The organism is Streptomyces sp. NBC_00670 (genome assembly GCF_036226765.1).
Taxonomy (GTDB): Bacteria; Actinomycetota; Actinomycetes; order Streptomycetales; family Streptomycetaceae; genus Streptomyces.
In genome coordinates this window covers 3,042,843-3,098,339 of the sequence record NZ_CP109017.1, presented here as the reverse complement: position 1 = coordinate 3,098,339, position 55,497 = coordinate 3,042,843, and the positions used below count along the sequence as shown (strand labels likewise).

Annotated in this window: 53 protein-coding genes, 1 tRNA gene and 3 pseudogenes (2 of these 57 running past the window's edge); 23 read left to right on the top strand and 34 right to left on the bottom strand. The window is 70.6% G+C overall.

Annotated features, from left to right (window positions below; translation table 11 throughout):
• From OIE12_RS13695 to OIE12_RS13685, 3 genes are all read left to right on the top strand, one after another.
• Nucleotides 1-149 carry the final stretch of an outer membrane protein assembly factor BamB family protein gene (locus tag OIE12_RS13695; RefSeq protein ID WP_329135138.1) on the top strand. The gene continues 1,705 nt to the left of window position 1, outside the view, so 149 of the gene's 1,854 nt are visible here — the last part of the coding sequence; its start codon lies off the left edge, out of view; it ends in the stop codon at nt 147-149.
• A gap of 88 nt (nt 150-237) precedes the next feature.
• On the top strand, nt 238-2,355 hold the full coding sequence (locus OIE12_RS13690; protein ID WP_329135136.1) for an outer membrane protein assembly factor BamB family protein: 2,118 nt from the start codon (nt 238-240) through the stop codon (nt 2,353-2,355).
• Nucleotides 2,356-2,635: 280 nt separating this feature from the next.
• Nucleotides 2,636-3,310, top strand: coding sequence for a helix-turn-helix transcriptional regulator (locus tag OIE12_RS13685; protein WP_329135134.1), 675 nt, complete (start codon nt 2,636-2,638; stop codon nt 3,308-3,310).
• 239 nt (nt 3,311-3,549) lie between these two features.
• Here the strand turns inward: OIE12_RS13685 and OIE12_RS13680 are convergent, their stop codons facing one another.
• The 7 genes from OIE12_RS13680 to OIE12_RS13650 form a co-directional block, all read right to left on the bottom strand.
• Nucleotides 3,550-4,344 carry an enoyl-CoA hydratase/isomerase family protein gene (locus OIE12_RS13680; RefSeq protein ID WP_329135133.1) on the bottom strand — a complete coding sequence of 265 codons (795 nt, stop codon included), beginning with the start codon at nt 4,342-4,344 and terminating at the stop codon, nt 3,550-3,552.
• Nucleotides 4,341-5,603, bottom strand: coding sequence for a cytochrome P450 (locus tag OIE12_RS13675; protein WP_329135131.1), 1,263 nt, complete (start codon nt 5,601-5,603; stop codon nt 4,341-4,343). Before OIE12_RS13675 ends, OIE12_RS13680 begins: the two co-directional genes overlap by 4 nt.
• Before the next feature lie 243 nt (nt 5,604-5,846).
• On the bottom strand, nt 5,847-7,238 hold the full coding sequence (locus OIE12_RS13670; RefSeq protein WP_329135129.1) for a cytochrome P450: 1,392 nt from the start codon (nt 7,236-7,238) through the stop codon (nt 5,847-5,849).
• A gap of 40 nt (nt 7,239-7,278) precedes the next feature.
• The gene (locus OIE12_RS13665; RefSeq protein ID WP_329135127.1) at nt 7,279-7,905 is read right to left on the bottom strand and encodes a GTP-binding protein; all 627 of its coding nucleotides are present in this window, start codon (nt 7,903-7,905) and stop codon (nt 7,279-7,281) included.
• A complete protein-coding gene (locus tag OIE12_RS13660) occupies nt 7,898-8,272 on the bottom strand; it encodes a DUF742 domain-containing protein (RefSeq protein ID WP_006143845.1) in 375 nt (124 codons plus the stop codon). Before OIE12_RS13660 ends, OIE12_RS13665 begins: the two co-directional genes overlap by 8 nt.
• Nucleotides 8,269-8,670 (bottom strand): roadblock/LC7 domain-containing protein, encoded by a 402-nt coding sequence (locus tag OIE12_RS13655; RefSeq protein ID WP_006143844.1) that lies wholly within the window; start codon nt 8,668-8,670, stop codon nt 8,269-8,271. Before OIE12_RS13655 ends, OIE12_RS13660 begins: the two co-directional genes overlap by 4 nt.
• Nucleotides 8,667-9,935 carry an ATP-binding protein gene (locus OIE12_RS13650; RefSeq protein ID WP_329135124.1) on the bottom strand — a complete coding sequence of 423 codons (1,269 nt, stop codon included), beginning with the start codon at nt 9,933-9,935 and terminating at the stop codon, nt 8,667-8,669. The genes OIE12_RS13655 and OIE12_RS13650 overlap by 4 nt, the downstream gene beginning before the upstream one ends.
• 367 nt (nt 9,936-10,302) lie before the next feature.
• Here OIE12_RS13650 and OIE12_RS13645 point away from each other — a divergent pair, with 367 nt between their 5' ends.
• Entirely contained in the window at nt 10,303-11,085 is a 783-nt protein-coding gene (locus OIE12_RS13645) for a hypothetical protein (protein WP_329135122.1), read from the top strand.
• A 122-nt stretch (nt 11,086-11,207) separates the two neighbouring features.
• The gene (locus OIE12_RS13640) at nt 11,208-11,984 is read left to right on the top strand and encodes a sensor domain-containing protein (protein ID WP_329135120.1); all 777 of its coding nucleotides are present in this window, start codon (nt 11,208-11,210) and stop codon (nt 11,982-11,984) included.
• Between the two features lie 13 nt (nt 11,985-11,997).
• On the opposite strand, the gene OIE12_RS13635 is transcribed toward OIE12_RS13640, so the two are convergent.
• Nucleotides 11,998-12,189: a DUF397 domain-containing protein gene (locus tag OIE12_RS13635; protein WP_329135118.1), complete on the bottom strand. Its 192-nt coding sequence runs from the start codon at nt 12,187-12,189 to the stop codon at nt 11,998-12,000.
• A gap of 8 nt (nt 12,190-12,197) precedes the next feature.
• A pseudogene (locus OIE12_RS13630) lies at nt 12,198-12,500 on the bottom strand (Scr1 family TA system antitoxin-like transcriptional regulator); the annotation flags it as partial.
• On the opposite strand from OIE12_RS13630, the pseudogene OIE12_RS13625 reads away from it, so the two are divergent.
• Nucleotides 12,496-12,618 (top strand): annotated as a pseudogene (locus tag OIE12_RS13625) (ATP-binding protein); the annotation flags it as partial. The pseudogenes OIE12_RS13630 and OIE12_RS13625 sit on opposite strands and share 5 nt — an antisense overlap.
• Before the next feature lie 31 nt (nt 12,619-12,649).
• On the top strand, nt 12,650-13,570 hold the full coding sequence (locus OIE12_RS13620) for a hypothetical protein (protein ID WP_329135115.1): 921 nt from the start codon (nt 12,650-12,652) through the stop codon (nt 13,568-13,570).
• A gap of 71 nt (nt 13,571-13,641) precedes the next feature.
• On the opposite strand, the gene OIE12_RS13615 is transcribed toward OIE12_RS13620, so the two are convergent.
• The gene (locus OIE12_RS13615; RefSeq protein ID WP_329135113.1) at nt 13,642-13,983 is read right to left on the bottom strand and encodes a hypothetical protein; all 342 of its coding nucleotides are present in this window, start codon (nt 13,981-13,983) and stop codon (nt 13,642-13,644) included.
• A gap of 21 nt (nt 13,984-14,004) precedes the next feature.
• Nucleotides 14,005-15,684, bottom strand: a complete 1,680-nt coding sequence (locus tag OIE12_RS13610) for a sodium:solute symporter family protein (protein ID WP_329135111.1) — start codon at nt 15,682-15,684, stop codon at nt 14,005-14,007.
• A 164-nt stretch (nt 15,685-15,848) separates the two neighbouring features.
• Here OIE12_RS13610 and galT point away from each other — a divergent pair, with 164 nt between their 5' ends.
• The 6 genes from galT (at nt 15,849) to OIE12_RS13580 (ending at nt 22,644) form a co-directional block, all read left to right on the top strand.
• A complete protein-coding gene (gene galT / locus OIE12_RS13605; protein ID WP_329135109.1) occupies nt 15,849-16,910 on the top strand; it encodes a galactose-1-phosphate uridylyltransferase in 1,062 nt (353 codons plus the stop codon).
• Entirely contained in the window at nt 16,907-17,872 is a 966-nt protein-coding gene (gene galE, locus OIE12_RS13600) for a UDP-glucose 4-epimerase GalE (protein ID WP_329135108.1), read from the top strand. Before galT ends, galE begins: the two co-directional genes overlap by 4 nt.
• 81 nt (nt 17,873-17,953) lie before the next feature.
• Nucleotides 17,954-19,126 carry a galactokinase gene (galK, locus tag OIE12_RS13595; protein WP_329135106.1) on the top strand — a complete coding sequence of 391 codons (1,173 nt, stop codon included), beginning with the start codon at nt 17,954-17,956 and terminating at the stop codon, nt 19,124-19,126.
• Nucleotides 19,127-19,338: 212 nt separating this feature from the next.
• On the top strand, nt 19,339-19,785 hold the full coding sequence (locus OIE12_RS13590) for a hypothetical protein (RefSeq protein ID WP_329135104.1): 447 nt from the start codon (nt 19,339-19,341) through the stop codon (nt 19,783-19,785).
• A gap of 5 nt (nt 19,786-19,790) precedes the next feature.
• Nucleotides 19,791-21,974 carry a hypothetical protein gene (locus OIE12_RS13585; protein ID WP_329135102.1) on the top strand — a complete coding sequence of 728 codons (2,184 nt, stop codon included), beginning with the start codon at nt 19,791-19,793 and terminating at the stop codon, nt 21,972-21,974.
• Nucleotides 21,967-22,644: a hypothetical protein gene (locus tag OIE12_RS13580; RefSeq protein ID WP_329135100.1), complete on the top strand. Its 678-nt coding sequence runs from the start codon at nt 21,967-21,969 to the stop codon at nt 22,642-22,644. The genes OIE12_RS13585 and OIE12_RS13580 overlap by 8 nt, the downstream gene beginning before the upstream one ends.
• A 468-nt stretch (nt 22,645-23,112) precedes the next feature.
• Here the strand turns inward: OIE12_RS13580 and OIE12_RS13575 are convergent, their stop codons facing one another.
• From OIE12_RS13575 to OIE12_RS13560, 4 genes are all read right to left on the bottom strand, one after another.
• The gene (locus OIE12_RS13575) at nt 23,113-23,721 is read right to left on the bottom strand and encodes an ALF repeat-containing protein (RefSeq protein WP_329135098.1); all 609 of its coding nucleotides are present in this window, start codon (nt 23,719-23,721) and stop codon (nt 23,113-23,115) included.
• Between the two features lie 163 nt (nt 23,722-23,884).
• Entirely contained in the window at nt 23,885-25,969 is a 2,085-nt protein-coding gene (locus OIE12_RS13570; RefSeq protein WP_329135096.1) for a glycosyltransferase family 4 protein, read from the bottom strand.
• 181 nt (nt 25,970-26,150) lie between these two features.
• Entirely contained in the window at nt 26,151-26,582 is a 432-nt protein-coding gene (locus tag OIE12_RS13565; protein WP_329135094.1) for a VOC family protein, read from the bottom strand.
• A 76-nt stretch (nt 26,583-26,658) separates the two neighbouring features.
• Nucleotides 26,659-27,492 carry a trans-aconitate 2-methyltransferase gene (locus tag OIE12_RS13560; protein ID WP_329135092.1) on the bottom strand — a complete coding sequence of 278 codons (834 nt, stop codon included), beginning with the start codon at nt 27,490-27,492 and terminating at the stop codon, nt 26,659-26,661.
• A 98-nt stretch (nt 27,493-27,590) separates the two neighbouring features.
• Here OIE12_RS13560 and OIE12_RS13555 point away from each other — a divergent pair, with 98 nt between their 5' ends.
• Nucleotides 27,591-28,088, top strand: coding sequence for a MarR family winged helix-turn-helix transcriptional regulator (locus tag OIE12_RS13555; RefSeq protein WP_006143830.1), 498 nt, complete (start codon nt 27,591-27,593; stop codon nt 28,086-28,088).
• Here the strand turns inward: OIE12_RS13555 and OIE12_RS13550 are convergent.
• Nucleotides 28,047-28,844 carry a response regulator transcription factor gene (locus OIE12_RS13550; protein ID WP_329135090.1) on the bottom strand — a complete coding sequence of 266 codons (798 nt, stop codon included), beginning with the start codon at nt 28,842-28,844 and terminating at the stop codon, nt 28,047-28,049. The genes OIE12_RS13555 and OIE12_RS13550 overlap by 42 nt on opposite strands.
• Nucleotides 28,845-29,098: 254 nt before the next feature.
• On the opposite strand from OIE12_RS13550, the gene OIE12_RS13545 reads away from it, so the two are divergent.
• Nucleotides 29,099-29,554, top strand: a complete 456-nt coding sequence (locus tag OIE12_RS13545) for a GNAT family N-acetyltransferase (RefSeq protein WP_329135088.1) — start codon at nt 29,099-29,101, stop codon at nt 29,552-29,554.
• 9 nt (nt 29,555-29,563) lie between these two features.
• On the opposite strand, the gene OIE12_RS13540 is transcribed toward OIE12_RS13545, so the two are convergent.
• Nucleotides 29,564-30,025 (bottom strand): MarR family winged helix-turn-helix transcriptional regulator, encoded by a 462-nt coding sequence (locus OIE12_RS13540; protein ID WP_329135086.1) that lies wholly within the window; start codon nt 30,023-30,025, stop codon nt 29,564-29,566.
• Nucleotides 30,026-30,098: 73 nt separating this feature from the next.
• Here OIE12_RS13540 and OIE12_RS13535 point away from each other — a divergent pair, with 73 nt between their 5' ends.
• A complete protein-coding gene (locus OIE12_RS13535; protein ID WP_329135083.1) occupies nt 30,099-30,467 on the top strand; it encodes a VOC family protein in 369 nt (122 codons plus the stop codon).
• 28 nt (nt 30,468-30,495) lie between these two features.
• On the opposite strand, the gene OIE12_RS13530 is transcribed toward OIE12_RS13535, so the two are convergent.
• The 7 genes and pseudogenes from OIE12_RS13530 to OIE12_RS13500 form a co-directional block, all read right to left on the bottom strand.
• The gene (locus tag OIE12_RS13530) at nt 30,496-31,485 is read right to left on the bottom strand and encodes a sugar phosphate isomerase/epimerase family protein (RefSeq protein ID WP_329135081.1); all 990 of its coding nucleotides are present in this window, start codon (nt 31,483-31,485) and stop codon (nt 30,496-30,498) included.
• A 2-nt stretch (nt 31,486-31,487) separates the two neighbouring features.
• On the bottom strand, nt 31,488-32,405 hold the full coding sequence (gene iolE, locus OIE12_RS13525; RefSeq protein ID WP_329135078.1) for a myo-inosose-2 dehydratase: 918 nt from the start codon (nt 32,403-32,405) through the stop codon (nt 31,488-31,490).
• Nucleotides 32,405-32,968 carry a hypothetical protein gene (locus OIE12_RS13520; protein ID WP_329135076.1) on the bottom strand — a complete coding sequence of 188 codons (564 nt, stop codon included), beginning with the start codon at nt 32,966-32,968 and terminating at the stop codon, nt 32,405-32,407. The genes iolE and OIE12_RS13520 overlap by 1 nt, the downstream gene beginning before the upstream one ends.
• Nucleotides 32,969-32,990: 22 nt before the next feature.
• Complete coding sequence (locus OIE12_RS13515) at nt 32,991-34,133, bottom strand: ferritin-like domain-containing protein (protein ID WP_329135075.1); 1,143 nt, start codon at nt 34,131-34,133, stop codon at nt 32,991-32,993.
• Between the two features lie 82 nt (nt 34,134-34,215).
• The gene (locus OIE12_RS13510) at nt 34,216-36,144 is read right to left on the bottom strand and encodes a GMC family oxidoreductase (RefSeq protein ID WP_329135073.1); all 1,929 of its coding nucleotides are present in this window, start codon (nt 36,142-36,144) and stop codon (nt 34,216-34,218) included.
• Nucleotides 36,145-36,679: 535 nt separating this feature from the next.
• Nucleotides 36,680-37,072: pseudogene (locus OIE12_RS13505) on the bottom strand (hypothetical protein).
• A 77-nt stretch (nt 37,073-37,149) separates the two neighbouring features.
• Complete coding sequence (locus OIE12_RS13500) at nt 37,150-37,878, bottom strand: ATP-binding protein (protein WP_329135071.1); 729 nt, start codon at nt 37,876-37,878, stop codon at nt 37,150-37,152.
• A gap of 484 nt (nt 37,879-38,362) precedes the next feature.
• Between OIE12_RS13500 and OIE12_RS13495 the strand changes: the two genes are divergently transcribed.
• Nucleotides 38,363-39,235: a helix-turn-helix domain-containing protein gene (locus OIE12_RS13495; protein WP_329135069.1), complete on the top strand. Its 873-nt coding sequence runs from the start codon at nt 38,363-38,365 to the stop codon at nt 39,233-39,235.
• Nucleotides 39,232-39,468: a DUF397 domain-containing protein gene (locus OIE12_RS13490; protein ID WP_329135067.1), complete on the top strand. Its 237-nt coding sequence runs from the start codon at nt 39,232-39,234 to the stop codon at nt 39,466-39,468. The genes OIE12_RS13495 and OIE12_RS13490 overlap by 4 nt, the downstream gene beginning before the upstream one ends.
• Here OIE12_RS13490 and OIE12_RS13485 read toward each other — a convergent pair.
• Nucleotides 39,449-40,075: a TetR/AcrR family transcriptional regulator gene (locus tag OIE12_RS13485; RefSeq protein WP_329135065.1), complete on the bottom strand. Its 627-nt coding sequence runs from the start codon at nt 40,073-40,075 to the stop codon at nt 39,449-39,451. The genes OIE12_RS13490 and OIE12_RS13485 overlap by 20 nt on opposite strands.
• On the opposite strand from OIE12_RS13485, the gene OIE12_RS13480 reads away from it, so the two are divergent.
• Complete coding sequence (locus OIE12_RS13480) at nt 40,037-40,582, top strand: SDR family NAD(P)-dependent oxidoreductase (RefSeq protein WP_329135063.1); 546 nt, start codon at nt 40,037-40,039, stop codon at nt 40,580-40,582. The two genes, OIE12_RS13485 and OIE12_RS13480, sit on opposite strands and share 39 nt — an antisense overlap.
• Before the next feature lie 64 nt (nt 40,583-40,646).
• Here the strand turns inward: OIE12_RS13480 and OIE12_RS13475 are convergent, their stop codons facing one another.
• Entirely contained in the window at nt 40,647-42,233 is a 1,587-nt protein-coding gene (locus OIE12_RS13475) for a carbohydrate-binding protein (RefSeq protein ID WP_329135061.1), read from the bottom strand.
• Between the two features lie 244 nt (nt 42,234-42,477).
• Between OIE12_RS13475 and OIE12_RS13470 the strand changes: the two genes are divergently transcribed.
• Both OIE12_RS13470 and OIE12_RS13465 read left to right on the top strand, forming a co-directional pair.
• A complete protein-coding gene (locus OIE12_RS13470; RefSeq protein ID WP_329135059.1) occupies nt 42,478-43,143 on the top strand; it encodes an ArsR/SmtB family transcription factor in 666 nt (221 codons plus the stop codon).
• Complete coding sequence (locus tag OIE12_RS13465) at nt 43,140-44,498, top strand: MFS transporter (protein ID WP_329135057.1); 1,359 nt, start codon at nt 43,140-43,142, stop codon at nt 44,496-44,498. Before OIE12_RS13470 ends, OIE12_RS13465 begins: the two co-directional genes overlap by 4 nt.
• On the opposite strand, the gene OIE12_RS13460 is transcribed toward OIE12_RS13465, so the two are convergent.
• Nucleotides 44,428-45,105, bottom strand: coding sequence for a TetR/AcrR family transcriptional regulator (locus OIE12_RS13460; protein ID WP_329135055.1), 678 nt, complete (start codon nt 45,103-45,105; stop codon nt 44,428-44,430). The two genes, OIE12_RS13465 and OIE12_RS13460, sit on opposite strands and share 71 nt — an antisense overlap.
• Nucleotides 45,102-46,112, bottom strand: a complete 1,011-nt coding sequence (locus OIE12_RS13455) for an acyl-CoA desaturase (RefSeq protein ID WP_329135053.1) — start codon at nt 46,110-46,112, stop codon at nt 45,102-45,104. The genes OIE12_RS13460 and OIE12_RS13455 overlap by 4 nt, the downstream gene beginning before the upstream one ends.
• Before the next feature lie 286 nt (nt 46,113-46,398).
• Between OIE12_RS13455 and ppc the strand changes: the two genes are divergently transcribed.
• Complete coding sequence (gene ppc, locus OIE12_RS13450) at nt 46,399-49,131, top strand: phosphoenolpyruvate carboxylase (protein ID WP_329135051.1); 2,733 nt, start codon at nt 46,399-46,401, stop codon at nt 49,129-49,131.
• A gap of 81 nt (nt 49,132-49,212) precedes the next feature.
• Here the strand turns inward: ppc and OIE12_RS13445 are convergent, their stop codons facing one another.
• The 6 genes from OIE12_RS13445 to OIE12_RS13420 form a co-directional block, all read right to left on the bottom strand.
• The gene (locus OIE12_RS13445) at nt 49,213-49,704 is read right to left on the bottom strand and encodes a hypothetical protein (RefSeq protein ID WP_329135049.1); all 492 of its coding nucleotides are present in this window, start codon (nt 49,702-49,704) and stop codon (nt 49,213-49,215) included.
• Nucleotides 49,705-49,843: 139 nt separating this feature from the next.
• Nucleotides 49,844-50,449, bottom strand: a complete 606-nt coding sequence (gene pth, locus OIE12_RS13440; RefSeq protein ID WP_030377478.1) for an aminoacyl-tRNA hydrolase — start codon at nt 50,447-50,449, stop codon at nt 49,844-49,846.
• A 114-nt stretch (nt 50,450-50,563) separates the two neighbouring features.
• Complete coding sequence (locus tag OIE12_RS13435) at nt 50,564-51,157, bottom strand: 50S ribosomal protein L25/general stress protein Ctc (protein WP_329135046.1); 594 nt, start codon at nt 51,155-51,157, stop codon at nt 50,564-50,566.
• A gap of 221 nt (nt 51,158-51,378) precedes the next feature.
• Complete coding sequence (locus tag OIE12_RS13430; RefSeq protein ID WP_329135043.1) at nt 51,379-52,353, bottom strand: ribose-phosphate diphosphokinase; 975 nt, start codon at nt 52,351-52,353, stop codon at nt 51,379-51,381.
• Nucleotides 52,354-52,464: 111 nt separating this feature from the next.
• Nucleotides 52,465-53,952, bottom strand: coding sequence for a bifunctional UDP-N-acetylglucosamine diphosphorylase/glucosamine-1-phosphate N-acetyltransferase GlmU (gene glmU, locus OIE12_RS13425; RefSeq protein ID WP_329135042.1), 1,488 nt, complete (start codon nt 53,950-53,952; stop codon nt 52,465-52,467).
• A gap of 123 nt (nt 53,953-54,075) precedes the next feature.
• A tRNA-Gln gene (locus OIE12_RS13420) sits at nt 54,076-54,151 on the bottom strand.
• A 121-nt stretch (nt 54,152-54,272) separates the two neighbouring features.
• On the opposite strand from OIE12_RS13420, the gene OIE12_RS13415 reads away from it, so the two are divergent.
• Nucleotides 54,273-55,497 carry the 5' portion of a sensor histidine kinase gene (locus OIE12_RS13415; protein ID WP_329135039.1) on the top strand. Its footprint extends 161 nt past the window's final position, so only the first 1,225 of its 1,386 coding nucleotides appear in the window; its start codon is at nt 54,273-54,275; its stop codon lies beyond the right edge, outside the window.

Below are 55,497 nucleotides of genomic sequence, written 5' to 3'. Positions count from 1 at the left end.
TGCAGAACCCGCAGGGCACCGCCGAGATCGAGAACGGCTTCTACTCCCGCGACATCGACTACGTGGACGGCCGCTTCTACCTCTCCACGGCCCGGCTCACCGGCAGCACCGAGACCAAGCAGAAGCTGATGCTCGCCTACGGCAAGTGAGCGGTCCGCGCGGGTCCTCGAGGACCCGCGGACCCCGTCGCCGTTCCCCGTCGTCCCCGTCGTCCGTACCCACGAGGAAATCCACACCATGAGCCAGCCGCCGCCCCCGCCGCCGAACCAGCCGCCGTCGGGGGACTCCGGTGCCCCGCAGGACCCGCCGAAGAAGAAGGACCCCGGCACCCCCGGGGCCTCCGGCACCCCTGACACCCCCGGGGCCTCCGGGGCACCCGAGGCGCCCGCTTCCGCCCCGGCGCCCGCCCCGGCCCCGCAGAGCCCGCCGCCGCCCGCGCCCCCGGGCTTCGGCGCGCCCCAGGCACCCCAGGGCCCGCCGCAGGCACCGTCCCCGCAGGGCTTCGGCGCCCCGCAGCCCCCGCCGGCGGGCGGCTTCGGCGCACCCCAGACGCCGCCGGCCACCCCGCCCGCGGCCCCTCCGTCGGCTCCGCCGAGCGCGCCCCCGGCCGCCCCGCCGGGCCAGACGCCGCCGCCCCCGCCCACGCCCCCGCAGGGCCCCGGCTACGGCTACCCGCAGCCGGCCCCGGGCTACGGCTACCCGCAGCCCGCCCCGCCGCAGCAGCCCGGCTACGGCTACCCGGGCCGGCCGCAGCAGCCCTACGGCCAGCCGCAGTACGGGCAGCAGGCGTACGGACAGCCGGGCTACGGCCAGCCGCAGCCGCCCGGGTACGGCTACCCGGGCCAGCAGCCGGGCTACGGCGGCTACCAGCCGCCCACCGTGCCGATGCAGCCGCAGCCGGGCAGTGGCAGGAACCGGAACGTGCTGTGGATCGTCGTCGCGGCGGTCGCCGCGATCGCGCTGATCGTCGGCGGCGGCGTCCTCTACGCCACCTCCGGCGGGGGCGACGACGACAAGGACACCGCCTCCGGCTCCTCCGGCGGCAAGGGCGGCGACAAGGGCGACGACGGCACCGGCGGCGGTACCGGGGGGAGCAAGGGCGGCGAGAAGGCGCCCGCGAACCCGTCCGCCAAGGTCCTCTTCCAGCTCCCCGCGCCGAAGATCACCGACAAGAACGAGATCGACAGCGTCGCCGGCTCCTGGCTGACCGGCTCCGTCTACGCCAAGGCCGCCGTCAACAAGATCGTCGGCTACGACGCGGACTCCGGCGACACCAAGTGGACGCTGGACCTGCCGGGTCAGACCTGCGCCGGCACCCGTACCACCAGTTCGGACGGGATCGCCGCGGTGATCAGCGAGTCCGCGAAGCGGAAGAACGCCAAGGACTACCACCCGTGCACCGAGATCACGGCGTTCGAGGTGGCCACCGGCAAGAAGCTGTGGAGCAAGCACGTCGAGGTGAGCGGCACGGAGGTGCAGTTCAAGGAGGCGACCATCTCCGCCACCACCCTCGCCGTCGGCGGCGGGTACAACGGCGGCGCTGCCTTCAACCTCGCCTCCGGCAAGGTGCTGTGGCAGCCCAAGGTCGGCAACTGCGAGGACGAGGGCTACGCGGGCGGCGAGCAGCTGGTGGCCGTGCGCAAGTGCGGCGACTACGGCAACGAGCGCTACTCCGTGCAGCTGCTCAACTCCAAGTCGGGCGCCGTGAAGTGGGAGTACAAGCTGCCCGCGGGCATCGACAACGCCAAGGTCATCTCCACCAAGCCCGTCGTCTTCGGCGTGGACTCCGGTGAGATCACCGCGAGCGGCGTCACGGACGTCTTCTCGCTGGACGACAAGGGCGAGCTGCGCACGAAGATCACGCTCGCGGACGGCAAGTACGAGCACGACTGCGGCGTGAACATGGTCGAGGACTGCCACGCCATCGCGGTCGGCAACGACAAGCTGTACGTGCCGACCAAGCAGCACGACGGCTCGGGCGACTTCAGCCGGACCAATGAGATCATCGCGTTCTCGCTGGCCACGGGGAAGACCACCGGCGACAAGATCGACGCCGGTGACGGCTACGACATCTTCCCGATCCGCATGGACGGCGACAACGTCCTCGCCTTCAAGGACGGCCCGTACGACAAGGGCGCCCAGGTCGTCTCGGTCGACGGCACGTCGCTGAAGGAGACCAAGCTCCTGGAGACCCCGGCCTCGGAGTCGGTGATCGACGCGATCAGCAGCATGGTCCCCAAGACCTCCGAGATGCTCTACACCGACGGCCGGCTCTTCCTCGGCAAGGATCTCGTCAGCCGGCCGTACTCGGCCGACGAGAAGGAGTACACGGCGCTCGGCTTCGGCGCCAAGTAGCACGCGAGGCGCGCGCGGCAGCGCGTGCGCCGGGCCCCGCCCCCGTCGAGGGGCGGGGCTTTCGTGCGTTCTCCACCTACCGTGCCGGCCGCCCGCGGGGGAGGGATTTCGGCAAACCGGGCAGTTCTGAGCGCCAGGGGGAGCGCAACGTCGAACAAGCGTGTAGCTTCCGGGAGCAGACAGAACGGGGTTGCCGAGCGGGGTTCTTCCTCCCGTGGGGATCGATGGGCATCCACAGTGGGCATCCGTTGGGGGACTGGGGTGACTGGGGGGTTGCTCGATGGGAGTGCGGCTGATGGTGGTCGACGACCACCGGCTGCTGGCCGAGGCGCTGGCCTCGGCGCTGAAACTGCGCGGGCACCGGGTGCTCGCCGCGGCGGCGCCCGCCGCGGGGGCGGCGGAGCTGGTGATCTCACGCGCGCCCGAGGTGTGCCTGCTGGGGACGGCCGCGCCGGGTGAACCGGGCGCGTTCGACCCGGTGGCCCGGATCAAGCGGGAGCGCCCGCAGGTGGCGGTGCTGGTACTGGGCCCGGTGCCGAATCCGCGCGGCATCGCGGCGGCGTTCGCGGCGGGCGCGTCCGGCTACGTACGGCACGACGAGCGGATCGAGGGCGTCGAGCGGGCGATCATGAAGGCGCGGGCGGGGGAGGCGGCGGTGGCGCCGCAGCTGTTGCAGGGGGCGTTCGCCGAGCTCCTCAACCCCGCCGCCCAGCCGGACGACGAGGGCCAGCGGCTGCTCGCGATGCTGACGCCCCGCGAGGTGGAGGTGCTGGTCCGGGTCGCCGACGGCGAGGACACGCGGCTGATCGCGGCGGGCATGGGCATAGCCCCGAGCACGGCACGCACGCACGTGCAGCGGGTGTTGATGAAGCTCGGCGTAGGCAGCCGCCTGGAGGCGGCGGCCTTGGCCGCGCGCACGGGGTTGTTGGACAGGGCGAGCCCTGTCGACCGGTGAGTTCGCGACAGAGCTCGGGGGTTCGGGCTCGTCGGCGGCTGCGGGTTGTGAGTGGTTGCTCGCGCAGTTCCCCGCGCCCCTGTCAGGGGCGCGGGGAACTGCGCGAAACGGGGCGAAGCCCCGTGCCGGGGTCCAAGGGGCGGAGCCCCTTGAAGGGACGGGAAGGGTAGGGGCGGCGGGGGCGAGAGACCCCCGGCGCACCCGCCGGCGGACCCGCGCCCCCCGAGCCGGAAGGCGCCCTACAGCAGATGCCCCGTACGGCGCCCCGCACCGTACTGGTCGGTGGCGAGCACCGAAGCCAACAGCTCCGCATCCAACCCCGTCGCATCCGCCAACCGCGCCCCCACCCCGTACGCGTTCAGCAACGCCTTCGTCACCCGCAACGCACCCCCCGGCCGCCGCACCACCGGCCGCGCCCACGCGGCCACCGCCGCGTCCAGCTCCGCCCACGGCACGACCCGTTGCAGCACCGACAGCGAAGCCGCCTCCTCCGCCCCGAACTCCCGCCCCGTCAGCACCAGTTCCCGCGCCCGCGCGGGCCCCACCTCGCTGAGCAGCCGCGGCAGCAGCCCGCCCCACGCCGCCGGCACCCCGAGCGCCAGCTCCGGGAGCCGGAACGTCGCGGTGTCGGCCCCGGCCCGCAGATCGCAGGCGAGGGCGAGCGCGAACCCCGCCCCGATCACCCGGCCGTGCACCGCGGCGACGGTGACCGCCGGGTTCCCGGTCAGCGCCTCGCAGACCCGCCGCGCCCGGGTGCCGTAGGCACGCACCCCGGCCCCGCCCGGGTCGTCGGCGAGGTGCCCGGCCAGCTCGGCACGGTCACCGCCGAGGCAGAAGTCCTCGCCCGCGCCGGACAGGACGACCACCCGTACGCCGGGATCCTGGCCGTCGAGCACGGTCAGCAGATCGTCGAGCATCCGGTCGGTGACGAGGTTGCCGTCGTCGGGCGTGTTCAGCTCGATCGAGAGCACGGCGCCACTCTGCTGCACCCGCAGGGTCTTGAGCAGGACGGTCTCAGGTACGGAGGAACTCATGCGGTCACTTTCAAGGAGGTCACGCGGCGGAACACCATCCGGGGCGCGTAGGCGGGGGCGGAGACCGGCCGCAGCGCGGGGAACCGTTCCAGCAGCCGGGCCAGCAGGGTGCGGATCTCCAGCCGGGCCAGCGCCGCGCCCAGGCAGTAGTGCGCACCCCCGCCGAAGCTGAGGTGCGACCCGGCCCGGGCCGGATCGAAGGTGCCGGGGTCGGGGTTGCGGCGCGGGTCGTGCGCGGCGGCGCCGTAGAGCACGTGGACCATCGTGTCCCGGGGCATGGGCACCCCGGCCAGTTCGGTGTCCTCGGCGGCGTAGCGGGAGGTGAGGTGCACCGGCGGGTCGTAGCGCAGGGTCTCCTCGACCGCCCCGTCGACGAACTCGTGGTGCTCGCGCAGCCAGGACCACCGTGCGGGGTCCTCGCCGAGGAGCCACACCGCGTTGGCCATGGTGGTGGCGGTGGTCTCCATGGAGGCGATGGTGATGAACATGGTCAGGTGGTAGAGGACGTGGTCGGCGGCGGCCGGGTCGTCGGGGTAGGCGGCGTCCCAGTGGCGGATCCAGCCGGAGAGCGCGTCGTCGCCGGGGGCGGCGCGGCGGCGGGCGATCAGCTCGGTGAAGTAGGCGCGCATCTCGGCGGTGGCCTCGGCCGAGATCTCCAGTTCGCTCTTGGTGGGCGTCAGTTCCTGGGCGAAGACCTGGCGGTGCGCGAAGTTCACGATCCGCGCGTGGTCCTCGGGGGGCAGGCCGAGCCAGTGGCCGACGGTGCGGATGGGCAGCCGTTCGGCGACGGTGGTGAGGAAGTCGGCCTCGCCGTCGGCCGCCAGCCGGGCCTCCAGGTCGTCGAGGAGGGCCTCGACGTGTCCGGCCACGACGGGGGTCAGGTCCTGGAGCGTGGTCCGGTCGAAGGGGTTGCCCAGGGCGCGGCGCTGACAGGTGTGTTCGGGGGCGTTGAGCCGGGAGAGGGTGCCGCCCATCTCGCGGGTGGCGGCGGCGCCCCAGCGGCCCGGTTCGGGCTGCCGGTCCTGCCAGGCGAAGTCGGGGACGTGCCAGGAGCGGTCGCGCAGCACCTGGTTGCAGACGTCGTAGCCGGTGACGAAGTAGCCGCCCCAGGGAGCGGGGACGACATCGCCCAGCGCGCGGAACTCCTCCCAGAGCGGGAGGGGGTTGCTCTGTCCTTCGGGTGAGCGGAGCCGTCGGAGTACGGAGAGGACGGTTCGGCGGTCGACGGTGGGGCGGGGTATGTCACCGACGGCGGACACGGGGAGCTCCTTCGGGTGGGCAGCGCGTTACCCGTACCGGCGGAACCTACCCCTCCCCCTACCGTCGGCATGCGCCGCTGCGTGTTGCTCCTGTCACATTCCGTGGCACATTGTGGACTTCTGGCGATCGTCATCGCCCACAGTCGGCCAAAGGATGTTCACAGGAGCACACGTACGCTCACCCGGCGCGGTGCTCCGGAGCCGCGCCCCATCGCTCCGGAACCCCGCGCCGTCACCCCGTCGTCACACCCGGAACAGGTCCAGGAACGTGCTCCAGAAGCCGCCCTTGCGGCCCGTGCGCTGCGGCTCCGCCGGACGCGGGGCCGCCGGCGCGGCCGGGGCCCGCAGCGGCTGCTCGGCCGGGGCCGGCCGGGAGGCCGTACCGCCGTTGCTGCCCAGCGCCGCGGCCACCCGGGTCGCCGGCGTCGGGCTGAACCGCACCGGCAGCGCCACGAGCGCCCGGTGGAAGTGGCCCGGCCGCCACTCCAGCCGCCCGGCGGGCACCGCGAGCTGGAGGTCGGGCAGGGCGTTGAGGATCGCCTCGACCGCCGCCACCGCGATCACCTGGGCCGGCGACTTGGCCGGGCAGGCGTGCGGCCCGGCGCCCCAGGCCAGATGGGCGCCCGCGCTGCGCGCCTGCCGGGCCTCCTTCAGCGCCGGATCGGTGTTGGCACCGGCGAAGCTGATCACGACCGGGGAGCCGGCCTCCACGACCGTGCCGCCGAGGTCGACGTCCTGCACCGGGAAGTGCGTGGCGTAGTTGGCGATCGGCGGGTCGTTCCACAGGACGTGGTCGAGCGCCTCCTCGATCAGCATGCCGGTGCCGCGGCCGGAGGAGGCCTCGGTGAGCAGCGTGAGCAGGGTGTTGGAGATGAGGTTGCGCTCCGGCTCGATGCCGGCGCCCATCAGCATCACCAGCTGGTCCTTGAGCTCCTCGTCCGTCAGCCCCGCCCCGTGCTGGATCAGCCAGGAGGTCATGTCGTCGCCGGGCTCGCGCCGCTTGAGCGCGATCAGCTCCATCAGGGAGGCGTTCAGCTCCTCGTTGGCGCGCAGCGCCTCGTTCGGGTCCTGCGCCTCGAACAGCGCGGCCATGGCGCCGGTCAGCCGGTCGCCGATGCCGGCCGGGCAGCCGAACAGCTTGTTGAACAGCAGCAGCGGCAGCAGCTTGGCGTAGTCGTGCAGCAGGTCGGCCCGGCCGCGCTCGCTGAACTGGTCGATGAGGTAGGCGGCGATCGGCTCGACGTCCCGGCGGATGCGGGTGATGTTCAGCCGGTCCAGGCTCTCGGTGACCGCCTTGCGCAGCCGCAGGTGCACGGCGCCGTCGGTGAACAGGCAGTTGGGCCGGTACGCCATCATCGGCAGGACGGGGCTGTCCAGGGATATGCGGCCCTCGTTGAGGTCCTTCCAGCGCCGCGAGTCCCGGACGAAGAGCTGCGGGCTCTGCAGGACGCGCAGGGCGGTCTCGTACCCGGTGACCAGGGTGGCGTTGACGCCGGGCGCGAGCTCGACGGGGGCGGCCGGGCCCTGGGCGCGCAGCTGGTCGTAGACCAGGTGCGGGTTGGCCGCGAAGTCGGCGCCGTGCATCGGGCATCTGGAGGCGGAGCCGGGGGCGCCGGCCGGTGGCTGGTGGTCCATGAGGGTGTTCCTTCTGGGGCGGAAAAGGTTCGGGGGGTGTTCAGGACGCCCGGGTGAGCAGGTGCTGGACGAGGGCGATCAGCGCGTGGGCGGAGGAGCGCTGGTCCCGGGCGTCGCAGTACTCGACGGGGGTGTCCGGGAGCAGGTCGAGCGCCTCGCGGATCTCCTCCTTGCCGAACTGCGCGGACGGGTCGAAGGAGTTGACGGCGATGGCGTACTCCAGGCCGTACTTCTCCACCAGGTCGATGACGGGGAAGGAGTCGGCGAGCCGGGCCGGGTCCACCAGGATCAGCGCGCCCAGCGCGCCGCGCGCCATGTCCTCCCACAGCTGCATGAACCGCTGCTGGCCGGGCGTGCCGAACAGGTAGAGCACCAGCTCGTCGCTGAGGGTGAGCCGGCCGAAGTCCAGTGCCACGGTGGTGGTCACCTTGTCCGGCGCGCCGCGCAGGTCGTCCACCTGGGTGGACGCCTCCGTCATCTTCTCCTCGGTGCGCAGCGGGGTGATCTCCGACAGTGAGCCGATGAGGGTGGTCTTGCCCACGGCGAAGTGTCCGACGACGAGGATCTTGGCGGTGGTGGTCACCGCGTCGGAGACGTAGATGCCCGGGTTGCGGCCGGCGTGCGTGCTGCGGGTGTCGCGGGGATCGTCCACGCGGTGCTCATCCATAACGGGTTTGGAGTCCATGCAGCACCTTCTCGATGGTTTCTCGGTCGACGAGCTGTGCGCGCGGCGGTGCGGCGCGGCGCAGCAGATGGCCCTGTTCGAATAAATCGGTCAGCAGCAGCCGGGCCACTCCGACGGGCAGCCCGAGGTGGGCGGAGACCTCGGCCACGGCCAGATAGCCCCCCGCGCACAGCTCCCAGATCTCGCGCACCTCCGGCGACGCCCCGAGCGGCAGCTCGGCGTCGGGGGCGAGCGTCACCAGGGTGTGCAGGGACAGCTCGTCCGCCTCCGGCAGGCGCCGGCCGCCGGTGATGACGTAGGAGCGTACGAAGTGACCGGTGACCGCGGCTTCCTCGTCCGGCCTGGTCATACGTCCGCACCCGCGCTCTGGCGGGGCGGTGTGGTCATCGCCTTGCCCAAAGCGCTCACCTGCTGCTGCATCCGGAACGACATCGACTCCATGTCGACGTCGAGGGCCGCCGACACCGCCAGGTAGGCGCCCTGGCCCGCGGCGATCAGGAAGATCCAGCCGCCGTCGTACTCGATCAGCGTCTGCTTCCAGACGCCGTTCCCGGCGGACACGAACGGGGCCACGGCCCGGCTCAGGGACTGCATGGAGCTCATCGCGGCGGCGTTGGTCTCCGCCTCGTCGCGGCCGATGTCACTGGAGCGCTCCAGCAGCAGGCCGTCGGCCGAGACGAGGATCGCGTGCCGGGCGCCGCGCACCTGGAGCACGTCGTTCAGCACCCACGACAGGTCGGGATTCACTGGTCTTCGGGTCCTTCCGTGGCAGGGGTGTTCCGACCGAGCTGCGTACCGCGCGCGAACGCCGAGATGCGCGCGGCGGTGACCTGGCCGCCGTGCTCCGGCTCCGGCTCCCGCTCCGTCTCCTCGACGGGGAACGGGACGACGGAGACCGAGCTGATGCGGCGGCGCTTGGGCAGACCGCCGGCCGTGGTGCCGAGCGGCCGGGCGGGGGCGGCGTGATGGGCGGGGGTTGCCATCGATGTCAGCCGCTGCGGCGGGGCCATCGGCTCCGGGTCCGGTACGGGCGTGGGGCCCGGGACCGCGGCCTGCTGGGCCGCGTGGCCGTAGCCGGCGGCCCCGGACTCCTCCGGCTCGGGCGCGTTGGTGGTCAGCAGGTTCTCGGGCAGAAGAATCACCGCACGTACGCCGCCGTAGGGGGATACGGAGTCGACCGACACCTTGAAGCCGTAGCGGGCGGCGAGCATCCCCGAGACGGCGAAACCGAACTTGGGGGGATTGCCGAGGCCGGTGATGGCGACGGGCCCCTTGGGGCTGAGCAGCTCGGCGGCCCGGTCCTTCTCCTCCTGGCTCATGCCGAGACCCGCGTCGTCGACGATCACGCAGACGCCGGCCGACACGGACTGGATGTTGACCTCGACGGGCGTGCCGGGCGCGCTGTAGTTGGTGGCGTTGGCCAGCAGTTCGGCCAGGACCACCGCCACCGGCTCCACGGCCTTGGGCGCGACCGAGATGTTCACCTGCGAGTTGATGCGGACGCGGTCGAAGTGCTTGATCCGCCCCTGCGCGCTGCGGGCCACGTCGTAGACCGAGGCGAGGGTCTCGCGCCGGCCGAGCCAGCCGCCGCACAGCACCGCGATGCCCTGGGCGCGGCGGCTGAACTGGCTGTTGGTGTGGTCCACCAGCATCAGGTCGGCGAGGATCTCGGAGTCGTCGCCGTACTTGCGCTGTGCCTTGTCGATGACGTGCTGCTGTTCGTCGGCGAGCACCTGGAGGGTGCGCATCGCGGACTTCAGCACGTCCTTGGTCTCCGCCTCGGCGTCCTGGCGCACCTCGGCGAGGGCGTCGGAGTGCTGGGTGCGCAGGGCGGCGTAGTCGGTGTAGAGCTGGTTGCGTTCTCCCTGGAGACCGTCCCGGGCGCCACGCAGGTTCTCGTTCTGTCTGCGGAGTGCCATGTTGGTTCGACGGGCCTTCATCACCGCGAAGACCGCGGCGAGAAGTACCGCCAGCAAGACCCACAGGAGTGGGTCCTGGATCAATGACGTCATGAGACTCTCTTCAAGTCGCCTCGCGACAGGGACGACCGTGGGCCCGGGCCCGCAGGCCGGCCATGGTCGCTGCCCCTCGCGATGGGGCCCTAGAGACTGTCCCCCGTGCGCGGTCAACACGTGACGCGCCGTCAGCCTACTGAACGTGCGATGATCTTAGCAGTCTGTGAGCTGTCAACCCCTTTGTTCGGACTCTTGCCTGAGACCTTCACAGGGCCTTCGCGAGCGCGTTTCCCGGGAGTGGGGCGCGGCGCCGACCAGGGGTGACGGGGTACCCGGGTGCGTTTCCTGTGAAGCCACAAGTAAAGTCCTGTCGATCATCTGTTGAACTTCTCTCAAAAGAGCTCCTGAAAGGTGAGGCACTCCCTTGCCCAGACGCCCCCTGCCCGCGACCGCGACGTTCGCCGCCCTCGCGGCCGTCCTCCTCACCGCCTGCGGCGGCACGGACTCCGCTTCCGACGCGTCGTCGTCCGATGACTCAAAGGCACCGGCCGCCGCGACGGCCAAGTCCCTGAGTGCGACCGAGTTGGACGCGAAGGTGCTGGCCTCGGCCGACGTGAAGGGCTTCCTGGTCAGCGAGGTGACCAAGGAGGAGAAGGTCACCGCGGACAAGGTGACCTCGGAGCGGGCCGACTGCGAACCGCTGAGCTTCGCGCTCTCCGGTGTCGCCCTCGACGACCCGTCGGCGACGGCACAGCGCAGGGCGACGGGCAAGAAGACAGCGCCGTCCGGCGACGCGGCGAAGGACGATGTCGACGCCGCGGTGGACGCGGCGTTCGACACGACGACCTCCGTGGTCACCCTCGCGTCCTACGCCGACGAGGCCGCCGCGAAGAAGGCGCTGGCCTCGATCGGCACGAGCGTGACGGCCTGCGCGGCCGGCTACACGTACAGCGCGATGGGCGCCGAGCAGAAGATCACGAAGGTCACCGCGGACGCGGCCCCGAAGACGGGCGACGACGCCGTCGCGTTCACGGCCGCGGTCCGGCAGGAGGGCATGCCCAAGTCCGGCCCCATGAAGGTCGCCGCCTTCCGTACGGGCACGACGGTGACGTACGTGAGCAGCGTCAACCCCGCGTCCCTGCTCAAGGGCGGGGACTTCGACTTCCCGACGGTACTGGTGGAGACCCAGGCGAGGAAGCTGGGCTGAGGTGCGGGGGCGTCAAGTGGCGGCGCGGTGACCGCCGTTGGCGCCCCTGTGACCGTCCTGTGTGTGAACTTGGCATAAGCTGCGCGGAAATTGAGGGCCTCCCGAAAGCAGACGCAGCCCGTATGGACACACCCGCCATCCGCACGGCCCTGGCCGTGCTGACCGCCCTGCCCCTCACCCTGCTCACCGCGTGCGGCGACTCGGGTTCGGACTCCGGCTCCGGCTCCGGCTCGGGTTCCGCTTCCGGTCCCGGCAGGGCCGACGGTTCCGGCACCAGGGCGATGACCTCGGCACCGTCCGGCCCGCTGAGCGCGCGCGAACTGGAGAAGCGGTCGCTGGGGAAGCGGGAGGTGAAGGGCTTCTTCATCTCCGAGCCGGGCACGTCCATGGTGGTCACGGAGGATCAGGTCGGCACGGACCGGAAGCAGTGCCGGCCTCTGGGCCTGGCACTGTCCTCGGTCGCCATGGGGAACCCGGCGGCGACCGCCCAGCGCTGGGCGGTCGCGGAGGTCAACGCCCACTCCTCGCCCGACGCCCCCGCCTCGGTCGTGATGATCACCCTGGCGTCCTACGACGACGCCGAGGGCGCCAGGGCGGCCCTGACGCGGCTGAAAAAGGCCGTGACGGCGTGTCCCGACGGCTTCACCGGGACGCAGCAGGAGGCGGAATCGCGCTTCACGAAGATCACCGAGGACACGTCCCCGCGGGTGGGCGACGATCCCCTCGGGTTCACCGCGACGCTGGAAGAGGACGGCGGCACGGCCCCGATGAAGGCGTTCGTCTTCCGCGGGGGCAGCACGCTCGCCTACTTCAGCGCGGTCGATTTCGGCACCCTGGACGGCTCGGACTTCACCTTCCCCGTCGCCCTGGCGAAGGCCCAGGAGAAGAAGCTGCGCTGAGCACGCCCCCGGCTCACGCCCCGGCCGCGCGTATGCGGCGCAGGAGCCGGGCGAGGGCGACGGGCGTGGTGTCGAGCCGCACGTCCGGGTCGTCGCTCTCGCGGAGGTGGAGGGCGGAGGGGGTTGCGGCGAGTTCGAGGCAGTTGTTGCCGTCGCCGCCACCGGAGAAGGATGACTTCTGCCAGTTGTCGGGGGTCGTTGCCATGAGGGTTATCAGAGCTCCTTCGTCAATGCGTGGATGAGGTCCCGCGACCGCTCGGGGTCGAGCGACTGGGCCTCGGCCCTACGAAAGTGTGCGCGGAAGGCGCCGAGTTGCGCCTCTGCGTCGACGAACACCGTGCCGTGGGGAGCATCGCGCACGACGGTGTCCAGCCGGGGGACGGCCCCACCCACGTACATCATGATGTTGCCCGCTCCGGTGACTCCGTCCAGGTCGAAAGGGATCACCCGCACGGTTACGTGATCGGCTTCGGACAACTGGAGAATGTGCGCGAGTTGGGTCCGCGCGGCCGACCTGGAGGAGGGCCGCGGCCTCACCCTCGTCCGCGCCTGCGCGGATCTGTGGGGCTGGTACCCCCTGTCCGCGGAGGGCGACCGGGGCAAGTACGTGTGGTGTGACCTGGCGACCGCGTGATCGTTCAGCACATCGGAAGAAAGGAGGTTCGATGGTCAGCTCTTCGCACGAAGGACTGCATCGGGTCTTTCAGAAGGACCCCGCACTGCTCACGCGGGCCTGCCAGAGCCTGCTGCACGTCCCGTTCCCCGAGCCGCGCGAGTTCGCGGTCCTCAACGTGGACCTCACGGAGATCGAACCGATCGAGAGACGCGTGGACACCCTGCTGCGGGTGGACACCGACGAGGGGAACTTCCTGCTGGTCGTCGAGGCGCAGGGGCGCAAGGACGAGAGCAAGCGGAGCAGCTGGCCGTACTACCTCTCGTATCTGCACGCGAAGTTCGGTTTGCAGCCGGTGCTGATCGTCGTGACGCAGAGCCGTTCCACGGCCAGGTGGGCGGCACGGCACATCCGGTACGGGCTTCCGGGGTGGCCCTCGGTCATCATCAGGCCGATGGTCCTCAGCCCGGAGAACGTGCCGGTGATCACCGACGCGAAGGAGATCGCGAAGGACATCACCCTCGCGGCCTTCTCGGCCATGACACATGGCCGGGGTCCGGACGCGACCGCCATACTGGAACCCCTGGCTGACGCCCTGGACACCTTTGACCCCGCGAACGCCACGGTGTTCGCACACCTTGTCGAGTCATGCCTGGTGGACGACCAGGCGAGGAAGATCTGGAGTGGTCTGATGGCACCAGTGAAGTACTTCTTCAACAGCCCGGTCGCCCAGGAAGTACGGGAGGAGGGCCGAGCCGAGGGCCGAGCCGAGGGCCGAGCCGAGGGCCGGGCGCAGGGACGTCTGGAGGGGCAGGCCCGCGCGACGCTCGACGCCCTGGAGTGCCGTGACATCGAGGTGCCCGAGTCCGTCCGCGCACGGATCATGTCCTGCGCCGATCCGGTCCAGCTCAAGCTCTGGTTCCAGCGCGCCATGCACGCGACCACCGCACAGGATCTGTTCGTCTCCGACTGACCGGCAGGCACGCAGAAGCCGGTGTCCACCCCCGTGGACACCGGCCCCGTAGCGCACAGGCGGCGCTCCGCCTACTTCTGTTCCAGTACGTCCTCCTCCGTCACCTCCGGTGGCTCCGTCGGGCGGAGCCAGAGCCAGAGGAGGAAGAGGAGGCCGAGGATCAGCATGCCGATGCCGGTCCAGAGGTTGATGTTGACGCCGACCGCCTTGTCGATGTCCGCGTCGGACGCCGTGAAGCCGGCGATCGTCACGATGACGCCGTAGACCACGAACAGGCCGCCGATGATGCGGCGGATGTCGAACAGGCGGGCCGCGGTCGCGGACTTCGTCTGGAGTTCGGCGACCTCGCGCTGGAGGTCCTTCTCGGACGAGGCCTGACGGCGGTCGTCGTCGTGGGGGTATTGCTCAGCCATGGTGTATCAGCCCCTCGGCCGTCAGATCGAGAACGGGATGTAGCACGCCGCGGCCAGGACGACCGCGCCCCAGCCGAGCAGCGCCGGCCGCCGGTACCACGCGTCGTCGCCCTTCGCGGGCGCCTCCTCCATGCCGGGCGAGCGCGTGCCGTAGACCAGGCCCTGGAGCTCGTCCGCCGGCTTGGGCTTGGTGAACAGCGTGACCGCGACCATCACCACCGCACCGGCGACGAAGCCGGCGATCGCGGAGACGAAGTTGGCGCCCTGGTCGGTGGGGATGTCGACGATGCCCTGCTTGTAGAAGACGAAGTAGTTGACCATCGCGGCCGTGGTGCCTGCCAGCAGGCCCCAGAACCCGGACTTCATGGACGCGCGCTTCCAGAACATGCCGACGATGAAGACGACGAACATCGGCACGTTGAAGAAGGAGAACAGCGTCTGCAGGTAGCTCATGATGTTCGAGAAGGACGAGGCCAGGAACGCCGTACCGACCGACGCGGCGACGCCGATCACCGTGATCAGCCGGCCGAACCGCACGTAGTAGCCGTCCTCGCGGTCACGCACCACGTACCGCGCCCAGATGTCGGTGGTGAACACCGTGTTGAACGACGACACGTTGGCCGCCATGCCCGCCATGAACGCCGCCAGCAGACCCGTCACCGCGATGCCGAGCATGCCGTTGGGGAGCAGCTCCTGCATCAGATAGGGGATCGCGTCGTTGTACTGGAGGTCGGAGCCGGACGTGCCGATCTTCGGCACGAGGACGGCCGCGACCAGGCCCGGGATCATCACCAGGAAGACGATGAAGATCTTCGGGAACGCGGCGATGAGGGGGGTGCGCTGTCCGGCGGAGAGGTTCTTCGCGGAGAGCGCGCGCTGCACCTCGGCGAAGTTGGTCGTCCAGTAGCCGAACGACAGCACGAAGCCGAGGCCCAGCACGATGGTCAGCCAGTTCGCGCCGAGCGGGTTGGCGCTGCCGATTCCCGTGCCGCCCCACGCGGTGACGAAGTTGTCCCCGTGCGACTTGGTGAGCGAGTCCGTCAGACCGTCCCAGCCGCCGACCCGCTTCAGGCCGAGCGCGGCGATCGGGATGAGGGCCGCGAGGATCACGAAGAACTGGAGCACCTCGTTGTAGATCGCGGAGGACAGCCCGCCCAGCGTGATGTACGCCAGCACGAAGATGCCGGCCACCAGGATCGCCACCCACTGCGGCCAGCCCAGCAGCGCCTCGACGACGATCGCCAGCGCGTACAGGTTGACGCCCGCGATCAGGATCGCCGCGAAGGCGAACAGGATCGAACTGAGCAGATGGGCCCACTTGTCGAAGCGGAGCAGCAGGAACTCCGGGACCGAGCGGACCTTGGAGCCGTAGTAGAAGGGCATCATCACCAGGCCGAGGAAGACCATGGCCGGGATGGCGCCGATCCAGTACCAGTGCACGGTGTAGACGCCGTACTGGGCGCTGTTGGCGGCCATGCCGAGGATCTCGGTGGCGGCCAGGTTGGCCGAGATGAACGCCAGACCGGTGATCCAGGCGGGGAGGGAACGCCCGGACAGGAAGAAGTCGAGGCTGGTCTTCACCGAGCGGCGGGCCGCGAAGCCGATGCCCAGGACGACCACGAAGTAGATGCCGAGGATCGTGTAATCGAGCCAGTTGGTGGGGAGCCGAAGCTCGGCTGCCAGGTATGTGGGGGTCTGCATGCGTACTCGCTTCGTCGCGTGAACCGATCAGGGCGGAACTTACGCCTCCGCGTTCAGAAAATGAACATCCCTGGTGGTTGTTTTTGTGGGATTGTGATGTTGACGTTCGAGGGGTGGCATGGTTTGTTATGTTGGGTTCTGTTGGATGATTGGGGTAAGGCGCCGTGAAGAAGACCTCGACCCGGCTGGCCGACGGGCGTGAGCTGATCTACTACGACCTGCGTGACGACACCGTGCGCGACGCGGTGGACCGGCGCCCGCTGGAGCGCACCGTCACCACGTCCGAGATCCGCAAGGACGTGCTGCTCGGTGACGCGGTCGCCGTCGCCTCCCACCGGCAGGGCCGCACCTACCACCCGCCGGCCGACCAGTGCCCGCTCTGCCCCTCCCGGGGCGAGCGGCTCAGCGAGATCCCCGACTCTTCGTACGACGTCGTCGTCTTCGAGAACCGCTTCCCCTCGCTCGCCGGCGACTCCGGCCGCTGCGAGGTCGTCTGTTTCACCTCCGACCACGACGCGTCCTTCGCCGACCTCACCGAGGAGCAGGCGGGACTGGTCCTGGACGCGTGGACCGACCGCACCGCCGAGCTGTCCCATCTGCCCTCCGTCCAGCAGGTCTTCTGCTTCGAGAACCGCGGCGCCGAGATCGGTGTGACGCTGGGTCACCCGCACGGGCAGATCTACGCCTACCCCTTCACCACGCCTCGCACCGCCCTGATGCTCCGTTCGCTCGCGGCCCACAAGAAGGCGAGTGGCGGGGAGAACCTCTTCGACGCCGTCGTGGCGCGGGAAGCCGCAGGTGAGCGGGTGGTTCTGGCCACCGAGCACTGGGTGGCTTTCGTGCCCTACGCCGCCCACTGGCCCTACGAGGTCCACCTCTACCCGCGCCGCCGGGTGCCCGATCTGCTCGGGCTCGACGAGGCGGCGCGCACAGAGTTCCCCCAGGTCTATCTGGAACTGTTGAGGCGCTTCGACCGGATCTTCGGCGAAGGTGAACCGCCCACGCCGTACATCGCGGCCTGGCACCAGGCCCCGTTCGGCGCGCTGGAGGAGTTCGACGGCGTGAGCCGGGACGACTTCGCGCTCCACCTCGAGCTCTTCACCATCCGCCGCACCTCCGGAAAGCTGAAGTTCCTCGCGGGTTCCGAATCCGGCATGAACGTGTTCATCAACGACGTGCCGCCGGAGGCCGCGGCCGTGCGACTGCGAGAGGTAGCGAGTTCATGAGTGGGAAGTACCTGGTCACCGGTGGTGCCGGCTATGTCGGCAGCGTGGTCGCCCAGCATCTGCTGGAGGCCGGTCACGAGGTGGTCGTCCTGGACAACCTCTCCACCGGCTTCCGCGAGGGCGTCCCCGCGGGCGCGGCCTTCGTCGAGGGCGACATCCGCGACGCCGCCACATGGCTGGACTCCTCCTTCGACGCCGTGCTGCACTTCGCCGCGTTCTCGCAGGTCGGCGAGTCGGTGGTGAAGCCGGAGAAGTACTGGGAGAACAACGTCGGCGGCACGATGGCGCTGCTCGCGGCGATGCGCGAGGCGGGCGTGCGCCGGCTCGTCTTCTCCTCGACGGCGGCGACGTACGGTGAGCCGGAGCAGGTCCCCATCGTGGAGACCGCGCCGACGAAGCCGACCAACCCCTACGGTGCCTCGAAGCTCGCCGTCGACCACATGATCAGCGGCGAGGCGGCGGCGCACGGGCTCGGCGCGGTGTCGCTGCGCTACTTCAACGTGGCCGGGGCCTATGGGGAGTTCGGCGAGCGGCACGACCCCGAGTCGCACCTCATCCCGCTCGTCCTCCAGGTCGCGCAGGGCCGCCGCGAGGCGATCTCCGTCTTCGGCGACGACTACCCGACGCCGGACGGCACCTGTGTGCGCGACTACATCCACGTCGCCGACCTGGCCGAGGCGCACCTGCTCGCCCTGGACGCGGCCGCGCCCGGCGAGCACCTGATCTGCAACCTCGGCAACGGCAACGGCTTCTCCGTGCGCGAGGTCGTCGAGACCGTGCGGCAGGTCACCGGGCACCCGGTGCCCGAGGTCGTGGCCCCGCGCCGCGGCGGCGACCCGGCGGTGCTGGTGGCCGCGGCCGGCACGGCCCGCGAGAAGCTGGGCTGGAACCCGTCCCGCGCGGACCTCGCGGGGATCGTCGCCGACGCCTGGCGGTTCGCCCAGGCGCGCGACGCCGAGTAGAACGTACGCGAGGAGAACGTACGCGCGGCCGGCGCGTACGTCATCGCGGTGAGTCCGTAGCGAAGGGTCAGGGAACAGGGCATGAGTGAGGCTGTCGCCAAGGCCGCCGGTGAGGTGGCCGACCGGTTCCGGGAGCTGTACGGGGCCGGGCCGGAGGGGGTGTGGGCCGCGCCGGGGCGGGTCAACCTGATCGGCGAGCACACCGACTACAACGACGGCTTCGTCATGCCGTTCGCCCTGCCGCACACCACCGTCGCCGCCGTCTCGCGGCGCGAGGACGGCGTGCTGCGCCTGCACTCGGCCGACATCGACGCCGGCCCCGTCGAACTGCCGCTCGACGGGCTCGCCCCCGAGTCCGACAAGGGCTGGACCGCCTACCCGGCCGGCGTGGTGTGGGCGCTGCGCGAGGCGGGCCACGAGATCGACGGCGCCGACATCCACCTGGCGTCCACGGTGCCGTCCGGCGCGGGCCTGTCCTCGTCGGCGGCGCTGGAGGTCGTGGTCGCGCTCGCACTGAACGACCTGTACGAACTGAACCTGCGCGGCTGGCAGTTGGCCCGCCTGTGCCAGCGCGCGGAGAACGTCTACGTCGGCGCGCCCACCGGCATCATGGACCAGACCGCCTCCGCCTGCTGCGAGGACGGCCACGCCCTGTTCCTCGACACCCGGGACCTCTCCCAGAAGCAGATCCCCTTCGACCTCGCGGCCGAGGGCATGCGGCTCCTCGTCGTCGACACCCAGGTCAAGCACGCCCACAGCGACGGCGAGTACGGCAAGCGCCGGGCCGGCTGCGAGAAGGGCGCCGCGCTGCTCGGCGTCGACGCGCTGCGCGACGTGGCGTACGAGGACCTCGACGCGGCGCTGGACCGGCTCGGCGACGAGGAGGAGGTCCGCCGCTTGGTCCGCCACGTGGTCACGGAGGACCAGCGCGTCGAACGCGTCGTCGCCCTCCTGGAATCCGGCGACCCCCGCGGCATCGGCCCCGTCCTCACCGAGGGCCACGCCTCCCTCCGCGACGACTTCTGCATCTCCTGCCCGGAGCTGGACCTGGTCGTCGACACGGCCCTCGCCACCGGCGCCCTCGGCGCCCGCATGACAGGCGGCGGCTTCGGCGGCTCGGCCATCGTCCTCACGGAGGAGGCGGCAGTCGACCCGATCACGAAGGCGGTGGAAGCCGCCTTCGCGAAGGCCGGCTTCACCACCCCCCGCACCTTCACCGCGGTCCCGGCCCCGGGGGCACGCCGGGTGCGGTGACGGAGTAACGAACGCGAGCAGGGGCGCCCGGTGCTTCCCGGGCGCCCCCACTCGCACGTCCACCCCCAACCCACCGTGGCCGTCCGGGCACTTGGCGGGGTCGGTAGTGTTCACGGTGTCCGCCGCGGAGACGCGGCCACAGGTCCGCACGTCGGTACCGGACCGGCACAGAGCCGGTGGTAGCGCCACGGAAGACACGGGGGAGGCCATACATGGCATGGGAGGAATGGGACCAGCTGAAGGCCAAGGCGGCCGATCAGCACGCCGTCCGGATGCGGCTCAACCAGTATCCGGCCGACCAGGGAGGCGACGGCACCCAGGGCGATCTCGTCGTGGGCCACAAGGACCTCGAGGCGGTCGGCAAGGCGGCCCATGAGTTGTTCGACCACTTCACGACGTACAGCGGGCACGCGCGGGTGGCCTCGGAGTCGGCGGCGAGTGGGCTCAAGAGCGAGGGTTACGCCCTGGGCGGAGCCCTGGAGCATGTGGCGGAGCGCTGGAGCGAACAGTCCAAGACCCTGCTGGACGCCTGCGCCCACATCTCCAACCATCTGCGGTACACGAAGAACCAGCACGCGGCCTACGAGTCCTACATCTCCGGTGCGGTGAGCAGAATCGCCACGCTCGACAAGGGCTTCGACGACCGGAAGGACCACTGACGCCGATGGACCTCGACGCGCTGCGTCACGGCAACTTCGCCAAGCTCGGTGAGGCGGTCACCGACTGGGAGCAGATGACGAAGAACCTCGCCGACCTGCGAAAGGACGCCGAGGACAATCTCAAGGCCAAGGCCGACAAGGCGGACTGGGTAGGCGTCAACGCCACCGTCACACGCGGATTCATCGACCGTACCGCCGCCGAGTTCGCCGACGCGCACACCCAGGCCGACTCCATCACCAAGATCCTGAGTGACACGCGGGGCGAACTCATCGACTACCGCACCCAGTTGAACAATGCGATCGAGCGGGCGGCTGAGCAGAACCTGACCGTCATGGACACCGGTGGCGGCACCTTCACCGTCGTGGGGAACACCCGGCCCGACTGGGCCTCCGACCCCAGCGGAAAGACCGGAGCGACGGATCCGAAGACGGCGGCCGCGTTCCGCGACGAGATCCAGGACATCCTGAGCAAGGCGACGCAGAGCGACACCAGCGCGGCCAAGGTCCTGCGGCTCCTCGCGGACCAGGCCAAGTACGGCTTCGGTGACGCCTCCTACAGCAGTCGCGACGAGGCGGCCGACGCCGTCGCCGCCGCGGAGAAGCTGGCCAAGGCCGCCAAGAACCCGGCCGACATGAGTGTCGACGACATCGCCGACTTCAACCGCACGATGGCGAAGTACAGCGGTGACCCCCTGTTCGCTGAGCAGTTCGCGACGCGGCTGGGGGCCAAGGGGACACTGCAGTTCTGGACCGAGATGACCCACGCCCACGCAGGCGCCAAGGGCACGGAACTCGACACGATGAAGGACCTGCAGACCAACCTGGGCCTGACCCTGGCCACGGCGTCCTTCTCGGACTCGGAGGCCATGGGGGACTGGAAGAAGGACCTCATCGCCGAGCGCAACACCAACTTCCGCGCCTCCGGCTCGTTCGGCCCGGTCGGGGCCCTGGGCTCCCAGGTCATCAGCAGCCTCATGCGGCAGGGACAGTTCGACACCGAGTTCCTGGACGACTACCGGGAGAAGATCTTCAAGGCGGACAAGGCGGCGGGGAACGCGGGCACCCACGACCTGTGGGTCAAGGGGTACGACTCCCTGGACCTCGTCTTCGGCGACGGCAACGGCCGGGACCCGCTGGAGGGACTGTTCGACGGGCTCTCCCACAACCCCGAGGCGGCGGAGCACGCCTTCGCGTCCAAGTCGGACCTGGACCACATGCTCGGCACCACCAGGTACACGGACCGGGGCGAGGCCCTCGGCCGCGCCCTGGAGAGCGCCGTCACCGGCGTGGCGGACGGCGACACCACGTCCATGGCGCCGCCGCACAACGCGACCCAGGTCAGGATCATGGCCAACATCATGCAGGCGGTGGCCCATCCCGGCGACGGCGCGGACCTGGTGAGCAAGGGCATGGGCGAGAGCTTCGGAGACATGGCGGCCGCCTACATGCCGGAGATCAGTCAGGGCTTTGCCGGAACCGGCTCGGAGGCCGTTTTCCTCACGAGCAGTGAAAGCCCCGGCTATTTTCAGGGCGACCGGGTCCGCGACGTCGTGAGATTTCTTTCCGCAGTGTCCGCGGACCCGGCGGGCAGGGCCGGGATCATCTACGGAGAGAGTATTTACACCGGCGCCCTCCTCGAAATGCACCTTTCTGATCCGTCCCTGTTCGACGGTTCCCGTGAACAGGTTCTCGCGGACATCGGCAGGAATGCGGGTGTCATCGAAGGAATCGTCGGCCACTCTCTCGCGGATGGCGTAGTGAAGGAAGCCGTCGACGGGGAGCGGGACTACAACGACGCCTTGAAGGCCAAGGGGGACTTCGCCAAGACCTGGGTGTCGATCGGCTTGACCGGCCTGCGGGTCCCTGAGGCATACGGAGGAGAAATCATGGGTTCCGTGGTGGGAGGAGGAGCCGGAGCGGTCGCCGGGGCGGCAGTCGACCGACTGATGGACAGCCAGAAGATGGAAGGTGCCAAGGACGAGGGCCTGTATGCGAGCGCCGCAGATCTCTACGCCATGCGTGATTCGGTCAGCCAGCAGACGCAGTGGTCCACTGCGGACGCGCTCGCCCGGCACCACGTGGACCTGCCCAAGGACGGTACCAACGACCTGGTCCGCCAAGCCGTCAATGACGGCTGGAAGGATGCGGACGACTTTTTGACCGACACCAAGGAGCGTCCACGTGGCTGAGAACGTTGTGAAGGGGAGGAAAAGGACCCTCGCCGAGTACAGCGGCAAACGTCTTGTCGCGTCGCTACTCGGCCTCGCCTTTGTCGGTACGGGGATATGGTTCGCGGTGCATTACGCGTTGACCACAGGGCTCGACCGCCTACCGGACAAGATGTGTGAAGGTACTCTCGAGCGGAGCACGGTCAAGGAAGTACTGCCGAAAGCGCGATCGGCGGACAATGGTTCTGGCGTCGACGGCGCCGGGTACACACTCGCTTTCCGGTGTCATGTGACCACGAGCGGTGACTCGGCCCTCTCCGGGGAGGCGCGCGTTCAGCCTGTTTCCCCGAAGAAGTGGCTCGAGCACTATCGGGGCGCCGGAGGGCAGAACCACATCATCCGCGTCTCAGCGGGCGATGTGGAAGCCCTGGCCCGGATCGATCCCGATGCGGACACCACCTCGGTATACGTGCCCTGCGAACCGCCGGGCGTTCCGTCCTACAACGCCTCCCAGCCGTACGCGGTCGTCGCTGAAACCCGGGTCGACGGAGCCGCCCGGGCCAAGGGCGTGCCGCTGCGCCAGACCTTGACCGACTTCGCCTACCAGCTTTCCCAACACGCCTACGAGTTGGCCGAGTGCAAGGCTCGCCGGGACTTCCCGGCGGAGCTGCCGCTTTACAAGGACCGGTGATGAAGGACGACGAGTTGCGGGCCCGGTTCGACGGGCGGGGTGTGGTCGAGGTGCGGCTCGATGTGTCGGCGGGGGGTCGGGCCGAGAAGATCGGTCATGCGCTGGGGTACACGCTGATCCAGCGCGGGAAAATCACCCGGAGGCTGCTCGAGCTCGTCTTCCGGCGCGACGACGACCCGCTGGCCCGGCGGCGGGCCGAGCGGACCGTCGAGCGGGTGCGGGCGGGCGGCCCGGTGCTGCCGGAGGGGGAGGAGCCTTCGTTCCCGCCTCCGCCGCCGTCCCCGGCCCCGCCCCTCACTCTCCGGCAGCCGCCGCCGCGTCCCCGGCGGTCGCGGGAGCCGCAGCCGCCTCCGCCGGCCCCGTCGGGTCCGTCCGGGCCCCGGATCCCGTCCCGTCCGCCGTATCCACCCCCGCCCCCGCCTCCCGGCACCCCGGGTGGGGGCCGGTAGACGGACAGGGAAGCGGCTCTCAGCCTTCGACCTCGTACTGGCCGACCTCCAGGAAGTGGCGCATGGCCTCGGGGGTGCCGTCGTCCAGGACCGCGGAGATCGCGGTGCGCATGGCGTCGGTGAGGTCGGGGGCGGCGAGCATCTGGAAGAGGGTGAAGCGGTCGTCCTGGGCCTGGGCGAGGCGGTAGCCGGTCGCCAGGAACTCGCGGGCGGCCTCGGGGGTGCCGGCCTCCAGCGCCTCGGAGGCCGCGGCGTAGACGGCCCGGCCGGACGAGGGCTTGCCGATGATGGTGAAGATGGCGACCTGGTCGTCCTCGAACTGGGCGAGCCGGTAGCCGGTCTCCAGCCAGGTGCGCATCTCCTCCATCGTGCCGTCGTCGAGGAGGGCGTTCGCCTCCTTGGTGACCCGCTTGCCGCTGTCCGGGTTCGCCAGGATGCGCAGGATGGCGATGCGGAGGTCGTTGATGTCCATGTCGTCGTAGGGGGACCCGGCGCCCGGGGCCGTGTCCGACGCGGCGGCGGCCGGGACGGCGGTCGTCGCGCCGGCGGCGAAGGACGGGGTGGAGAGCAGCAGCGCCGGGCCGAGGGCACCGGCGGCCACGGCGAGCGTCACACGGGTCAGTCTCACGAGGTCGAACCACCTTGGATCGAGGAGGCGTTGGGGCGTACCGCTCGGTCGGACGCGGCGGGATCATCGTGTCAGCGGGGCGCGGCCCGGGTCATTGCCCGGTCCACGCAGTGTTCACAGGTCGTTCCTTGCCGACGGCTTCCGCCCCCGGGCGCAACAGGCCCTAAACGCGCTCCGGGCGCACCCTCAGCGCCAGTGCGTTGCTCGCCGCGAAGTACGGCGTCACCCGGTGGCCGCCGACCACCGTGCCCGGTACGACGTCCGTCTTCTTGCGCTCCACCACGTCCCCGCCGATCCGTCCCAGCGGCACCGGCGCCGCCAGGCCGGGGCCCGCCAGCCGCAGGGCCCACGGTTCGTCGTCACCGGCGTTCCGGCGGACCGGTTCGTCGTACGGGAGGGTGAAGACGAAACCGCCGGCGCCCGTCGGCCGTACGGGCACCGCGATCTCCGGCGCCCCCTCCGCCCGCGGCACCGCCGTGACCCGCGCACCCTCGGGCAGCACCGCCCCGTACAGCGTCGCGGTGACCGTCACCGACGCCTCGCCCTCCTCGTCGAGAAGGAGCCGTTCGACCTCCGCGTGCGCGGAGCGCAGCCAGGTGCGCAGGGCGAGGAAGCCGTCGGTCGTGGTGTACGGGATCCAGGAGCTCACGCCGTCGGGGCCGGCCGCGGGCGGGAGTCCGACCAGCGCGGCCTGTTCGACGATCCGGGCGGTGATCCGCCGCCGCCGTGTCGCCGCGCCGCCCGCCGGCACCAGGTAGCAGTCCCAGCGGCCGTCCGGCAGGACGTGCGCGGCGCGGGACAGCAGCACTCGCCGGCCGTCCCCGCCCTCCGGCACGGGGACGCGGAGTTCGCGGCCCTCCGGGTCGTGGCGCAGCCGCAGCAGCAGTTCGCGCGGCCCGCCGGGCAGCCGGCCGCCCGGCCCCGGCCGGACCAGCAGCCCGCCGTCGGCGGTCGCCGTGGCGCACAGGGCGAGGGGCGGCCGGGGTGAGGAGGCGTGTTCAGGTGCGGGTGCGTGTCCGGAGGCGCCGCGTCCCCTGGCCCGCCGCTCCCGCGCCAGCCGCTCCCGTACCCGGGACGCGGCCCCCGAGAGCGTCCGCCGGCGCGCCCGCGTCAGTTCCTCGAACAGCGTCTCGTACCGCGCGGCGATGGCGTCGGGCGCGTACGCGCGGGCCTTCTCCCGGGCCGCCGCACCGAGCCGGCGGCGCAGCGGCTCGTCGTCGATGAGACGCTTCAGCGCGTCCGCGAGGGCGTCGGCGTCGCCGGACAGCGGGGTGAGCAGACCGTCCCGCTCGTGATCGATGATCTCGGCGGGCCCGTGCGGGCAGTCGGTGGCGACGACGGGCACCCCGCAGTGCATGGCCTCCACGATGGTCATGCCGAACGACTCCATGTCGGAGGAGACGGCGGCGACGGCGCCCTTGGCCCACTCGGTCTCGATCGGTGAGACCGCTCCCATGAGGAACACCCGGTCGTACAGCCCGAGTTCGTCGATCAGCTCGCGCAGGGCGGCCTTCCGCACGCCGCGCCCGTACAGCCGCAGCGTCCAGTCGGGGTGCTCGGCGGCGACCTTGGCGAAGGCGGTGACGAGGCGGTCGTAGCGCTTGACGGGGATGAGCCGCCCGGCGGCGACGATCGTGCGGGAGTCGAGGGTGGCGGGGGCCACGTCGGGCGCGGGCACGCTGTTGGGAAGGCACATGATCCGCGTACGGGCCCGGGGGAGGGCGGCGCGGTAGGCGGCGGCGTCGGCCTCGGAGACGGTGAGGAAGGCGTCGAGGCCGAGGACGGCCGCGTTCTGGTCCTCGCGCACCTGTTCGCGGTGGGCGGCGAGGCTGAGGTGCTCCTGGCCGAGGCGGAGGCAGCGGCTGTGCCGGCCGTCGCGGGCGAGGTAGCCGTTGAGGTCGGGGCGGGTGGCGATGACCACGTCGGCGTCGGTGCCGGTGAGGTACTCGGCGATGCGGTGGTCCTGGAGCGCGGTGTGCGGCTCGGTGAGGGAGTACCCGAACATCGTGGTCGGCCGGCGGGTGAACTCGTGGTCGCCCTCGTAACCGGGGGAGCCGGCGCGGGTGTCCACGAGCGGGGTGAACGTCACCCGCGGGTCGAATGCGAGCCGCGGCGCGTCCTGCGAGCGGTGGACGCTGACGACCTCGACGTCGTGCCCCCGCTCGGCGAAGGCGCCGGACAGGTTGGCCGTGGCACGGATGGTGCCGCCGATGCCGTACGCGTTGTTGATCAGGAAGGCGATCTTCATGGGTCCCCCGGGACCGTCCGCCACGTCCGGTCGCACCCCGCGCACACGCTCGAACGTGGCGGAAACCGTGCGGAAGCGATGGATGAGCGGTGAACGGGCTTGGAGGAGCCTATGAGCCGAACGATCACGAAGCGGCGATTGGCGGCCTTTGTGTCACCTGATTCGACTAGATGTGAATGATCTATGGCTGATTGTGTGCGGTTGTGTGGACGGAGGCTTTGGTTCCGTTCGCCGTGAGCGGCGCGGGGCCGGTCGTCGTCGGTTCCAGGAACTCCAGCCGGTTGCCGACCGGATCCTCGGAGTAGAAGCGACGGTGCCCGGGGAGGGTGTCGTCCCAGGTGACCCGGGCGCCGCGGGCGGCGAGGCGGGCCGCGTACGCCTCGATCCCGGTGACGCGCAGCCCGGGGTGGGCCTTGCGGGCCGGGTGGAAGTCCTCCGCCACGCCGAGGTGGAGCCGGACGGCGCCGGCCGCGAACCAGCAGCCCCCGCGGGCGGCGAGCACCGGCGGCTTCGGCACCTCCGTCATGCCGAGCACCCCGGCGTAGTACGCGCGGAGCAGGTCCTCGGAACCGGGGGGTGCGGCGAGCTGGACGTGGTCGAGGGAGGTGAGCATCAGGAACCACCCTCCGCGCGGGTGACGGCGGTGCGCGGGTATGCGCCGGCCTGCTCGTGGGTGACGGCGGTGGGCATCAGACGCCGCTCTCCTTCCGCGCGACCGCGAAGATCCGGCGGAACGGGAAGACCGTGCCGTGGGCCGTCGCCGGGTAGGCCGCGCGCAGGGCCGTGCGGTACTCGGCGACGAAGGCGTCGCGGGCCTCGGGGTCGTCGCCGAGCGCGGTGAGGACCGGGCGCAGGCCCGTGCCCTTGACCCAGTCGAGGACCGGGTCCTCGCCGGTCAGCAGGTGCAGATACGTCGTCTCCCACACGTCCGCCGCGCAGCCGAGCCCGGTCAGGGTCTCCAGGTAGACGGCGGGGGAGTGCACGGCGTCCTCGTGCCGCAGGGTGTCCGCGAGCCGGCTCCGCCAGCGCGGGGAACCGGCCAGCTCGCGCATCAGCCGGTGGCTGGGGGCGTCGAAGTTGCCCGGCACCTGGAAGGCGAACGTGCCGCCCGGTGCCAGCGCCGCCGTCCAGCGGGCGAAGGCACGCAGATGGCCCGGCACCCATTGCAGCGTGGCGTTGCTCAGCAGCAGGTCGTACGGCTCGGGAGGCGTCCAGGCGCGCGCGTCGGCGACCGCGAAGTCGAGCCGGCCGCCGCCGGGGGTGGGCCCGGCGTGGGCGACGGTGGCCGCGTCCAGCATCTCGGCCGAGTTGTCGTAGCCGGTGATGCGCGCGGCGGGCCAGCGGTCGGCGAGCAGCACGGTGACGTTGCCCGGGCCGCAGCCGAGGTCGGCGATGCGGGGCGGATCACCGGGGAGGTCGGGGACGCGCGCGAGCAGGTCGAGGAAGGGCCGGGCGCGGTGCCCGGCGTGCCGCAGGTACTGGCCCGGGTCCCAGACGGGGGTGGTGGGGCTGGTGGATGCCATGGCGGAGCTCCTCCCGAATATCTCGACGTCAAGATACTGAACATCAAGAAGGCGTACGTCAAGAGACTTCACGTCGACACAACCACTACACTGATCGTATGGAGGACGAGGTCGATCGGCTGGTCGCAGCATGGCGTCGGGAACGCCCGGACCTCGACGTGGAGCCGCTGGAGGTGCTCAGCCGGGTCAGCAGACTCGCCCGGCACCTGGACCGCGCCCGCCGGCTGGCGTTCGCGGAACACAGCCTGGAGCCGTGGGAGTTCGACGTGCTCACCGCGCTGCGCCGGGCCGGCGCCCCCTATCAGCTGTCTCCCGGGCAACTGCTGACCCAGACCCTGGTCACCTCGGGCACGATGACCAACCGCATCGACCGGCTGGCCAAGAAGGGCCTGGTGGAGCGGCTGCCCGACCCCACCGACCGGCGCGGTGTACTGGTCCGGCTCACCGAGGTGGGCCGGGACCAGGCCGACCGCGCACTGGCCGGACTGCTCGACCAGGAGCGGGCCCTGCTCGCCGAACTGAGCAGCGCCCAGCGCGCCGAACTGGCCGGACTGCTACGCCAGTTGACCGCCCCGTTCGACAACATCCCCGGCTAGCTTCAGATCGACGGGCCCCACCCCGGCCCGCCGCGCGAGGGCGACGGCGGCCAGCGTGGAGTGCACGCCGAGCTTGCCCAGCACGTTCTGCATGTGCGTGCGGACGGTGTGCGGGGAGAGGAACAGCCGTTCGGCGACGGCCTTGCGGCCCAGCCCGGCGACCATGCAGCGCAGCACCTCGCGCTCGCGCGGGGTCAGCGACTCCACCAGACGCTCGCTCTCGGTGCGGTGCTTGCGCGCGGCGGTCAGCTCGCGCAGCACGCCGGTGAGCAGGGCGGGCGGCAGATGCGTCTCGTCGCGCAGGACGCCGCGGATGACGGTGAGCAGCCGGACGAGCGAGCAGTCCTTGGCGACCCAGCCGCATGCCCCGGCCTGGAGCGCGAGCGCGGCCCGGCGCGGGTCGTCCTTCTCGGCGAGCACGACCGTCCGTACGCCGGGCTGGGTGGCGCGGACGCCGGTGACCAGGGAGATCCCGTCGACGAGCCCGTCCTCACCGACCGGCTGCACGGGCACGGCGGCGGGCCGGACCGCGGACACGCCCGGCCGAGCGGCGGGCACACCGCACCCCAGATCGGCGTCGACGAGCATGACGTCGAATCTGCGGCCCTCGGCCGCCGCCCGCTCCAGGCAGCGCAGTGCCGCCGGGCCGCTGCCGGCGGCGGAGACGTCGACGTCCGGCTCGGCGGCCAGGGCCGCGGCCAGCGACTCGGCGAAGATGCGGTGGTCGTCGACGACCAGGACTCGGATGCGCACCACTGAAATACCCCCACAGGTCGGGGGACGGCCGGAGCGGGCACGGCGCCCGGAGTCCCCGAGCGGCCGGCTCGGGACACGGGGCGTCGCAGCCCGCACGGCCGCCGCCGTGCTGAGACTGCTACCCCCACTCCGGGCGTCGTACCCGACTGATTTCGCCCCCTGATCGGCACCGGCCCCCACCGGCACTGTCCTCAGAGTAGGGCCGCGTGCGCGGAGCGGAAGCGAATTCGCGGAACTGCCCGTCCGGCGCGTTTATGGTGAGCCGTATGTTTCGTATCGAGACAGAAGTCGACAAGGAGCGGCGCGATCTCCTGCGGAAGCGACTGCGCGACACGAACACGGCGGCGTCCCCGGTGCTGCGCGCGCTGCGCGGCACGCCGGGGGAGCGCGAGACCCCGCTGCACGTGTGGGCGCTGGACGATTCCGGTCGGTTGGCGGGTGGCCTGGTCGGCCACACCTGGGCGACGTGGCTGCACGTCACCTACCTCTGGGTCGACGAACCGTTCCGCGGCACGGGCCTCGGCACGCATCTGCTGGCCCGGGCCGAACACCTCGCCCGCACGGACCGCGCGTGCACCGCGTCCCGCGTGGAGACATGGGACTTCCAGGCCCCGAAGTTCTACGTGAAGCAGGGCTACGAAACGGTCTGCGTGATCCCGGACTACCCGCCGGGAATCACGGAGTACACGCTGGTGAAGAGGTGGGCGTAGGGCGTCGGACTACTCCGTCGTTCCCTCGTCCCCGCGCAGCGAGCGGACCATGCTCCGCAGGACCCGGAACGCCTCCGCCCGGTCGGCCTCGGAGAGCCCGGTCAGCATCCTGTTCTCGACCGACCGGACCGCCGCGGTCGCCTTCTCCAGACTCCGCCGGCCGCGGGGCGTGAGCCGCGTGGGCAGCACCTTCCCGACGGGCGCCTCCGCGGGCCTGGTCACGAAGCCGTCCCGTTCCAGGTTCTTCAGCAGGGTGTTCATCGACTGCCGGGTCACGAACGCGCCCCGCGCGAGCTCGGAATTGGACAACCCCGGCCGCTGGGCCAGCAGTTCGAGACAGGAGTAGTGCGTCACGCTCATCCCGAGCGGCCGCAGCACCTCCTCCATGGCCACGCGCAGCGCGCTCGAAGCCTCTTTCAGCAGATAGCCCAGGGAGGTGTCGAGGTCGATCCCGGCATCGTCTTGCTTCATGTCAGTATTCTGACATACGGTGGTCGTGTCAGAAAGCTGACACGTAACGCACGCGAACCGAAGGAGCACCGCCATGCCCGCCACCGGCCCCGACTTCCTCTCCCTCCAGGTGCGCGACCGCGACGCCTCGCAGGCGTTCTACGAGCGCTACCTCGGCCTCGTCCGCTCGCCGGCCGGCCCTCCGCACGCCGTCGTCTTCGACACGAAGCCGATCGCGTTCGCCCTGCGCGACATCGTCCCCGGCACGGATCTCACCTCCGTCGACCAGCCCGGCATCGGCACCGCGATCTGGCTGCACGCCACCGACGTCCAGGCCATCCACGACAGCCTGGCCGCCGACGGCCACACCATCGTCGCCGCCCCGATCGACGGCCCCTTCGGCCGCACGTTCACGTTCGCGGACCCGGACGGCTACCACGTCACGCTGCACGACCGCACGTGACCGTACATGCCGGGTTCGGCCGCAAGTGCTACGCCGCGAGTCCGGCCAGCTCCGATCGCAGTTTCCTGATCCCCTCCTCGGCGACGTCGTAGGCGCTCGGCACGCCCGGAACCGGATCGTCGTCCAGGGGGATCCAGAACTTCCGCCTCGTCAGCCGCAGCGAGGTGAGGAACGCCGGGATGGCGTTGAAGACTTCGATGAGCAGCGGTCCGTCGTACACGGGCAGGACGGGCTCGAGGAATGTGCGCCAGGGGATCCAGCTGTCCGCGACCTCGCCACGGTCCGGCGGGGACACCTGCACGTAGTGCAGGCGCCGCTGGTCGGCGGCATCCCGGATGTCGCGGTGGTACGCCTTCGGACCGCTGCTGCCGAGTACGACGTGCGAGCTGTCCACGCACACCCCGATGTGCGGATCGCGCACGCCGACGAGGAAGTCGAGCACGTCACGCACCATGTTCGGGGCCGGGGTCTCCCAGTGGTCGACGGGTTCGACGGCGACCTGGACGCCCTTTTCCGCCGCGTAGGCACCGAGCCGCTCGAAGAGCGGCTGCGCGACGCGGTACCGGGGCCGCAGCCAGTCCTGCAACGCGTCACTCCACAGCGGCACGCCGTCGAGGGTGGGGAACACGTTGTAGGGGAACAGAACGGGGCCCGCCATGATGCTGCCGCGCAGGGCCGCGGTGATGTCCACCCGGGACTTGAGGTAGGCCAGGGCCGCCTCGCGTTCCTCGGCGATCAGCGACGTGGGATCGCAGGTCGGCGTCGTGGCCACGTTGGTGGTCAGACCCACGTCCTCCAGGCCGGCTGCGTCGAGAGCTTCCCTGAGCTTCTCGTAGCGGGGCACGTCCGCCTGGGGGGTGCCCGCGCCCTTCGGGAAGACGGGCAGGTCGAAGCCCGCGTAGCCCATGTTCCGCAGTTCCCTCATGTGCCTGACGACGACCTCGGTGTACCGGGGATCGTCCGGGTGCAGGTCGACGGTGAACATGAAGAAGCTGAGGTAGATGTCGCGTGCGCTCATCGTCACCAGCCCAGGACTTCGGTGAGGTAGGCGTGGGCCGTCTTGGCGTACTTCAGCGGGGTCGCCGCGGCCGGGTTCTGCTCGGCCTCGACGACCAGCCATCCCTCGTAGCCGGCCTCCCCCAGCGTCGCGAGGACGGGCTCAAAGTCGATCGTGCCTGCCGGGTCTCCGGGCACGGTGAAGACGCCCTTCAGGATCGCGTCCTGGAAGGACAGACGGCGATTCCTCACCTCTTCGGCGACGGATGCGCGGACGTTCTTGAGGTGCACGTGCTTGATCCGCCGCTTGTGCCGTTCCGCGGTCGCGAGAGGATCGTCGCCCGCGAACCAGAGATGCCCGGTGTCGAGCAGCAGATGCATGTGCTCCGGGTCGGTGCCCGCCATCAGCCTGTCGATGTCCGCGGCCGTCTGCACACCCGTGCCCATGTGAGGGTGGTAGCAGAGCCGCATCCCCTTGTCCGCGGCCAGTGCGCCGATCGTGTTGAGCCCGCCGGTGAGGACATTCCACTCCTCGTGGGTGAACTCGGGGCGGTGCTCGAAGAGCGGGATGGGCTGGAGGTGCGACGACCGACCGAACTCCGCGACGACGATGTCCTTGCCGCCCACTTTCTCGAGGAACTCCAGCTGCCTCGTGAAGTTCTCGACGGTTCGGACATCCTCGCCGATGGTGAAGTAGGTGCTCACCCAGGGCTCGGACACCTTCAGGCCGCGCAGGTCGAGTGCCTTCTTGAGCACCGCGGGGTCGGGCGGGTACTTGTGGCCGATGCTGCAACCCTGGAATCCCGCGAGCGCCATCTCGCTCACGCATTGCTCGAACGGGATCCCGATGTCGATGAGTGGGAAGTCGTCGTTCCACCACAGGGTCGGCGTCACGCCGAGTGAAACCCTGTCGGGACCCAGGTTCGGGACGGTGCCGGGCATCACACTTCCTCCTCTTGGCGGTCCTCGAAGGTGGGCGGAGTGGCCCACGATCCGTAGCCCGGCGCCTTCGCGCCGGAGGGGTGGGCGCCGATCGCCCGCCACAACAGCCCCTCGGTGTAGGCGTCGGGAGAGACGACGAACAGGGGTTCGTCCCCGTCCGCGCCGTGCGCGGGCTCTTCCCCGGCCCGGTCCTGTCCGGACGTGGTCGGCAGGGCCCGGCTCACCTCGGGTTGGCTGTCGTCCGGGACGGCGGGCTTCGCTCCGCTCCGCCCGGGCGCCGTCCAGGCCGCCACGTCCATGCGTCCCGCCAGTTCCGGGTCGTACCAGACGCCGACGTACCAGAGCTTGATGATGCTCTTCACCAACGGATCGGTGGGGATCGCGGAGGGGTCGGAAGCCATCGCCCTCTGGACCGCGTCCGGCCCTTCCTGGTCCACGGCCGTCCTGTAGTAGGCCTCCGCCTGACCCGTTCCCCACAGGTCGAACTCGCTGAACCCGGTCACAGTGGCGGAGAACTTCACGAAATCGCGCAGCCCATTTTCCGTGTTCGTTCCTTGCGTCATGGTCCCGCCTCCTTCGACGGTCTCAGAGCTCGAATGTCGGGCCGGCGTTCTCCCCCGGATGCCCGGTGAGCGGGTTGCGGATGAGCCGGTTCATGCTGTCGCGCATGCGGAACATCTCCCACACCGCCTTGAGCAGAAGCTCGGGCCGGCCGTTGTAGGCCAGATTGACGCCGGCCAGGAAGGTGGCGTAGAACCGGTTGAATTCCCTGGCCGCCGCCAGGATTTCCGGGTCCCCCGCGAGGTGCGCCAGCTTGATGTCCGGCTTCACCGGAAAGGCGGCCGCCCAGTCGACATGCAGGTCCGGGCCGGAAGGCGCACCCGGTTCGTCGCCCTTCTGGTAGTACTTTCCCTTGTCCAACTGCTGGAACCGGTAGTAGTGGGCGAGTTCGTCCTGACTGTCGAAGATGCCGCCGTACAGTCCTTCGCCCTGCTCCGCGACGAGGGTGAGCGCCGCGACCGCGGTGTCGCGGCCGGTCACCTTGATCACATCGCCGCCACCGGAGTAGAAGTACTCGGGCGTCACCTGACGGGCGGGATCACCGGTGAAGATCGTCCCCCCGTCCTTACGGGCCTGGTCCTCCAGGTGGTTGATGCCCCGGATGATCTCCTCGTAGAACTCACCGATGCTCAGGAAACGCTCGGTGGGCTCTCCGGGGACGAGGCCGAGGACCGTCCCGGACTCCGCGAGCTCCGCCAGTCTCCCCGGTGGCGGCGCCGAGCCGTCGGACGTCAGCCCGAGGGCCGCCCAGTCCATCGGTACGAACCTGTCCTCCTCGGTGTCTGCCTGCGCGGGCTTCTCGATCTTCAGGAACGTGTCGAGAGCTTCGTGCGAGAACGGCCGGAGGTGCACCTTGAAGTAGTCCGGACCGCACGGCAGGTGCGTCGGATAGTTCGGCACGAAGTCCGGCCGGGTGAGGTCCGGCGTTCCGCCCACGGCGTTCATGACGTTCGCGACCAGGGTGAGGTGCAGCATCTCCTCGACGGCCACGACCCTGATGACGTGCCGGGCATCCGAGTTCTTCCCCGGATGCAGCGAGTAGAGCGCGGTCAGATAGGGCGGGAGCGTCGCGTGCTCCAACTGGAGCCCCTTGTAGAGGTATTCGTGCAGCTCCTCGATGGTGCGGATCCTGGTGTCCTGGACAGTCTCTGATCCTGAAACGGACATGTTCCCCCAATCGTGGGCGGTGGTGGCGGTGGTGGCGGTGGCGGTGGCGGTGGGCGCCCGGCGCGTGCGTCCCGCCGGACTGTCAGCCGTTCGCCTGCGGACCGCGGACGACGGCCGGCGCCTTGGCGGCACGCAGGTGCCTGACGATGTGGGCCGCACTGCGGAAGGCGAGCGCTGCCATGGTCAGGCTGATGTTGGACGTCCCGATCGAGGGCATGCTGCCGGGCCCGACCAGGTAGAGGTTCTCGTGGTCCCACGAGTGCTGGGTGTGGTCGACCACGGAGTTCGCCGGGTCGGTCCCCATGATGTGGGTGCCGGCCAGGTGGTTGCCGCCCACGATGTTGTACCAGTGGCCTTCGTGCTCGACGGCGCTGTAGCGGTCCTTGTCGTACCTGGTCCGGTCCTCGGCGCCGAGCTTCTCGAAGATGTCGGTCGCGAGCTTGCGGGCGAACGCGGCGCCCCGCATGGTGTAGGGCGGGATCTTGAGCGACACGACCGGCTTCGGATTGCCGAGGGCGTCCTTGTACCGCTCGTCCACGGTGACCCTGTTGCTCCTCTCGGGCAGCAGGTCGATCATGAAGGCCAGCAGCAGCTGACGGGAGATCTGGTTCCCGAGTGTCCTGCGCAACTCCGGCCCGCGCAGGTTCCGCTTGTCCACGAGTTCGACCAGGTCCGTGTAGGGCGAGCCGGTCGCCCACCCCCAGCCGTCGTTGTGGATGTCCACGCCGAATCCGGCCTGGGTCCGGCGGAACCGCCCGCCGCGCAGATCGGTGATCCCGCTCGTGCACGAGGTGCCGCGCATCGTGCCGGCCGGCTTGGGCAGCAGGCCCCAGGACAGCAGGTACGCGTGGTCCATCAGGTTGTGGCCGATCAACTGGCTGCGGCTCATCCGCTGCATGCCGGAGGCCAGCATGAGCCGGGCGTTCTCGATGGCGTGCGCGCAGAGAATGTAGACGGTGCCCTTCACCGTGTACGTCTCGTACTGCTCGGAGTCGAGCGCCGCGTATTTCTTGACGGTGATCCCGGTGACCCGCTGGTCGTGCTCGTCGATCTCGACCTTGGAGGCGACCGCCTGCGTCACGATCTTGACGTTGCCCTTGCCGAGCGCCTTGGCCAGCGTCTTTCCCGCGTGGTATTTGGCCTGCACGGGGCAGATCGGAACGCAGTTGGTGTTGCCCTGACAGCGCTCGCCCTCTTCCGCCTGACTCGTGCTCACCGCGCCGACCGGGACGAAGCCCTTGCCGCCGTCGTACGCGGCGTTCGGCACGCCATTACGGGCCTGCGGAAAGCTGCGGACCCGGAGTGTGTAATCGTTGTCCGCCAGGTTGACGCGCATGCCGTCCACGCCCCGGGCGACCGTCTGGTCGAGATAGGACGGCGGCATGCGGTGCATCGGGAACACGTATCCCTTCGGAAAATGCATTCCCAGGTATTTCTGGTCCTCGACGTCGGCGGCCACGCCCAGTTCGGCTTCGGCCTGCCGGTAGTAGGGTTCCAGGTCGTCATAACTGAGCGGCCAGTTGAGACCCTGGCCGTACTTGGTTCGCAGGTCGAAGTCCTCGGGAAGCATGCGCAGCGCTTTTCCCTCCCAGTGCATGGAGGTGCCGCCGAGAACCCGGGTGAAGGTGGTGTCCGTGCAGTACTTGTCCTTCTGTACGAGATAGAAGGCGTCCCGGGGCGTGTCCGGACGCACCGGCATGGTGTCGGTGCTCCTGGGCATCCGGGCGTTCGGATTGAACGGGTACGGAGACTGGTTGTCCTTGACGACCGCGCCGTAGAACCGTGACAGGTACGACTCGTACTCGGCGAGGTCCAGGTCCTTGCCGGGGCCGGCTTCGAGAACCACCACCTTGTAGCCCGCCCGGCCCAACTGCTCGGCGACGATGGAACCCGCCATGCCACCACCGACGACGACGGCGTCCCACGTGTCCGTCGCGGCCTCTGCGGCGCTGGTCCCGGTCGCGGCACCGGCTGGGAAGATCACCGGGTCCGTATCGTCGTAGGACGTCATTGATACCCCTTTTCGCGTGCGGGCCTGACCTCACCCCGGTTACGGGCAGAACAGCCCGGTGACAGATTCCACCAGCCGTCAGATCGGTTGGTGATCGAATGGTTAATGGTTTCCGAGGGCCCGCCATTGCCGTCGGCCGGGACCGCTCTCCGTTTTGTGCTCGACCATTTCCGACGCCACTCGCGGATCCACCGGGATCGCGGGAAGGGCCTCGTTGCGAGGCTTGCATATGGCGCTGTCATGTGGCCCTACCGCAGCGGGGACCTCTTCGTTAAACCCATCGTTCGGGCGTAATCAGTGAGCAACTCCAACCTGCTTATGGGACAAGTGAGTTGGGCTCACAGACGAGTGAGGCCTCTGGCCGTGGGGAATTCCGTGCCGGTGGCGGCGCCTGAGGCCGGGCGGCCCGGGAGGAGCTGTACCGGTCCTGGGAGCGGCTCAGCCGGATCGCCCCCGGCCGAGCCGCCGTACATGCCGCCGGGGGTGCGTTTGACGAGGCGGAGCGCCACGGGCCGGGCCAGTCAGCCGTACCAGGTCACGTTGCACACGTAGACGCACTCGTGGCGAGGCACGGCGAGGAAGCCGGACCCGCCTCTGTCTCCGCCGCCCGCCGGATCCGGAGGATCTCCGCGATGGCGTCGGAGGGGTCCTCCGTGCCGCTGTCCACGATCCGTTCCAGCTCGCGCAGCCGGGCGGCTCGGTGCGGGTGCCGTTCGACGGCGACGAAGACGGCTCACGAGTGCACGAACGCCCGCAGCGGTGCCAGGCTCTGCGTCTGCTGTGCGTTTGTCGTGGCTTCGAAGAGGTGCTGGGTGAGCGCGGGCACCCGGCTGGGGGCGATACGGGCGACCGCCGCCCGCAGCGCGTCGGGCGTCAGCTCCGGCATGGGAATCAGCGGTCCGTAGGGGCCGTCCGGCTGAGCACTCACGGGAACCTCCGGTGCGGGTGGTGCGGTCCTCGTACGGTCCCGGGAGCGGTGGCGTGGCGGTGTCCGTACAGGGCGGGTCACGTGGCCCGCCCCGTCGTCCCCGCCGGCTCGGTGGTGAGTTCCGCCCACACTGTCAGGGCGCCGTCGGCTGCCCGGTGGGTGCCCCAGCGGGCGGACAGGGCGGCGGTGAGGAGCAGGCCGCGGCCGTGCTCCCGCTCGGGATCCGGCTGCGGGTCCGCCGTGACGGGCATGCCGCCCCGGCCCTCGTCGGTGACGCCGACGGTGACCCTGCCGGGGGTGAGCGCGCAGGCCACGTTGATGCGGTGGCTGCCGCTGTGCTCCAGGGCGTTGGCGACGAGCTCCCCAGTGATCGTCTCCAGGTCGTCTGCCGCAGCGCCCGGCAGCCCCCAACTCCTGGCCGCCTCGCGCACGCGGTGCCGTGCGACGGGCGCGGCGGCGAGGTCGCCGCCGGGAAGGGAGAACCGGACACAGGCGAGTGGTGGTGCGGCGAGCCCACAGCCCGTCGTGGGCACCGGCCCTCCGTCCGCGCGGGCCCCGCGCGACCTCGCGATGAGCAGCGCGTCCGCGAGAGCGTCGGCCAACTGGCCGACGAGCGCGGGGGCGTTGCGTGCGCCCTCGACGGTGAGTGACTCCCGCGTCCGTCCGAGCAGCAGCTCGCCGAGGCGGAGCTGCACGTCCTCGACCCGGTCGGCGAACCGGGACACGGTCCCGTCCCCGTCGGTCAGCAGCAGACAGGGCTGCCCGTGCGCACCGACCCAGGGCAACAGCCGCACCCCGCCGGTCACGCCACGGCTCCCGCACGGACCGGGAACCTGCGGCTCGTGCCGCCACGCTCATGCGCCGTGAGGTAAGGCCGCACAAGCCGGTTGGCGGCCCCGTCGAGCGGCTCGTACCAGTGGCGGACGGTCGGGGCGGGGGTGGAGTACGACGGTACGGACTCCGGCTGCCGCGCACGCAATGTGTCGTGTGTGGTCGGGCGTCGTCCCGCACGGTGGCGTCCGGAGGGGGCGTTGCTCCCCCTGACCGGCCGGCGGATCAACTTCCTCATGAGGCGGCTCATGCGCTTCACTCCTCTGGTTTCGACTGCATGGGAAGACTTTCATAGGATTCCCATGAAGGGATGCCCCGCTGCTGGTTTTCACTTGTGTGGGTGACAGGCTTCGTATCCGTGTCCGAGGCGTGCAGGCGCGGCCTAGAGTCGCGGCGCAATGGCAGGACGAGCACAAGCGAGGAGCTGAAGCGACCTCGCGGGGGAGAGGAGCCGGGGACGTGACCGCCACACAGACAGGGCCGGCCGGACGCATGCAGATCGCTCGCGGACTGGTCGCGTTGCGCGAGCGCTCCGGGCTGACACAGACGCAGGTCGCCGAACGGGCCGGCGTCAGCACGACCACTGTCAGTCGCTACGAGGCATGGCAGGACCGTGCACGCATCCGATGGGCCACGGTCAAGGCCTTGACCGACGCCTGTGGTGCGAGCAGGCAGGAGCAGGAAGCCCTCGTGGCCATCGCCAAGTCGCAGGCGGACGGATGGTGGATCGGCAACAGTGCCGTCCCGGACTGGATGGATCCCCTCGTCTCCTTCGAGAACGCGGCGGCCTACGAGCACGTGTTCGCGAACACCGTGATTCCAGGTTTGTTGCAGACCGAGGAATACGCCCTCGCCATCCACCAGGCACGTGAAGTCCGCAGCGCGAACGCGGAGATCGAGCGAATGGTGGAAGCTCGCATCAAGCGGCAGGAGATCCTCCGACGTGATCCGGCCCTGCACCTATGGGTGGTCCTGGACGAGGCGGTGTTGCGCAGGACGGTCGGGGACAACGGCGTCATGGCCCGGCAGTTGACACACCTTCGCGAGGCTGCCGGGCGCCCCAATGTCGATGTGCAGGTGCTTCCGTTCACGGCGGGAGCCCACGCCGCCGGAGCGGGCCACTTCGTCGTCCTCGGAAGGGACGACGAGCGGGAACCGCTCAACTCCATGGCTGTCGTCTACATCGAGATGCGCCGTCGTGGGCTCTATCTGGACGACCCGGAGGACGTGGGCGCCTACAAGTTGACGTTCGACTACCTTCGCTCACAGGCTGCTGACGCCACGGCCTCGTTGCGACTGATCACCGAAGCAAGACAGGAGCTGTCCTCATGACCGACATAGCCGCTTCCCTCGCCGGCCCGCCTGCCGGGACCTGGTTCAAGAGCAGCTACAGCGGTGGCGAGGGCAATGAGTGCCTGGAGGTCGCCGACCTCCACGACCGGGTCGCCGTACGCGATTCGAAGCGCCCCTGGGGCGGCACGCTCACCTTCTCCGCCGACGCTTTCGCCACGTTCGTGGAGGGTGTCGTACGCGGGGAAGACCCGGTCAAGGCGCGAACGCCCTGAGCGTCGCCTCGACCAGTGCGTCCGCGTATGCCGACGTCAGCGGCGCGCTGCGGTGGAGCCAGCGTTGGGTGAGGGGGGCGTAGGGGACTTCGAGGAGCAGGTCGAGGTCGGCGTCGGGGGAGAGTTGGCCGGCTGCCTGCGCGCTGCGCAGGCGTGCCTTCTTCGCCTCGTCCAGCGGCGCGGCCAGCTTCTCGCGGTACTCGGCCGCCAGCGCCGCGTCGTTGGCGATCTCGGTGGTCAGCGCGCGGATGAGCCTGTCGAAGGCCGGGTCGGAGAACTCCTCCGCCGTGGCGCGCAGCACCGCCTTGAGGTCCGCCTCGACGTCCCCCGTGTCCGGCAGCGCGAGCGCCTGCCCGTCCGCGCCCTTGCTCAGCGCCAGTACGGCCGCGAAGACGACCGCGCTCTTCGACGGCCACCGCCGGTAGATCGTCTGCTTGCCGACGCCGGCCCGCGCGGCGATCGCCTCGACCGTCACCTTCTCGTACGGCTCCTCCGCGACCAGGGCGCGCGTCGCCGCGAGGATCGCCTGCCGGGACCGTTCCTTGCGCCGGGAGTGGTGCTTTACGGCATGGTCGAGGAGGCCACCGAGGAGCAGATCCGGGCCCATCTGGACGTCAACTTCTTCGGCGCCGTGTGGGTCGCCCAGGCGGTGCTCCCGCTCCTGCGAGCCCAGGGCGGTGGACGGCTCCTCCAGGTCACCTCGATGGGTACCGGCGCCTGCATGGCCACCGTCGGGTTCTACGGGGCGGGCAAGTCCGCGCTGAACTCCGTCACCGACGCCCTCGCGATGGAGGCCGCCGGGTTCGGCGTCAAGGTCACCAACGTGCAGATGGGCGGGTACGACACCGGCCTGTTCACGGCCGGTACGACGGCCACGGAACCCCTGCCCGAGTACGAGTCCCTGCGCACCGAGATGGCGGCGATGTGGGGTGACGAGGCCGGTCCGGCGCCGGAGACCGCCGCCCCGGTGATCATGCAGCTGGCCGGGCTGCCGGACCCGCCCCGGCGGCTGATCGTCGGCAACCAGTCCTTCGACCAGGTCATGGAAGTGGGTCGGGCCCGGGAGGAGCTGTACCGGGCCCGGGAGCGGCTCAGCCGGATCGCCCCCGGCTGACCGCCGTGCGCGCCGAACGGGGGGCGGCGGGAGGTGAAACCCCTCACCGCCCCCGGAAGTTCCGTCAGCCGAACGTCACGTCCAGGCTGCCGTCCGATCCGAACGACCACCCCAGCTTCCCGTCGTACGAGGCGCACCGCGACCCGTTCGACCCGGTCCAGAACTGGTTCGAACCGTCCGCGTCCCCGACCGTCTTGTCGTTCGACCCGTCCACGTCGAACCGGCACGAGGTGTTGTCGCGGAACACCGACGACCCCTTGTCGAAGGAGAAGTTCCGCTCCGCGTTGTCGATGCTGACGTTGTCCGACACCGTCATCGACCCCGGGTTGCTGTTGTACGTGAACCCGTGGTGCCCGTTGCCGTAGGCGATGTTGCGCCGCACGACGTGGTTGACGGCGATGTCGTCGCCGCCGAGCTTGAACCCGTTGCGGTCACCGCTCGTGTTCTGCGTCCCGTCGCTGAGCGTGCCGTTGTCGTACGACAGGGAGTCCTCGATCGTGACGGGACCGATCGGCCCCGTCTCGTCCTTGGTGTAGAGGTCCCACCCGTCGTCGATGTTGTTGTGGGAGACGTCGTACCGGAAGACGTTGCCCGTCCCGACCGTCAGCTTCGCGGCGAACCCGTCCGCGTCCTCGCCGTCGGAGTCCGCGTTGTCGTGCGACTCGGCGCTGATGACGAGGTTGTCCGAGGGCCACTCGTCCTCGGGCGTGCTGGAGGAGATGCGCGAGAGCTGGAGCCCGGTGTCGTGGTTGTAGCGGGTCACCGTCCGCTCGATGACGTTGTCGCTGCCGCCGACGAAGATGCCGTTGTCGCCGGCGTGTTCGACGACGAGGCCGTAGACGTGCCAGTACGAGCCGTTGACGGCAAGACCCCGGTTGGCGGAACTTTCGCTCTGCGCCGAGAAGTCGAGGACGGGGGTCTCGCCCGGGTAGGCGGACAGGGTGGTGCGGGCGCTCGACGTGCCGTCGTTGCCCTGCGGGATGGTGACGGTCTGCGCGTAGTCGTACGTGCCGCCGCGCAGGTAGATGGTCCCACCGGAGGAGACGCGGCCGATTGCGGAGGTGAGGGTGGTCGGGTCCGACTCGGTGCCGGCGGCGCCGTCGCTGCCGCCGGGGGCGACGTAGAGCGCGCCGGAGGCGGGCGGGGTGGTCGTACCGCCGTCGTCACCGTCGTCGGCTTGGATGTCGACGTCGAGGTAGTCGACGTTGGGCAGTCCGCCGGAGGTGGTGGGGCTGAGCCGGACGGTGTTGCTGCCGGCCTTCACGGGGACGGTGAGCGTCTTCGTGGCCCAGGTGTCCCAGGCGCCCGTGCCGCCGAAGGAGGCGGAACCGGCGGCCGTCCCGTTCACGCTGATGTCCGCGGGCCGCGCGGTGGTCGTCCCGTTGGCGTACCGGACGCCGAGGGTCGCGGTGCCCGCGGCGGAGGCGTTGACGGTGAACTGGAGGGCGGCGCCGGAGGTGTTCGTGCCGTTGCAGAATCCGCTGCCGGAGTATCCGGTCCAGTCGGAGTCGAGGGTGCCGGTGCAGGACGCCGAGCCGCCCTCGGCCTCGTAACGGCTGGTGGCGGCCTGTGCGGGGTTGCCGGACAGTGCGACGAGCGCACCGGCCAGCAGGCTCGCACACGCGAGCGCGGTTCTCATGTGCTGGGGCATGGTCTTGCCTCCAGGTGGGGGTTGCGGCAGGCTTCGACAGTAGGAGAAAGCGCTTTCCGCAAGCGAAGCTAGAGACGGGGGAGTGGGAGTGTCAAGGGTCGCGTAGGTGATTGATATTCAGCAGACTGAACAAACAAGCTGAGGGGGCACCCTGCCGGCTCCCTGCGGGCGCGGAGTTTCTTCCACAGAGGACTCTTTGCGAAGAACCCTTTGCGAAGAACTCTTTGCGGTCTACAGTGCTGCCATGGCCGACATCAGTGAGGAGCCGGGCGCCGGTCCGGACGCCGTTGTTCTCGATGCCCGGGGGCTGCGTGCCCTGGCGCATCCGTTGCGTGTGCAGTTGGTCGGGGTGCTGCGCCGGTACGGGCCCTCCACGGCCACCCGGCTCGCGGAGCGCCTCGGCGTCAACTCCGGGACGGCCAGTTATCACCTGCGGCGGCTCGGCGCGGCCGGGTTCGTCGAGGAGGACGCGGAGCGCGGCAACGCACGGGAGCGCTGGTGGCGTGCCGTGCACCGGACGACGGAGCTCAACGACGCCGGCCTGGCCGACCGCGAGCCCGAGGCGACCCTGACGTATCTGCAGTCCGTGGCCTCCGCCCACACCCTGCGCACCCAGCAGACGCTCGACGAACTCCGGACGATGCCCCGGCCCTGGCGGGACACCTTCGACATGAGCGACTGGGTGCTGCGGCTCACGCCCGAGGAGGCCCTCGCCCTGCGCGGGGAGTTCAGGGCCGTCGTCGCCCGCTACCGCACGGACGGGCCCGAGGCGGCGGCGCGCGCCCCCGAGGGCGCCGAGCGGGTCACCGTCGTCACGCAGCTGCTGCCCGAACTCGACGCGCCCGCCCCGGCGGACGGCCCGGACGGCCCCGGCGGGCCGGAGGAGACCACCGGGACGCGACCGTCATGACGGGGCACGCCCCCGGCATCCCGGCCGCCGGTCCCCTGCCCGGCAGGCGCTCCCCGCGCGCGCTCGGCGGCGTGCTCGCCGCCATGGCCGTGTCGCTGACCGGCACCCGGATTTCCGCCGTGGCCCTGCCCTGGTTCGTCCTCGTCACCACCGGCAGCGCCACCCGGACCGGGCTCGTGGCGTTCTGCGAGATGGCCCCCTACGTCCTGGTCAAGGCGCTCACCGGGCCGCTGGTCGACCGGGCCGGACCGCGGACCGTGTCCTGGACCACCGACCTGGCCAGCGCGACCGCCGCCGTCGCCGTGCCCGTCTGCCACGCCCTGCACCTGCTGTCCTTCCCGCTGCTGCTGGTGCTCGTCGCGGTGATCGGCGCCGTGCGCGGCCCCGGCGACCTGGCGAAGGAGGTCATGGTCCCGGAGGCGGCCGAGCGCGGCGGGGTGCCGCTGGTGCGGGCGACCGGGCTGTCGGGTGTGACCGAGCGGCTGGCCTCCACCCTCGGTCCGGCGGCCGGCGGCGGGCTCGTCGCCCTGCTCGGCCCGCTGGCGGGGCTCGTCGTCAACGCCGGCTGCTTCGCGCTCGGCTCGGTGATCATCGCCGTCATACTGCCCCGAGGCACGGGGCGCGCGGCGGCCGGGGCCCCGCCGCCGGGGACGGCGGAACCGGGCTACTGGCAGCGGTTCGGCGAGGGGTTGGCCTTTCTGCGCCGCGAGCCGCTGCTGCTCACCGTCGTCGTCACGGTGGGGATCACCAACCTGCTGGACGCGGCGTTCGCCACGGTGCTGCTGCCGGTGTGGGCCAAGTCGTCCGGGAACGGGCCCGCCGCGCTCGGCCTGCTCGGCAGCGCGATGGGGGCCGCCGCCGTCGGCGGCAGCCTGATCGCCGCGATGGCCGCGCACCGGCTGCGGCGCCGGATGGTGTTCTTCACGGGGTTCCTGCTGGGCGGGGTGCCGAGGTTCCTGGTGCTCGCCTGCGACGTCCCGCTGGGAGTGGCGGTGGCCGTCTTCGCCGTCGGCGGCTTCGGGATGGGGTTCGTCAACCCGGTGCTCGGCGCCGTCCTCTTCGAGCGGGTGCCGCGGCACCTGCTGGGCCGGGTCCGCGCCCTCGGCGACTCGCTGGCCTGGGCCGGGATCCCGCTCGGCGGGCTGCTCGCCGGGGCGGCGGTGGCCGCCGCCGGGCTCGTCCCGGTGCTGCTCGTCTCGGGCACCGTGTACCTGCTCACCACGGGCCTGGCCGGACTGCGCCCGGAATGGCGGGAGATGGACCGGCCCGGCGGCGAGGCGGCCGTCAGTTCTTCCGGTGGCCTATCAGCCGCGGTTTCGGTTCCAGACCGTCCAGGCCGTGCCACGCCAGGTTGACCAGATGGGCGGCGACCTCGGACTTCTTGGGGCGGCGGACGTCCAGCCACCACTGGCCGGTCAGCGCCACCATGCCGACCAGGGCCTGCGCGTACAGCGGGGCCAGCTTCGGGTCGAAGCCGCGGCTCTTGAACTCGCGGCCCAGGATGTCCTCCACCTTCGTGGCGATGTCCGAGATCAGCGAGGCGAACGAACCCGTCGACTGGGGGATGGGGGAGTCGCGGACCAGGATCCGGAAGCCGTCCGTGAACTCCTCGATGTAGTCGAGGAGCGCGAACGCTGCCTGTTCGAGGAGTTCGCGCGGATGGCCGGCGGTCAGCGAGCCGGTGACCATGTCGAGCAACCGCCGCATCTCGCGGTCGACGACCACCGCGTACAGGCCCTCCTTGCCGCCGAAGTGCTCGTACACCACCGGCTTGGACACCCCGGCCTTCGCCGCGATCTCCTCCACCGACGTGCCCTCGAACCCCTTCGCGGCGAACAGCGTGCGGCCGATCTCGAGCAGCTGCTGGCGGCGCTCCGCACCGGTCATCCGGGTGCGGCGCGGCCGCCGCGGCTTCTCATTGCTGGAGGTGCTGCTCGTGTCGGTCGCCACGGCGACCATCATGCCGCCTGCGCGGTCTCCTCCTTGCGCCGGGCGCGGCCTTCCCCGGAGTTCCGCTTGGAATCGATACGCGAGCGTGACGGCCACCGCACGTCGTACGCCCAGCCGAGCTGTTCGAACCAGCGGATGATCCGCGCCGAGGAGTCCAGCTGCCCGCGCATCACACCGTGGCGCGCGGAGGTCGGGTCGGCGTGGTGCAGGTTGTGCCAGGACTCGCCGCAGGACAGCACCGCCAGCCACCACACGTTCCCGGAGCGGTCACGGGACTTGAAGGGCCGCTTGCCCACCGCGTGACAGATCGAGTTGATCGACCAGGTCACGTGGTGCAGCAACGCCACCCGGACGAGTGAACCCCAGAAGAACGCCGTGGCCGCACCCCACCAGGACATCGTCACCAGACCGCCGATCAGCGCCGGCAGCGCCAGCGACAGCACCGTCCACAGCACGAACTGGCGGGAGACCGCCCGCAGCGCCGGGTCCTTGATCAGATCCGGTGCGTACTTGTCCTGCGGGGTCTGCTCCTCGTCGAACATCCAGGCGATGTGCGCCCAGACCAGGCCCTTCATCAGCGCCGGGACCGTCTCGCCGTACCGCCAGGGCGAGTGGGGGTCTCCCTCGGCGTCGGAGAACTTGTGGTGCCTGCGGTGGTCGGCCACCCACCGCACCAGCGGTCCTTCCACCGCCATCGAGCCGGCGATCGCCAGCGCGATCTTCAGCGGACGTTTCGCCTTGAACGAGCCGTGCGTGAAGTGGCGGTGGAAACCGATGGTGATGCCGTGGCATCCGAGGTAGTAGAAGAAGACCAGCAGCCCGATGTCGAGCCAGCTCACGCCCCAGCCCCAGGCCAGCGGCACGGCCGCCACCAGGGCCAGGAACGGAACGGTGATGAAGAGGAGCAGCGTGATCTGCTCGATCGAACGCTTCTGCTCGCCACCGAGAGTGGCGGACGGGAGGGGGGAGTCGGGCGACGGCTGCGGTGCGTCGCCGATCACGTCGGAACTTGTGGTCATACAGCGTCCCCTGGGGGGTCGAGGATCGTGACAGGTGCCGGGGGGCGGGGCGCAGGTTTTCCTACGGTTCCGTAACCTACGGCAACGTAAGTATGGCAGCGCGTCACCCGGCGGCAAGAGCCCAACAGTCTGCGCGTCCGCATGGACACCTATCCTTGGATTCGGTCGGACAGCGTGGTCCGCTCTGACTTCCTGCCCGGATGCCCGGCCGCCGAAGCGGTCCAGCCGCCCGGCCCGGCCCCGGGTTCCCTCCAGACGAGCTTCAACACTGCAAGGAGCCGCACCTGTGAGCAGTGCCGACGAACAGACCGCGACCACGAACAACGAACTGCGCGCCGACATCCGGCGACTGGGTGACCTCCTGGGTGAGACCCTCGTCCGCCAGGAGGGCCCCGAGCTGCTGGAACTGGTCGAACGGGTCCGCAGGCTGACCCGCGAGGACGGCGAGGCCGCGGCCGAACTGCTGCGTGGCACCGAACTGGAGACCGCCGCCAAGCTGGTGCGCGCCTTCTCCACCTACTTCCACCTCGCCAACGTCACCGAACAGGTCCACCGCGGCCGCGAACTGCGCGCCCGCCGCGCCGCCGAGGGCGGCCTGCTCTCCCGCACCGCCGACCGGCTCAAGGACGCCGACCCCGAGCACGTGCGCGAGACCGTGGCCAACCTCAACGTGCGCCCCGTCTTCACCGCGCACCCCACCGAGGCCGCCCGCCGCTCCGTCCTCAACAAGCTCCGGCGCATCGCCGCGCTCCTGGAGACCCCGGTCATCGAGTCCGACCGCCGCCGCTACGACACCCGGCTGGCCGAGAACATCGACCTCGTCTGGCAGACCGACGAACTCCGCGTCGTCCACCCCGAGCCCACCGACGAGGCCCGCAACGCCATCTACTACCTCGACGAACTCCACGCGGGCGCCGTCGGCGACGTCCTGGAGGACCTCACCGCCGAACTGGAGCGCGTCGGCTTCAAGGTCCCCGACGGCACCCGCCCGCTCACCTTCGGCACCTGGATCGGCGGCGACCGCGACGGCAACCCCAACGTCACCCCCGACGTGACCTGGGACGTCCTCATCCTCCAGCACGAACACGGCATCAACGACGCACTGGAGACCATCGACGAGCTGCGCGGCTTCCTCTCCAACTCCATCAGATACACCGGCGCCACCGAGGAACTCCTCGACTCCCTCAAGGCCGACCTCGACCGGCTCCCCGAGATCAGCCCCCGCTACAAGCGCCTCAACGCCGAGGAGCCCTACCGCCTCAAGGCCACCTGCATCCGGCAGAAGCTGGAGAACACCAAGCAGCGCCTCGCCAAGGGCACCCCCCACGAGGACGGCCGCGACTACCTCGGCACCACCGAACTCCTGCGCGACCTCACCGTCGTCCAGGAATCCCTGCGCGCCCACCGCGGCGCCCTCTTCGCCGACGGCCGGATGAACCGCACCATCCGCACCCTCGCCGCCTTCGGCCTCCAGCTCGCCACCATGGACGTCCGCGAACACGCCGACGCCCACCACCACGCCCTCGGCCAGATGTTCGACCGACTCGGCGAGGAGTCCTGGCGCTACGCCGACATGCCGCGCGACTACCGCGCCAAGCTGCTCGCCAAGGAACTCCGCTCCCGCCGCCCCCTCGGCCCCACCCCCGCCCCCCTCGACGCCGCCGGCGAGAAGACCCTCGGCGTCTTCCTCACCATCAAGCGCGCCCTGGAGGTCTTCGGCCCCGAGGTCATCGAGTCCTACATCATCTCCATGTGCCGCGGCGCCGAGGACGTCTTCGCCGCCGCCGTCCTCGCCCGCGAGGCCGGCCTCATGGACCTCCACGCCGGCTGGGCCAAGATCGGCATCGTGCCCCTCCTGGAGACCACCGACGAGCTCAAGGCCGCCGACACCATCCTCGAGGACATGCTCTCCGACCCGTCCTACCGGCGCCTCGTCGCGCTGCGCGGCGACGTCCAGGAGGTCATGCTCGGCTACTCCGACTCCTCCAAGTTCGGCGGCATCACCACCAGCCAGTGGGAGATCCACCGCGCCCAGCGCCGGCTCCGCGACGTCGCCCACCGCTACGGCGTACGGCTGCGCCTCTTCCACGGCCGCGGCGGCACCGTCGGCCGCGGCGGCGGCCCCACCCACGACGCCATCCTCGCCCAGCCCTGGGGCACCCTGGAGGGCGAGATCAAGGTCACCGAACAGGGCGAGGTCATCTCCGACAAGTACCTCATCCCCTCCCTGGCCAGGGAGAACCTCGAACTCACCGTCGCCGCCACCCTGCAGGCCTCCGCCCTGCACACCGCGCCCCGCCAGTCCGTCGAGGCCCTCGCCCGCTGGGACGCCGCCATGGACGTCGTCTCCGACGCCGCCCACGCCGCCTACCGCGCACTGGTCGAGGACCCCGGGCTGCCGGCCTACTTCCTTGCCTCCACCCCCGTCGACCAGCTCGCCGACCTGCACCTGGGCTCCCGGCCCTCCCGCCGCCCCGGCTCCGGCGTCTCCCTCGACGGACTGCGCGCCATCCCCTGGGTGTTCGGCTGGACCCAGTCCCGCCAGATCGTCCCCGGCTGGTTCGGTGTGGGATCGGGGTTGAAGGCCCTGCGCGAGGCGGGCCTGGACACCGTGCTCGCCGAGATGCACGAACAGTGGCACTTCTTCCGCAACTTCATCTCCAACGTCGAGATGACGCTGGCCAAGACCGACCTGCGGATCGCCCAGCACTACGTCGACACCCTCGTGCCCGACCACCTCAAGCACGTCTTCGACGTCATCAAGGCCGAACACGAACTCACCGTCGCCGAGGTTCTGAACATCACCGGCGGCGAGGAACTCCTCGACGCCCAGCCCGTCCTCAAGCAGACCTTCGCCATCCGCGACGCCTACCTCGACCCGATCTCCTACCTCCAGGTCGCCCTCCTCAAGCGCCAGCGCGACGCCGCCGAGGCCGGCCAGGAACCCGACCCGCTGCTCGGCCGCGCCCTGCTCCTCACCGTCAACGGTGTCGCCGCAGGCCTGCGCAACACCGGCTGACCCGGCCGTAGTCACCGGGCACGGCGGTGCCCCGGCATGCACGTCATGCCGGGGCACCGCCGTGTTCCGTGTCCGCCGCGGCTACTGGAGGGCGACGAACGCCGCCGTCACCAGCACGAGTCCCGTGCCGCCCATCGCCCACGCCGTACGCCGCATGCGCAGCCCGCCCGCCACCACGACCCCGGCCAGCATCAGCGCACCCGCCAGCGGCAGCCACGCGTACAGCATCCCGGCCGGACCGGAGCGCACCACCTCGTCCGTGCCCGGCTTCACCACGACGGTCAGCACCTCGCCCGTGCGCACACCCACCGACGTGTCCAGCCGGACCCTGGCGCGCGCCACCGACCCCGCCGACACCGGCCGGTACGGCCCCGTGCACGTGTCCCGCGAACAGTCCGCCACCTCGACCGTCCCCCGCTCACGCCCCTTGGTGAGCACCACGTACTGCGCCGTCCCCCACGACCCCCACACCCCGCCCACCAGAATCAGGGCGGTCACCACGACCATCAGCGCACGCTGCCCGAACCGCAGCGCCACGGAGCCCCGGGACGATGCGGCGGCGGCAGAAGGCATGGCCGAGATCCTTGGCCATGCCCGCACACCCGGTCAACTCGCGAAGGAGACAAGTCACGAGTTGTACGCGTTCACGGCACCAGTGGCGCCGGTCACCCCGCGCGGGACACGGGCCGCACCGCGAAGGGGACGGGCCGACTCACGAGTTGTAGGTGTTCTGCGCCCGCTCCAGACCCTCCGTCACCAACGCCTCCACCGCGTCCGCCGCCCGGTCCACGAACCAGTCCAGCTCCTTGCGCTCCGACGAGGAGAAGTCCTTCAGTACGAAGTCCGCCACCTGCATCCGCCCCGGCGGCCGCCCGATCCCGCACCGCACCCGGTGGTACTGCGCCCCCATCGCCTTCGTCATCGACTTCAGCCCGTTGTGCCCGTTGTCCCCGCCGCCCAGCTTCAGCCGCAGCACCCCGTAGTCGATGTCCAGCTCGTCATGGACCGCCACCACGTGCGACAGCGGCACCTTGTAGAACTCCCGCAGCGCGTTGACCGGGCCGCCCGACAGGTTCATGTACGACATCGGCTTCGCCAGCACCACCCGCCGGCTGCCCGGACCGGGCGGACCCATCCGCCCCTCCACCACCTGCGCCTGCGCCCGGCCGGCCCGCTTGAACCGGCCCCCCATCCGCCCGGCCAGCAGCTCCGCCACCATGAACCCCACGTTGTGCCGGTTCATGGCGTACTCCGGCCCCGGATTGCCCAGGCCCGCGATCAGCCACGGTGCGGCGGCCTCGTCGGTCGTCACGTCCATCTCTCCTTGCGCTGCGGATGCGGATATGAGGTGCGGGTGCGGACGCGCGACGGCCGCTGCCCCGTGAGGGAACAGCGGCCGGCGCACACGACGACGTCAGGCGGAAGCCGTGGCTCAGGCCTCGGCGGCCTCGTCGCCCTCGCCCTCGCCCTCCGCGGACTCCTCGGCCTGCGCGGCCAGGACCTGCAGCACCACGGTGTCCTCCTCCACGGCCAGCTTGGTGCCGGACGGGAGGGTGATGTCCTTGGCGAGGATGGAGGCGCCGGCCTCCAGGCCCTCGATCGACACGGTGACCGACTCGGGGATGTGCGTGGCCTCGGCCTCGACCGGCAGCGCGTTCAGCACGTGCTCCAGCAGGTTGCCGCCCGGGGCCAGCTCACCCTCGGTGTGCACGAAGATCTCGACGTTGACCTTCTCGCCCCGCTTCACGAGCTGCAGGTCGACGTGCTCCAGGAAACCCTTGATCGGGTCGCGCTGCACCGACTTCGGGATGGCCAGCTCCTGGCCCGCACCCTCGATGTCCAGCGCGATCAGAACGTTGGGGGTACGCAGCGCCAGCAGCAGCTCGTGGCCCGGGAGGGTCAGGTGCACCGGGTCCGAACCGTGCCCGTAGAGCACGCCCGGAACCTTGTCCTCGCGGCGGATGCGGCGGGCGGCACCCTTGCCGAACTCGGTGCGCTTGGCGGCGGCGAGCTTCACCTCGGACATGATGATCACTCCTCGTAGTGGAAGACGGTGACGGAAAACAGTCGGTCACCCGGCCACGAACGGCCTGCTACGAAGAGCGCGTCGATAACGGACAGTCGTACGCATGTGCGACGCACACGCGGACGGCCTCCCTCGCCGAGCAACTCGGGCAGTCTACTCGGCGGGGGAGGCCGCACCCAAAACGATCACGCACTACCGCGTGCGCGGCAGCCGCAGAAACCTCACTGCTCGTCGAACAGGCTCGTCACCGAACCGTCCTCGAACACCTCGCGCACCGCACGCGCGATCGTCGGCGCGATCGACAGCACCGTGATCTTGTCCAGCTCCAGCTCGTTCGGCGTCGGCAGCGTGTCCGTGAACACGAACTCGCTCACCTTCGAGTTCTTCAGCCGGTCCGCCGCCGGACCCGACAGCACACCGTGCGTCGCCGTCACGATGACGTCCTCCGCACCGTGCGCGAACAGCGCGTCCGCCGCGGCGCAGATCGTCCCGCCGGTGTCGATCATGTCGTCCACCAGGACGCAGATACGGCCCTTCACATCACCGACGACCTCGTGGACCGTGACCTGGTTCGCCACGTCCTTGTCGCGCCGCTTGTGCACGATCGCCAGCGGCGCGCCCAGCCGGTCGCACCACCGGTCCGCCACCCGCACCCGGCCGGCGTCCGGCGAGACCACCGTCAGCTTCGCCCGGTCCACCTTGCGGCCCACGTAGTCCGCCAGCAGCGGCAGCGCGAACAGGTGGTCGACCGGGCCGTCGAAGAAGCCCTGGATCTGGTCCGTGTGCAGATCCACGGTCAGGATCCGGTCCGCGCCCGCCGTCTTCATCAGATCCGCGATCAGACGCGCCGAGATCGGTTCACGCCCGCGGTGCTTCTTGTCCTGCCGCGCGTAACCGTAGAACGGCACGATGACCGTGATCGAGCGCGCCGACGCCCGCTTCAGCGCGTCGATCATGATCAACTGCTCCATGATCCACTTGTTGATCGGCGCCGTGTGGCTCTGGATCAGGAAACAGTCCGCACCGCGCGCCGACTCCTGATAACGGACATAGATCTCGCCATTGGCGAAGTCGAAGGCCTTCGTCGGGACGACCCCGACACCCAGCTGCTGGGCGACCTCCTCGGCAAGCTCGGGGTGGGCGCGGCCGGAGAAGAACATCAACTTCTTCTCGCCGGTCGTCTTGATCCCGGTCACAGCACAGTCTCCTCAGAGGTGTCACAGCTGGGCACAGCGAAACGCCACAGCTGGGTGGGGTGCGGATGTGCACTTATCACGGTACGCCGACTCAGACGTACCCGTTTCCGGTCAGCCTTCGTCTCCCGGTCCCCGGGACGCCGACTCCGCCGCCTTCGCGGCCGCGCTCCCGGGACGCTTGCGGGCCACCCAGCCCTCGATGTTCCGCTGCTGGCCCCGGGCCACCGCCAGCGAACCGGGCGGCACATCCTTCGTGATCACCGACCCCGCGGCGGTGTACGCACCGTCCCCGACCGTGACCGGTGCCACAAACATGTTGTCCGAACCCGTCTTGCAGTGCGAGCCGACCGTCGTGTGGTGCTTGTGCTCGCCGTCGTAGTTCACGAACACACTCGCCGCACCGATGTTCGAATACTCGCCGATCGTCGCGTCCCCCACGTACGACAGGTGCGGCACCTTCGTACCCTCACCGATCGAGGAGTTCTTCGTCTCCACGAACGTCCCGACCTTCGACTTCAGCCCCAGCCGCGACCCGGGACGCAGGTACGCGTACGGACCCACCGACGCGCCCGGACCCACCTCGGCCTCCACGGCCACCGTGTTGTCCACCCGCGCACCCGCGCCGACCCGGGTGTCCGTCAGCCGCGTGTTCGGACCGACCTCAGCGCCCTCACCCACGTGCGTGGCACCCAGCAGCTGCGTACCCGGCTGCACCACCGCGTCCTGCTCGAACGTCACCGTCACGTCCACCCACGTCGTCGCCGGGTCCACGACCGTCACGCCCGCCAGCATCGCCCGCGTCAGCAGCCGGTCGTTCAGGATGCGGCGCGCCTCGGCGAGCTGCACGCGGTTGTTGATCCCCGCGATCTCCCGGTGGTCACCGGCCACACAGGCACCCACCCGGTGCCCCGCCGTACGCAGGATGCCGAGCACGTCCGTCAGGTACTCCTCGCCCTGACTGTTGTCCGTCCGCACCTGCTTCAGCGCGTCGGCCAGCAGCTGCCCGTCGAACGCGAACACCCCGGAGTTGATCTCCCGGATCGCCCGCTGGGTGTCGGAGGCGTCCTTGTGCTCCACGATCGCCGTGACGGCACCCGAGGCGCCGTCCCGCACGATCCGGCCGTACCCGGTGGCGTCCGGCACCTGCGCGGTCAGCACCGTCACCGCGTTGCCGTCGGCGGCGTGCGTGCCGGCCAGGTCGCGCAGCGTCCCGCCGGTCAGCAGCGGGGTGTCGCCGCAGACGACCACCACCGTGCCGTCGACCGTGCCGCCGAGCTCCTCCAGGGCCATGCGGACGGCGTGCCCGGTGCCGTTCTGCTCCGCCTGCACGGCGGTGCGTACGCCGGCGTCGACGCCGGCGAGGTGGTCGGTGACCTGCTCGCGGGCGTGCCCCACGACCACGACGAGGTTCTCCGGCTCCAACTCCCGCGCGGCGGCGAGCACGTGACCCACGAGGGAACGGCCACAGATGTCGTGCAGGACCTTGGGTGTGGCCGACTTCATACGGGTGCCCTCACCCGCCGCGAGAACGACGACGGCTGCGAGTGGGGTCTCCCCTGCTCGAGCGGAGCCGAGAGCTTGGGGACGGTTGGCGCTCACGGAATGCCCTTCGGCTTATGGGGTGAGATGGACATCCGCAGGATACCGGGGGGATATGGGGCGAGCATGAGAGCGGGCCCCGGCTTGACAGCCGGGGCCCGAAGCTCTAGGTCGTGTTGGCCGTGGCTCCCCCGCAAGGATTCGAACCTTGTCCTGCTGGTACCAAAAACCAGTGTGCTGCCAGTTACACCACGGGGGACGGCGCTCCAGACCTTACCCGAGACACATCGGGGCCCGGGCCCCGATCTCCTCTCCGTCGGGCGGGGCCGGTCGGGGAAACTCTTCGGAAAAGGCGGGGCGGGCGCCCGTAGGGTGGGGGTATGACCACGACGGGGGAAGAGCGTGCCGGGCCGTCGCCGGGGGGCGGGCCCTGGTGGTGGGACCGGTGGCGTTCGGCGGTGCTGGACGTCGGGCTCGCGGCGGTGTCCGCCGTGGAGTGCACGGCGGAGGGGTGGCCGTTCGCGCAGGACGCGGGGCTGCCCGTGTCGGTGGGGATGGTGTTCGGATTCCTCGCCGGCCTCTCGCTGGTGCTGCGGCGGAAGTGGCCGATCGCCGTCGTGCTGGTGGCGATCGCGATCACGCCGGCGCAGATGGGGTTCCTGCTGGGCCTGGTGGGCCTCTACACGCTGGCCGCCGCCGAACTGCCGCGGCGGATCATCGGGGCGCTGTCCGGGATGTCGTTCGTCGCGACGCTGATCGTGACGTACGTGCGGGCGCACCAGGGGGTGATGCACGGGGATCTGGCGATCAGTGACTGGTTCGTGCCGTTCCTCTCGCTCACGACCGCGCTCGGGATGACGACACCGCCGGTGCTGCTGGGGCTGTACGTCGGGGCGCGGCGGCGGCTGATGGAGAGTCTGCGGGAGCGGGCGGATTCGCTGGAGCGGGAGTTGCTGCTGCTGGCGGAACGTGCCGAGGAGCGGGCGGAGTGGGCGCGCAACGAGGAGCGGACGCGCATCGCGCGCGAGATGCACGACGTGGTGGCGCACCGGGTGAGTCTGATGGTGGTGCACGCGGCGGCGTTGCAGGCGGTGGCGCGGAAGGACCCGGAGAAGGCGGTGCGCAACGCGGCGCTGGTGGGGGACATGGGCCGGCAGGCGTTGACCGAGCTGCGGGAGATGCTCGGGGTGCTGCGCAGCGGGGACGCTCTCGCGGGGCGGGAGCGCGGGGTGCTGGGCGGTTCCGACGGTGTGGTGGAGCCGGTGCCGTTGGCGGCGGTGGGCCTGGCCGCGGCCGCGGCGGCTTCGCGGGTGGACGAGGGGCCGTCCGGCGGGAATGAGGGGACGCCGGAGGGGCCGACGCTGGCGGAGCTGGACGAGCTGGTGGGGCAGTCGGCGGCGGCCGGGATGGTGGTCGATCTGTCGGTGGAGGGGGAGGCGCGGGGATACGCGCCGGAGGTGGAGTCGACGGCGTACCGGGTGGTGCAGGAGGCGTTGACCAACGTCCACAAGCATGCGGCGGGTGCGAAGACGTATGTGCGGCTGGCGCACCGGGCGGCGGAGATCGCGATGCAGGTGGAGAACGAGCCGGCGCCCGAGCCGGAGC

Coding starts and splice junctions, on each gene's coding strand:
- OIE12_RS13535 (WP_329135083.1), top strand. CDS start 30,099: ATGCCCGCCACCGGCCCCGACTTCCTCTCCCTCCAGGTGCGCGACCGC.
- OIE12_RS13680 (WP_329135133.1), bottom strand. CDS start 4,344: ATGAGTTCCTCCGTACCTGAGACCGTCCTGCTCAAGACCCTGCGGGTG.
- OIE12_RS13570 (WP_329135096.1), bottom strand. CDS start 25,969: ATGAAGATCGCCTTCCTGATCAACAACGCGTACGGCATCGGCGGCACC.
- OIE12_RS13460 (WP_329135055.1), bottom strand. CDS start 45,105: ATGATGGTCGCCGTGGCGACCGACACGAGCAGCACCTCCAGCAATGAG.
- OIE12_RS13650 (WP_329135124.1), bottom strand. CDS start 9,935: ATGACGTCATTGATCCAGGACCCACTCCTGTGGGTCTTGCTGGCGGTA.
- OIE12_RS13615 (WP_329135113.1), bottom strand. CDS start 13,983: ATGGCTGAGCAATACCCCCACGACGACGACCGCCGTCAGGCCTCGTCC.
- OIE12_RS13585 (WP_329135102.1), top strand. CDS start 19,791: ATGGACCTCGACGCGCTGCGTCACGGCAACTTCGCCAAGCTCGGTGAG.
- galE (WP_329135108.1), top strand. CDS start 16,907: ATGAGTGGGAAGTACCTGGTCACCGGTGGTGCCGGCTATGTCGGCAGC.
- OIE12_RS13545 (WP_329135088.1), top strand. CDS start 29,099: ATGGTGAGCCGTATGTTTCGTATCGAGACAGAAGTCGACAAGGAGCGG.
- OIE12_RS13530 (WP_329135081.1), bottom strand. CDS start 31,485: ATGAGCGCACGCGACATCTACCTCAGCTTCTTCATGTTCACCGTCGAC.
- galK (WP_329135106.1), top strand. CDS start 17,954: ATGAGTGAGGCTGTCGCCAAGGCCGCCGGTGAGGTGGCCGACCGGTTC.
- OIE12_RS13490 (WP_329135067.1), top strand. CDS start 39,232: ATGACCGACATAGCCGCTTCCCTCGCCGGCCCGCCTGCCGGGACCTGG.
- OIE12_RS13470 (WP_329135059.1), top strand. CDS start 42,478: ATGGCCGACATCAGTGAGGAGCCGGGCGCCGGTCCGGACGCCGTTGTT.
- OIE12_RS13635 (WP_329135118.1), bottom strand. CDS start 12,189: ATGGCAACGACCCCCGACAACTGGCAGAAGTCATCCTTCTCCGGTGGC.
- OIE12_RS13520 (WP_329135076.1), bottom strand. CDS start 32,968: ATGACGCAAGGAACGAACACGGAAAATGGGCTGCGCGATTTCGTGAAG.
- OIE12_RS13670 (WP_329135129.1), bottom strand. CDS start 7,238: ATGGACCACCAGCCACCGGCCGGCGCCCCCGGCTCCGCCTCCAGATGC.
- OIE12_RS13620 (WP_329135115.1), top strand. CDS start 12,650: ATGGTCAGCTCTTCGCACGAAGGACTGCATCGGGTCTTTCAGAAGGAC.
- OIE12_RS13560 (WP_329135092.1), bottom strand. CDS start 27,492: ATGGCATCCACCAGCCCCACCACCCCCGTCTGGGACCCGGGCCAGTAC.
- OIE12_RS13515 (WP_329135075.1), bottom strand. CDS start 34,133: ATGTCCGTTTCAGGATCAGAGACTGTCCAGGACACCAGGATCCGCACC.
- OIE12_RS13540 (WP_329135086.1), bottom strand. CDS start 30,025: ATGAAGCAAGACGATGCCGGGATCGACCTCGACACCTCCCTGGGCTAT.
- OIE12_RS13665 (WP_329135127.1), bottom strand. CDS start 7,905: ATGGATGAGCACCGCGTGGACGATCCCCGCGACACCCGCAGCACGCAC.
- OIE12_RS13435 (WP_329135046.1), bottom strand. CDS start 51,157: ATGTCCGAGGTGAAGCTCGCCGCCGCCAAGCGCACCGAGTTCGGCAAG.
- OIE12_RS13590 (WP_329135104.1), top strand. CDS start 19,339: ATGGCATGGGAGGAATGGGACCAGCTGAAGGCCAAGGCGGCCGATCAG.
- OIE12_RS13455 (WP_329135053.1), bottom strand. CDS start 46,112: ATGACCACAAGTTCCGACGTGATCGGCGACGCACCGCAGCCGTCGCCC.
- OIE12_RS13685 (WP_329135134.1), top strand. CDS start 2,636: ATGGGAGTGCGGCTGATGGTGGTCGACGACCACCGGCTGCTGGCCGAG.
- OIE12_RS13610 (WP_329135111.1), bottom strand. CDS start 15,684: ATGCAGACCCCCACATACCTGGCAGCCGAGCTTCGGCTCCCCACCAAC.
- OIE12_RS13690 (WP_329135136.1), top strand. CDS start 238: ATGAGCCAGCCGCCGCCCCCGCCGCCGAACCAGCCGCCGTCGGGGGAC.
- iolE (WP_329135078.1), bottom strand. CDS start 32,405: ATGCCCGGCACCGTCCCGAACCTGGGTCCCGACAGGGTTTCACTCGGC.
- OIE12_RS13445 (WP_329135049.1), bottom strand. CDS start 49,704: ATGCCTTCTGCCGCCGCCGCATCGTCCCGGGGCTCCGTGGCGCTGCGG.
- OIE12_RS13555 (WP_006143830.1), top strand. CDS start 27,591: ATGGAGGACGAGGTCGATCGGCTGGTCGCAGCATGGCGTCGGGAACGC.
- OIE12_RS13510 (WP_329135073.1), bottom strand. CDS start 36,144: ATGACGTCCTACGACGATACGGACCCGGTGATCTTCCCAGCCGGTGCC.
- OIE12_RS13565 (WP_329135094.1), bottom strand. CDS start 26,582: ATGCTCACCTCCCTCGACCACGTCCAGCTCGCCGCACCCCCCGGTTCC.
- OIE12_RS13660 (WP_006143845.1), bottom strand. CDS start 8,272: ATGACCAGGCCGGACGAGGAAGCCGCGGTCACCGGTCACTTCGTACGC.
- pth (WP_030377478.1), bottom strand. CDS start 50,449: ATGGACGTGACGACCGACGAGGCCGCCGCACCGTGGCTGATCGCGGGC.
- OIE12_RS13480 (WP_329135063.1), top strand. CDS start 40,037: ATGGTCGAGGAGGCCACCGAGGAGCAGATCCGGGCCCATCTGGACGTC.
- OIE12_RS13475 (WP_329135061.1), bottom strand. CDS start 42,233: ATGCCCCAGCACATGAGAACCGCGCTCGCGTGTGCGAGCCTGCTGGCC.
- OIE12_RS13640 (WP_329135120.1), top strand. CDS start 11,208: ATGGACACACCCGCCATCCGCACGGCCCTGGCCGTGCTGACCGCCCTG.
- OIE12_RS13465 (WP_329135057.1), top strand. CDS start 43,140: ATGACGGGGCACGCCCCCGGCATCCCGGCCGCCGGTCCCCTGCCCGGC.
- OIE12_RS13485 (WP_329135065.1), bottom strand. CDS start 40,075: ATGGGCCCGGATCTGCTCCTCGGTGGCCTCCTCGACCATGCCGTAAAG.